This window comes from Plantactinospora mayteni (genome assembly GCF_016862935.1).
Classification (GTDB): Bacteria; Actinomycetota; Actinomycetes; order Mycobacteriales; family Micromonosporaceae; genus Plantactinospora; species Plantactinospora mayteni.
The window spans coordinates 460,320-517,990 of record NZ_BONX01000023.1 but is presented as its reverse complement, the minus strand read 5'-3'; the positions used below and the strand labels follow the sequence as shown (position 1 = coordinate 517,990).

Here is a 57,671-nt window from a genome sequence, read left to right as displayed (position 1 = left end):
GGGACGCCTTCCTGCACGCGGCCCAGGCGAGCGTGCCGCACCGTCGGGTACTGCCGCGATCGATCGGCCGGATCGACCTGGTCGCCCGGCCACGTACCGGGCCGGCCCGCGTGGTGGCGGTGGAGCGGTACTCGGACCGTACGACCCTTCGCTTCGACCTGGCGGTACTCGACGAGCGGGGTCGGCCGTACGAGGTCTGGCGGGACCTGGAACTCCGGGCGGTGGAGCCGCTGCCGGTACCGGACCGGTGGCCGCCGGCCCTGGCGGTGCCGTACCTGGAACGTCGTCTCGGCGAACTCGGGCTGCCCGTGTCGGGTCTGGCCCTGCACCGCGACGACGCGGGGCAGGCCCGGCGGGGCCGCAGCGCCGCCGCGCTGGCCTCGCTGCTCGGCCCGGCGGCGGTGCTCCGGTACCGGCCCGACGGCCGACCCGAGGTCGACGGCGACGGCGAGGTCTCCACCGCGCACGGATCCGGGTTCACCCTGGCCGTGCACGCTGCGGGACCGGTCGCCGCCGACATCGAGCCGGTGGAGTCCCGCGACCGGGACACCTGGCGCGGGATGCTCGGCGACGAACGCCTCGGCCTCGCCGACGAACTGGCCCGGCAGGGCCCCGGCGGCTTCGACGAGGCGGCCACCCGGGTCTGGACCGCGGCCGAGTGCCTGACCAAGGCTGGTGCGGGTGGTGGCCCGGTGCCGCTCGTGCGCGAACACGCCGAGGCGGACGGCTGGGTCGTGCTGCGGGCCGGCCGGTGGCGGGTGGCCACCGTCGTGACGCGGCTGGACGGCGTCGCCGCACCGCTCGGGCTGGCTGTGTCGACCGACGCCGCGTTACCCGACGCTGTGTTGCCCGACGCCGTGGTGCCCGACGCCGCGTTACCCGACGCTGTGTTGCCCGACGCCGCGTTACCCGGTGCCCTATTGCCCGACGCCGCGTTGCCCGACGGCGGGCAGGTGGGCGTCGAGGAGAGTCGGCCCGACATCCGACCGTGACGGGTCGGCACCCGACAGCCCGCTGACCGATGACTCTCCGCCGACCACATTTCCGTCGACTGTCCCGGCCACGACGAGTCGACTGTCCCGGCCACGACGAGTCGACTGTCCCGGCCAGGACGAGGAGCCGAGGACGACGCGGAGCCGTAGCCGGGCGACGTGCGCCACGGCCGGCCCGACCGACCACGACCAGCCCGACCAGGAGCCGAGAGGAGTACGACGACCGGCCACCGCCGTTGTCGATCGTCCTCGTACCACAGAATCCAGCCGGCGATATCCAGGGGAGACAGGTGTGATGGAACGAAATGGTGACCGGCCGACCGTGCTGCTGATCGGCGGCAGCCAGGCGGAACCGTCCCGATCGAGGGCCCTGCTCGAAGCGACCGCCGACGTGATGTCCACGATGGGCGTACAGCCGGTCCGGTGGTTCGCCGGCTCGGACAGCGGGGCGCCGGGCTGCGGACGCCCGGTGGAGGCGGGCCCCGGCGAACTGCGCGAGCTGGCCAACGGGGCCGCCGCGCTGGTACTGGTGACGCCGCTTTACCACAACTCCTACTCCGGCGTGCTGAAAGCCTCGCTGGACCATCTCAACGCCGGTCATCTCGCCGGCAAGCCGGTCGCGCTGATGGCCACCTGCGGCACCTACAACTCGCAGGCACTCGAACACCTGCGGACCGTGGTGGGGGCGCTGCGCGGAGTCGTCATTCCCACCCACCTGATCGCGACCGACGTGGACTTCGCCTCGCTGGTCGACGGGTACCAGCTCACCGGAGCCCGACTGCGGGCCCGGCTCGTCGACCTGCTCGACGAGCTGATCTGGTTCATCGGCCGGCTCCAGGACCGGCCGCAGGACGTGGGATCGGCCTCCGGCACCGCCGAGCCGGCCGACGCGCAGTGGGCGGACGGCAGTGTGGCCGCGCCCCGGCCGTGGAACGGCCAACTCTCCGACGCGATCACCCGGGCGGTCGCCTACATGCGGGAGAACTACGACGACAGCGAACTCTCGCTGGACGTGGTGGCGAGGGAGGCACACATCAGCCGTTACCACTTCTCCCGCAGCTTCAAGGCCCAGACCGGCCGCCGCTTCATCGACTATCTGACCATGCTGCGGCTGAGTCAGGCCCGTACGCTGCTGGCCGAGACCGACGAGCCGGTGACGGTGATCTGCCACTCCGTCGGCTACCGCGACCTGAGTCACTTCGAACGTACCTTCAAGGGCTGGTTCGCGGTCGCGCCGTCGGAGTTCCGTCGCCGCCACCAGGCCGAGGCGGTCAACCGGCCCGCGCAGATGCCGCGCCAGCGGACCGGTCGGACCGGAAACGCGCCGCCCGGGGCGGGGCTGCCCGGTGGGCGGAACCGGCAGCAGTCGGTCACCCGACTCCGCAAGCCGGCATGACGGTCACCGAGCGCGCCGACGCGGCCCGGCAGTGGCGTGCCTTCTTCGCCGATCCGGAGTATCCCCGGCTGGTCGGCGGCATCCTGACCGAGCAGCGCACCCGCGCGGAACTGGCCGCGCTGGACACCGCCGTCGAGCTGTCCCCGGGAACCCGGGTGCTGGACCTCGGCTGCGGCCAGGGCCGGCTGAGCGTTCCGCTGGCGGCGAGGGGTTGCGAGGTCGTCGGCCTGGACGGGTCCGCGGCGCTGTTGGCCCATGCCCGGGCCGCGGCCGACGCGGCCGGGGTGCGGATCGAGTTCGTGCACGCCGACATGCGGGACCTGGCCCACGCCGACCGGTTCGACGTGGTGCTCAACATGGGCACCGCGTTCGGGTACGCGCCGGAGTCCGATCACCAGCCGACGCTCGCCGCTGTCCGGCGCGCGTTGCGGCCGGGCGGGACGCTGCTGCTCGACACGGAGAACCGGGATCGGATGGTACGTGCCGATCGGCGGATCTCCTTCGACCGTGCGGGTACGACCGTCGAGTGTGACCGGTCGTACGACCCGTACACGGGGCGGTGGCACGAGGTCCTGCGGTGGCGGCACGACGGTCGTACGCACCGGGCGGAGTACTCGCTGCGGCTCTACACCGTCGCCGAGCTGGTGGCCGCACTCCGGTCGGTCGGGTTCACCGAGGTCGACGCCTGGGGCGATCTCGCCGGTACGCCGTACGAGCTGGACAGTCCCCGGACCGTGCTCCGCGCCAGGGCCGCCGGCTGACCCCTGCCCCACCCCCACCCCGTCCACAGTCGACCCGCACCCGTACGGCCACCGGGCCGGGCCCGCCCCGCCCCGGCCCTCGCCCATGCCCATGCCCGCGTCAGCGGGTACGTCATTGCCTGGAAGGAGTGGAGATGTCCGAACCACAGCTCGTGGTGCCCCGGCCGACCCCGGTACGGCCGAGCCCCGCCCCGGCGACACCCGGCGGCGACCTGTCTCCCCGGCGCCGCGTCCTGGTCATCGTGCTCAGCGTGCTGGCCGGCTTCGCGTTGACGGTGGTCTGGTCGGCGCACTTCGTCGACAGCGTCATCGGCGACACGGTCGCCGACGGGCTGCTCGGGCACGACGCCCGGGACACCCCGATCACCGGCGTCACGGCCGGTATCCTCTTCGCCTTCGTCAGCGGGCTGGCCGGCACCTTCACGGCCTGCAACATCGCCGTTTTCGGTGCGATGGCGCCGGTGCTCGGGGAGGGCCGGTCGGTCCGGCAGCGGCTCGCCGCCACCCTGCGCCCGCTGGGCTGGATCACGGCCGGCATGGTGGCCGTCTCCGCCACGTACGGTGCGATCGCGGCCCTGGTCGGCACCCGGATGCCGCAGTTCTCGACCGCGCCGACCTCGACGGGCGCCGGTCTGCCGCCACGGCTGATCCAGTCCATGGTGGTGTTCGGCCTGATCGGGGTGGTCCTGATCTACCTCGGGCTGGCCGCGGTGGGTGTGCTGCCGGACCCGCTGGCCCGGGTCTCCGCCCGCTTCCCCGGCGCCTACCCGCTGGTGCTGGGGGCGTTGATCGGCGCCTTCCTGATCGGTCGCCCGTTCCCGCTGTTCCGGATGATGTTCCGGGACGCCGCGGAGAGCCACAACCCGCTCTACGGCGCGATCGCGTTCGTCCTCCAGTCGGTCGGCAACATGGTGGTGGTGGCGGTCCTGCTGCTGGTGCTGGCGTACGCCATGGGCGGCCGGCTGGGACGCTGGCTGACCGCCCGGCCCGGCCGAGTCGCGACGGTGACCGGCGCCGCGCTGCTGGTGGCCGGAAGCTTCACGCTGCTGTACTGGGACGTCCGCCTGCTCGCCCGCTTCGATCTCATCTGGTTCCCCTCCATGCCGTGGAACTGAGGGTCCGGACCACGGAACCGACCCCGGTCCCCGGCACGGAACCGACCCCGGTCCCCGGCACGTGACCGGCTCCGGGACGCCGCTGCGGCGCTCCCCGGGGCCGGTCACGGTCCGTAGATCGACGCGGCCAGCACGACGGCGAGCGCGCCGAGCATGAGCTGCAACTGCCGGTCCTGGAACAGCAGGTGTTCGGGTTGTTCGCCGGCGCCCCGGCCGATCAGCAGGTTCAGCCGCAGCACGACGAGGAGGAACGGCACGATGCTGGCCGCGCGCGGCGTGAGCCCCGGGAAGGTGCCAGGGGCGAGCGCCCACAGGCAGTACGTGACGATCATGGCGCTGGACGCGACGGAGCGGACGTTGGCCAGGTAGTCGACGCTGTACTCGGCCAGGGTGGGGCGGGTGCCGACGAGCCCGGTCAGCCGCAGTTCGGCCTCGCGGCGGCCGGTCACGAGCAGTAGGGACCCGAGGGAGACCACGATGAGGTACCAGTTGCTCAGCGCGACGCCGGTGGCGGCACCGCCGGCCGCCGCCCGGACGACATGGCAGCCGGCCACCACCGCCAGGTCGACGACCACCAGGTCGCGCAGGGCCAGCGTGTACGCCGTGGTCAGGGTGAGATAGAGCACCACCAGCCCGAACAGTGGCATCGGGCCGAGCGCGAAGGCGGCGGCGAGGGCGGTCGCGGCCAGTACCGCGGCGGTGAGGTAGGCGATCCGCAGCGGTACCCGCCCGGAGGCGATCGGTCGGGCCGACTTGTCCGGGTGTAGCCGGTCGGCGGCGACGTCCCGCGCGTCGTTGAGTAGGTAGCCGGCGCTGCTGGCCAGGCAGAAGATCACGAAGGTGGCTCCGGCCTGGGCCAGCGGTACGGGTTGCAGCAGGACACCGTCGGCGGCCGGGGCGGTGAGGACGAGCAGGTTCTTGATCCACTGGCGGGGGCGGCAGGCGGCGACCAGCCCGCCGCCCGCCGCCCTGACCGCCTTCGGTGCCGGCGGCGACCCGGCGGCACCCTCCGGGTCGACCGGTGTCGGCGCGGTCGCGGTCACGGCCGGTCCGGTGCCGGCCGCACGGCGTGGCCGTCGACGCCCGGGAGGGCCGGCGCGGGTTCGCCGGCTCCGCGCAGCGGCGAGAACCCGCTCTCCTCGGGTGCCGTCGCCGGGGACGGCGGGGTCACCGGGTCGCCCCGATACAGCGCCAGGGCGCCGAGCAGGGTGAGCCCGATGATCGGATAGGCGGCACCGGCCAGGTACTCGGCCACGTTCCACCGCAGCTCACTGCCGTCGTACGTCTGCATCAGCCAGGGCGGTCCGATGTAGAACACGGCGGCGGCGAACGCCGTACCGGCGAGCACCGGCAGCCGCCGGGTTCCGGCGGCGAGCGCGGTGCAGAGCATCAACCCCGGCACCGCCCAGACCCAGTGGTAGGTCCAGGAGGTCGGGGTGACGAGCAGTCCGAGCGTGGCGTTGGCCAGCAACGCGAACTCCGGGCCGAGGGACGGCGACCGCAACGCCCGGCGCATCGCGACGACGGTCAGCACGGCCGCCGCCAGATAGACCAGGGTGAGGACCAGCCCGGGTACGGAGATCCAGTGCAGCCGGCTGGCCGCGCCGAGCAGCGACTGGTTCGGCGACCACCACCAGCCGACCAGGTCGGTCACCCGGTCGGTGTCGAAGAGGTGCCGGGTCCAGTAGTCGACGGAGTCCCGGGGTGCCAGGGCGAGGGCCAGCAGGGTCGGTACGAGGAAGCCGACGGCGCTGAAGACGATCGCCCGGACGTCCTTGCGCAGCAACAGGAAGAGCAGGAACACCCCGGGCAGCAGCTTGAGCGCGATGGCCACGCCGAGCAGCAGGCCGCGGGGCCACCGTGGACGTGGGGTCAGCAGGTCGAGCAGGACCAACGCCATCAGCACGATGTTCATCTGGCCGAAGGTCAGCTCGTCGCGTACCGGACCCAGCAGGGTCAGGGCCGGCACCAGCAGTACGGTCAGCCAGACGGCGTCGACCCGGGGGAACCGGCGCTGGATCGCCCGGGCCACCACGTACACGGCGACGGCCAGGGCGATCAGCGTGACGGCGTACCAGGCGACGATGCCCACGGTGCGGGGTAGCAGGGTGACCGGTGCCAGCGCGATCGCCGCCACCGGTGGATTCATCAGTACGAGCTGGAGCGGCCCCATCGCGGTGGACATCTCCGGCAGGTCGTAGATGCTTCCACCGTCCCGCCACGCGGCGGTCGCCGCACGGTAGACGTCGAAGTCGAGCGAGCCGAACGAGTCGAGCGCCACGATGAGGGCGAGGGCCAGGATCTGCATCGCCAGCGCAGTGACGATCTTGGTCCGAGTTGCCATGGCGGGACCTTCCTAGCGGTCGGGCGGCGGGTCGGGCGGGGGTGGCAGGTGTGGCCTCAGGACCGGCTGATCCGGTGCAGGGCCCGGACCAGCCGGTCCACCTGGTCGGGAGTGGTGACGATGCTCGGTCCGAGCCGGACGAAGCTCTCCGTGTACTCGCTGGCGGTCGCCTCGATCTGGAACTCCTCCATCAGCCGGGCCACCACCTGCTCGGACGTGTAGCCGTCGACCGAGCAGCAGGTCAGCGCGGAGGAGAGGGTGGGATCCGACGGCGTCTTCACGGTGACCCCGGGCAGTTCCGCCAGCCCGGCCTTGAGCTGGGCCGCCTGCTCACGGGTCCGCGCCGCGACCCGGGCCTTGCCGATGGCCTCGTGGAAGTCGAGGATCGCCGGCACCGCCCACCGGTGCTCGAAGCTGTGGAAGCCGCCGGGGCTGTTCCAGTCGCCGGGCGGACCGGGCCACGGCCGGCCGAAGAACCAGCTCAGGATCGCCGCCTCGGAGAAGCTCGGCACCACCGGGTGGACCCGGTCCCAGTTCTCGGTGGAGGCCCAGACGAAGCCGGTACCGCGCGGGCCGAACAGCCACTTGTGCAGGCCGCTGATGAAGAAGTCGCAGCCCAGGTCCGCGATGCTGAAATCCTCCACGCCGACGCCCTGCACACCGTCGACCGAGAGCAGGACCCGGTCCGCGCTGTCGCGCCGGGCGTTCAGCTCGGCCAGCGCGTCGGCCATCATCCGGATCGGCAGCATGACGCCGGTACTGGACTGGATCCAGTCCACCGCCAGCAGCCGGGTGGCCGGGGTGATCTCGGCCAGCATCCGGTCGACCATGCCGGCGGCGGTGGCCCGCTCCGGCTGGTCGAACAGGGCTATCTTGCGCACCTTGACGCCGCTGGCCAGTGCGCGTACCCGCAGCGCCTCGTCGGTGCCGTAGAAGCCCCGGTCGAGGGTGAGCACCTCGTCGCCGGGGCGCAACACCAGTCCGGAGTAGACGGTGCCGAGGCCCATGGTGGTGCTGTCGGTCAGCGCCAGTTCTCCCGGCGCGACCCCCAGGTACGTGCCGAGGCGGGCCCGGATGGCGGTACTCCGGTCCATGTCGTTGCGGAACGCCCCGTACGCGTACGGGTCGACGTCCAGCCGGCGCCGGTGCTCCTCGATGGCCAGGCGTACCCCGGCCGGGTGCGAGGCCAGCACGAACGCGGAGAACTGGAGGTACTTCCGGGAGAGCCGGAACTGGTCGCGCACCGAGTCCCAGCTACCCGGGTTGAACCGCCGGTGGATCGTGGCGTCGCTCGGTTCCCCGCCGGCGTGCGCCGCATCGGGCCCGACGGTCGCGCCGATCCCGACGCCCACCCCGGCGGCCAGGCCGGACCGGAGCATCGCCCGGCGCCCGACTCCGGTCCGCTCTCTTCCGTCGTCGCCGACGGCTGTGCTGGTCATCTGCGTACCTCCAACTATCTCTGGGCCGGCCGGCGAGCAGTGGCGGTGCGGATTGCCGCGCAATGCCACCGCAATCAAGGCGCGCTGCCACGCCGCAATCAAGGCGCGCTCTTCGTGCTCTGAGGCTAAAGAAAGGCGGCCGGTCGTCGGCTCGGGCTTTGTTGCCCTATGCGCCGCCGCAACGGGATTTGTTGCCTCTTAATCAATGCTGATCAATGCTGTATTTGTTGCTTAGTTCATGTGTATCCGGCACTGTCGTGCGTATTGATGCGGCAGAATCCTAGGCGGCGCGCCGGCCTATCCCCAGCGCCGCGTCGCCCCGTACTCGTCTCCGGGAGCCATCATGGCCATAACCTTTCGCCGTACCCTGCCTGCCCGACGACTCCTGCCGGCCGCCCTGGCCCTGGCCCTGGTCGGAACGCCGGTGGTGGTGCCGGCGCCGGCCAACGGCGCCGCCGAACCCCGGTCGCTGCCGACGGGATTCGTCGAGGAGGTCGTGTTCAGCGGGTTGTACCAACCCACCAATGTCGAGTTCGCGTCGGACGGGCGGGTCTTCGTCACCGAGAAAAGCGGGATCCTGAAGGTATTCGACTCGTTCGACGACCCCACTCCGACCGTCCTGGCGGACCTGCGCGCCAGCGTGCACAACTACTGGGACCGGGGGCTGATCGGGCTGGCCCTGCATCCGGACTATCCGCAGGACCCGCGCATCTACGTGCTCTACACCTACGACGCGCCGATCGGCGGAACCGCACCGACCTACGGCACCGAGGAGAGCATCGACGACGACTGCCTCACCCCGCCCGGCCCGCTCAGCGACGGCTGCGTGGTCAGCGGCCGGCTCTCCACCCTGGTGGTCGACGGCGGCGCCGTCGAGGAGGACGTCCTGATCGAGGACTGGTGCATGCCGTTCCCCAGCCACTCGGTCGGCAACCTGGTCTTCGGCCGGGACGGGATGCTCTACGCCAGCGGCGGCGAGGGCGCCAACTTCGCCTGGACCGACTACGGACAGGACGGTTTCCCCGCCGACGACACCACCCCGGACAACCCGTGCGGGGACCCGCCGCTGCCGGCCGGCACCGAACTGGTGGCGCCGGACGCCGAGGGTGGCGCGCTGCGGGCCCAGGACGTGCGGACCTCCGGCGACCCGGCCACGCTGGACGGCGCCATCATCCGGATCGACCCGGACACCGCCGAGGCACCCCCGGACAACCCGATGGCCGACAGCGCCGACGCCAACACCCGGCGGATCATCGCGTACGGCCTGCGCAACCCGTTCCGGTTCACCCTCCGGCCCGGTACCGACGAGGTGTGGTCCGGCGACGTCGGCTGGGACGAGTGGGAGGAGATCAACCGGGTGACCCGGGACGGCGTGCCGAACTTCGGCTGGCCCTGCTACGAGTCGGCCCGCCCCATGCCGGACTACGCCGCCGTCGGCCTGACCCTCTGCGAGCGGCTCTACGACGGCACCGACGAGCCCGCCACCGAGCCCTACTACACCTACAACCACCGGGCCCCGCTGGTGCCCGGCGAGCCCTGCTCGCAGGGCAGCTCCTCGATCGCCGGACTCGCGTTCTATCCGGGCGGCAGTTATCCCGACGACTACGACAACGCGCTGTTCTTCACCGACCACAACCGCAAGTGCGTCTGGGTGATGCGGGCCGGTGCCGACGGCCTGCCCGATCCGGCCGGCGTGCAGGTGTTCGCCTTCGGCGAGTTCGGCTCCACCGAACTCCAGATCGGCCCGGGCGGCGACCTGTACTCGGTCGACCTGATGGGCGGCCGGATCCTGCGCTACGTGTACCGCGAGGGCAACCACCCGCCGGTCGCCGCCTTCACCGTCGATCCGGACAGCGGGACCGCGCCGCTGGCCGTACGCCTCGACGCCAGCGCCTCCAGCGACCCGAACGGCGACCCCCTGACGTACCAGTGGGACCTGGACGGCGACGGCGGGTACGACGACGCGACCGGCGTCACGGCCAGTCACACGTACCAGGAGAACGGCACCGTGACGGTCGGACTGCGGGTGGACGACGGCAGGGGCGGCACCGACACCGCCGGCTGGCCGATCCAGGTCGGCAACACCAGACCCACCGTCTCGATCGACGCGCCACTGCCGACCACCACCTGGTCGGTCGGCGAAGAGGTGCGCTACGCCGCCTCGGCCACCGACGCCGAGGACGGCACGCTGCCGGACTCCGCCTACCAGTGGTCGCTGGTGATCCAGCACTGTCCGAGCGACTGCCACGCCCACGAGATCACCCGGCGCTCGGGGCGTACCGGCAGCTTCAACGCGCCGGACCACGAGTACCCGTCACACCTCGAACTGCGGCTGACCGTGACCGACTCGGGTGGGCTGACCAGCTCGACGAGCCTGCCGTTGCACCCGAAGACCGTGGACATCACGCTCGCCAGCTCCCCGCCGGGACTCGCCCTGTCGGCGTTCTTCGAGGTCGTGCCCGCCCCGTTCACCCGTACCGTGATCGCGGGGTCGAGCCTGGCGATCACCGCGATCTCGCCGCAGGAGGTCGACGGCCGGGTCTACGAGTTCGAGTCCTGGTCGGACGGAGGCGCCCAGGTGCACAACATCACCGCACCGGCCGACCCGACGACCTACACCGCGACCTTCGCCCCGGAACCCAACCTCGCCGAGGACGCCAAGGCGCGCGCCTCCAGCCACGGCGGACGGGCCGGCGACCCGGCCCGGGCGGTCGACGGGCGGACCGACACGTCGTGGGTGAGCGACCGCGACACCCGCCAGTGGATCTCGATCGACCTGGGTCGCAGCCAGGCCGTCGAACGGTTCGTGCTGCGCTGGGGGGAGCGGCCCGGCACCGACTACCGGGTCGAGACCTCCGCCGACGGCCGCCGCTGGTCGACGGCGGCACAGGTCGAGGCCGGCGACGGCGGGACCGACGTGGTACGGCCGGACCAGGCGACCTCCGCCCGGTTCGTGCGGATCTCGATAACCGGCGGGGAACACCGGCACGGCCGGTACACCCTCGGCGAGATCGAGGTGTACGGCGGCTGACGGGTCGCTCCGTCGAGTCGCCGTGCTGTCCGGATAGCTGCCCGGGAAAGGGTGGGTTGTGCGCTTCAGGCACCCCGACGGAACGGTCGTGCACCTCGCCTACTGCGCGAACGTGCCCGCCGCAACGGACCTCGACGACGTGCTCGCCCAGCTCACCGAGCACGCGGAGCCGGTTCGCCGGAAGCTGGGGCTGGGGGTCCTGGGACTCGGGCTCTGGCTCTCGCCCCCGGTCGCGTCGGCCCTGGTCGAGGAGCCCCGGCAGCTCATCCGGCTGCGCGCCGAGCTGGCCGCCCGGGGGCTGGCCGTCGTCACCCTCAACGGCGCGTCGTACGCCGACCTCTCGGCGCCCACCGTCAAACGGGAGGCGTACGCCGTCGACTGGTCGCACCCCCGGCGGCTGGCGTACACCCTGACCCTGGTCCGGTGCCTGGCCCGGCTGCTCCCCGACGACGTGCCCCGGGGCAGCGTCTCCACGCTGCCGGTGGGGTGGCGCCGGCCGTGGTTCCCGGAGCACGAGCAGGCGGCGTTCCGGCATCTCGCGGCGCTGCCGGTCGGGCTGCGCCAGATAGCGGAGGACGAGGGGAAGCCGGTGCGGGTGGGCTTCGAGCCCGGGGCCGGCTGCGTGCTGGAGACCACCGACGACGTTGTCCGGCTACTCGACGTCGTGGACCGCGAGTGGATCGGGATCTGCCTGGACACCTGTCACCACTCGCTCACCTTCGAGGAGCCCGGCGAGGCCGTGCGACGGCTCGACGACGCCGGGCTTCCGGTGGTCAAGGCGCAGATCTCCGGCGCGCTCTCCGTCCCGGAGCCCGGTTCGGCGGCGGTCCGTCCCGCCCTGCGGGCCCTGGCCGAGCCCCGGTTCCTGCACCAGGTGCGGGAGCGGTCGGTGCGCGGCGTCCGTGGCGTGGACGACCTGGACGAGGCGCTCGACGGCCGCCACCGGCTGCCGGCCCGTGGGGCCTGGCGGGTGCACTACCACCTCCCGGTGCACGGCGGGGTCGAGCCGCCCTTCGAGTCGACGGTGGACGTCGCCGCCGGGGCGCTGCGGGCGCTGCTGGGCAACGGGCGCGCGGGCACCGACCAGATCGAGATCGAGACGTACACCTGGAGCCTTCGACCGGACCCCACCGCGACGCCGGACCCGTCCACCCTGGTCGCCGGGCTGGCCGCGGAACTCGACTGGACCCGGCGCCAACTCCTCGGACTCGGCCTCGTCCCGCTTCCGGCCTGACCCGGCCCCGTCGTGGTGCCGGCCTGACCCTGGCTTCGTCGACCGGACGCCGTCCGGGCGGCGAGAATTCCGCCGTACCGGGTGCCGATCGGCCCGGTTCGGCGCGACGATGGCGTAGAAAGTCAGGAGGGAAGTGCCCGCGAGGCAGAGGCCGACAGGAGGCACCGTGAAGTACGCAGTGCTGATCTACCAGAACGAGAAGGAGTGGGCGGAGGCGTCCGAGGAGCAGCGCCGCGCCGCGTACGCCGCGCACGGGCGGTTCACCCGGTTGCTCCAGGAGCGCAACGCCGACCGGGGCGGCGAGGAACTGGCGCTCTCCGACACGGCTCGGACGGTACGGCTGCGCGGCGACGACGCGGTCGTCACCGACGGCCCGTACGCCGAGACGGCCGAGCAGCTCGGCGGCTTCTACCTCGTCGACACCGCCGACCTGGACGAGGCACTGGAGTTCGCCCGTGAGCTGGCCCGGATGGGCGACGTGATCGAGGTACGGCCGGTGGCCGCGCCCCCGGGAGGAGTGCACTGACCGGTCCCGGCGCCGTCGAGCTGGCGTACCGGGAGCACTGGGCGCGGCTCCTGGCGATGCTCGTACGGGAGCTGCGCAGCTTCGAGCTGGCCGAGGATGCCCTACAGGACGCGTTCGCCGCGGCGGCCTCGCGGTGGCCGGAGGACGGCATCCCGGACCAGCCGGCCGGCTGGCTGCGGGCGGTCGCCCGACGGCGGGCCCTGGACTTCCGGCGCCGGGAGGCGACCCGGGCGCGCTACCTGCCGCTGCTGGCCGTCGACGAGACGATCGGCGTGCCCGACCTCGACGACGCGGCGCCGATCGCCGACGACCGGCTCCAGCTCATCTTCACCTGCTGCCACCCGGCGGTGACGGTGGAGGCCCAGGTGGCGCTGACCCTGCGGTACGTCGCCGGGCTGACCACCGGCGAGATCGCCCGGCTGTTCCTGGTGCCGAAGACGACGATGGCGGCCCGGCTCACCCGGGCCAAGAAGAAGATCGCGGAGGCCGGCATCCCGTTCCGGGTACCGGACGAGGCGGAGCTGCCGTCCCGGATCAGCAGTGTGCTGGCCACCATCTACCTGATCTTCACCGAGGGATACCGGGCCACCGCCGGTACCGAGCTGATCCGCGAGGACCTGGCTGCCGAGGCGATCCGGCTGGGCCGCCTGCTGCACGAACTGATCCGGCCCGAGCCCGAGGTGGCCGCCCTGCTCGCCCTCATGGTGCTGCAACACGCCCGGCGGCACACCCGGGTCGTCGACGGCCGGCTGGTGCGGCTCGCCGACCAGGTCCGGTCGCGCTGGCGGTGGGACGAGATCGCCGAAGGACTGGAAGTGCTCGACCGGCACCGGCCGGACGGCCAGCCCGGCCGCTACCGGTTGCAGGCCCTCATCGCCGCCGCGCACGCCGTCGCGCTGCACCCGGACCAGACCGCCTGGCCGGCCATCGCCGAACTGTACGAGGACCTGGAGCGGCTCACCGGCTCCCCGGTGGTACGCCTCAACCGGGCGGTGGCGGTGGCGGAGACGGCCGGTCCGGAGGACGCGCTGGCGCTACTGGACGGCCTCGACCAGCACCTGCCGCTCAACCATCAACTGCACGCCACCCGGGCGGAGCTGCTCCGCTGGATGGGGCGCAACGCGGCTGCCCTGCCCGAGTACGACCGGGCGATCGAGCTGGCCGGCACCGAGGTCGAGCGGAACTTCCTCCTGGCGCGTCGACGCGAGGTGGAGTTGGACGCCGACGCGCCGCACGTCTGACCGCCCGTCAGCCGCCGGGTGTGTGACCGCCCGTCAGCCGCCGGACGTCTGCCCGCTATTCCCGGCCCGGCCCGGCCGGCCTCGCGGCCAGCACTCCCGCGGTGTACGCCAGCGCCTCGGCGTGCAGGGTCAGCGGCTCGGGGTCCAGGTGTGCCACCACGTCGCAGGCCCGCCCGTGACAGGGGTCGTACGGCGCTCCGGCCCGCCCCCCGAACATCCGCTGCTCCCGACGGGTCTTGATCCCCTCGGCACCGCCGAACAGCCCGCCGACCGGTACGCCGAATACCGCGAACGGATGGCTGTCGAACCGGCCTGACAGCGCGACCTCGACGGCGCCGTGGCCGTTCCGGGACAGGTACCCCCGCAGCAGCCGCTCGATCCGCGCCGAGTCGGCCACCGCCGCCCCGCCGCGCCCGTGCCGCCCGGCCAGCTCCGGCCGGTGACCGCTGCCGTCGAGTACTCCGCTGACGTGGTTCGGCGAGGCCAGCGAGTCGGCGTTCAGGTACGCGGCGATCCGGTCGACCTCCGCCGGCGGCAGCGTGTACGCGTAGTGCGTGGCGCCCGAGGCGTACCCGGCGTGGCTGCTCCACCAGGCGAACCGGACGGCGTGGGGTGGTCGCAGGTCGGCCAGCCGCACCGCCAGCTCCAGCAGTACGGCGCTGCCGCTGCCGCTGCTGTTCAGCCCGGGGCTGCCGGCGGGGGTGTCGAGATGGGTGCCGAGCATGACCACCTCGTCCGGGTCCCCGGTGCCGGTCTGGGCGACAACGTTGCTGGTCGGCCGCGTCTCGGTGACCGCGTCGGTGCGCAGCCCCACCACGGGCCGCCGCTCGGCGAGCCGGGCGCCGAGCGCGTAACCCGCGCTGAACACCGGGATCGGCACACCGGGTCCGCTCAGGCTGCCGAGCAGCGGACCCAGCCGGTCCGGCTGTCCCTCGTTGAACGCGATCATCCCGACCGCGCCGGCCGCGGCGGCGTTGAGCGCCTTGACCCGGTAGTTGCAGGTGCCCCGCTGCACGAGGGCGATCCGGCCGGCCGGGAAGCCGGTGAAGTCCTCGGCCTCACACCCGCTGGTGGACGTGTTCGGCACCGGCCCGGGCGGCAGCGTCAGGTCGACCGGGTGCACCGGCGCGGCCAGGTCGGCCGCTGGCGAGTGGTGCATCACCGAGAAGTCCCGGCCCGGCTCCGGCCACGGGGTGCCGACCGGCCGGAGCGCCGGCCGGGAGGAGTAGACCGGGAAGTCGTACGTCTGCACGGTCACCTGGTAACCGGCGTCGGTCAGGATCCGCGCCACGTAACTCGCCGAGGCGTCGTGCCCTGCGGTGCCGGCCGCCCGATCACCCCCGTGGGCGTCGGAGATCTCCTGCAACTGCCGGGCGTACCGCAGCAGCCCACCGGTCGTGACGGCGCGTTCCCAGCCGAGGGCCAGTCCGGGGTCGCCTCCGGCAGCATCGGCCCGGGCCGGTGGGCTCGCCAGCCCCGGTACCAGCAGCAGAGCGATTCCCGCCGCCAGCACCAGGCGGCTGCGCGGACGTGACGGCATGCTTCCTTCCCCTCCGAGCCGGTCGTGACGGTGGCGGCGATTCTGGTCTGTCGGGTCTGATCTGCCGAGACGGTTGCCGCACCCACCATCGCGCTGCCCGGACCGGGGACGCTATGGATATCTTGCGGGGCCGGTCGACCGGCTGTCCGCGCCGGTGCGGGCCGCCGTGGAATTTTCGGCTATCCCGGAAGAATCCTCGGTCCGTCGCAAACGGAATGAAGACCGTCGCCAGCAGGCGCAATTATGACTGCCACCAACAGGGCTGACAACGCAACATTGGCCAAGTCGCCAGGTGGGCGGGTGGGTCAGATTTGAGGCATCCGGAATTGTCCGGCCCGAAGGAAGGGAACACCATGAACAGTAGGACCGCGATCGAAAGGTTGACCGAGTACGACACCGTACTCGAGCTGAACTACGCGGAGTCCGAGGTGGGTCTGCGCACGATGGACGGGCGTACCGAGCGGATCCTGATGAAGACCGCCTGCCCGACCGAGTTCATCGTCCACGAGCCGACCGTGGCCGAGAACGGCGACCTCACCATGAACCTGGAGATCATCCGCTTCGAGCTGGTCGGAGTCAGCGCCGACCTGTGGCCGGGCGCGGAGGTCAAGGTTCTGGGCGGCGCCCTGAGCGCCCCCGACGCCCGCCCGATCCTGGGCACCGTGCAGGTGCCGGCCGGCCGGCGCCTCTCCGACGGCGTGCCGAGCGAGCAGATCCTGTTCCTGACGGTGGTGACGCCCGAGGTCACGCTGCACAACAACACCCCGGTCCGGATGACCGGCACCCTGTACCGGATTCCGCCGATCGGTTCCCGGTTCGAGTCGCAGTGCGACGTGCCGCTGTACGACCAGCGCGGGGAACGCCACCTTGAGCTCTGGGCCTGCGCGAACGAGGCCTGAGCCCGAAGCGGTGGGGACGGGCGCCCGTCCCCACCTTTCGCCAACCGCAAGGAGCCGCCGTTGTTCGACTTCCTCGTCGTCGGCGGGAGGGTCGCCGGCTCGTCCACGGCCATCCTGCTGGCACAGCACGGATATCGCGTCGCCCTGGTGGACCGCGACCGACATCCGAGTCCCACCCTGTCCACACACGTCTTCGGCGACTGGGAGGCATTCGCCGCGCTCGATGTGCTCGACGATCCCCGGCTGGCGTCCGCGCCGGCCATTCGGCGTTTCCGCACCGACATCGAGGGGTGCGTGACCGAGGCCGACATGACGGCCACGCCGTACGCCCGGGCGCTGCGCCGGGAGGTACTGGACCAGCTGCTGATCGAACGGGCCCGGTCCTTCGACACCGTCTCGTGGTGGGGCGACACCCGGGTGACCGACCTGCGGTGGCAGGACGGCGGAGTGACCGGGACCGTGCTGACCTCCGACGGCCGGCAGGTGAGCCTGCCGGCCCGTTACGTGGTGGGGGCGGACGGGCGCAACTCGTACGTCGCCCGCGCGGTGGACGCCGAAACCTACCTCACCCGGCCCCGGACGCGCTGCGCGTACTACGCGTACTTCAGCGGCGTCGTCCCGGCCGGGCTGCCCACCCTGGAGTACTACTGGCACGGCATCGACGTGGTGATCGTGGCGCCCTGCGACGGCGAACTGCACTGCGTCTGCGTCATGCCGCCGGAGAGCGAGTTCGCCGGCTGGCGGCAGGAGCACCGGGAACGTTTCGACGGCCTGCTCTCCGCGATCCCGACCCTGGCACCCCGGCTGGCCGGGGCCACCCAGGTGGGGCCGGTACGCGGCACCGCCAACCTGGAGAGCTACCTGCGGGTCCCGGGCGGGCCGGGCTGGGCCCTCGTGGGAGACGCCGGTGCGGCCGTGCACCCGTGCATCGGGGCCGGCATCGACCACGCCGTCGTCTCGGCCGGCCTCTTCGCCGCCGCGGCGCACCGGCACCTCGGGGCGGGACAGCCGTGGTCGGCGGTGATGGCCGACTACCGGTCGGCGCGCGACGCGCGGATCCGGCCCACCCTGGAGGCCGCGATACGGCTGGCACGGCGGCCCCCGGTCCCGCCGGAGAACATTCCCTGGCTCCGGTTCCTGCTCGGCACGCCGGGCATGAGCCACGACGTCGGCCATCGGGTCGTCGACGTGATCCGGGACATCGCCGGGGAGGAGGCGGTCGGCCGGCTCGCCGCGCTCGTCGGTCAGGACGTACCCGCCGCCGGGCCGCCACCGTCGGCCAACGGCTCGGCGCCCGACGGCTCGGCGCCCGACGGCTCGGCGGCCGGCGGTCAGGTCGCCGTCGGCAACGGACGGACGGCGAGGGGCGACGCCCTCGCCGTACCAGCAGCGTTACCGGGTTCGAGCCCGGGGCGATCACAGGGGGAGGTTTGATGGCCACGACCGGGTACCGGGCGGGACAGCCGAGGTCGGCGTTGACCCGGCGGGTGGTGCTGGCCCTGGTCAGCCAGGAGCCGGCGCGGTTCGAGCCGCTGCTCGACAGTTTCACCCTGGCGGACAGGTGGCAACGGGAGCGGGTCCGGACCGTGCTGCACTCCTTTCTCCGGGGTTATCACGCGGCGGCCCGGGCGCGCGAGTTCGACGACATCCACGCCGACCTCGCCGGCCTCGACCGGTACTACCGGCCGTTCGGCTACGAGGGTGCGGCGATGGGTTTCGGGCCGTGGGCGTACCTGCGCCGCCGGAGCTACCGCGACTTCGAGGAGGTGATGGCGGCTGTCTCCCCGCACATCGTCTACCAGAACTACGTCGGGCTGGGCTGGTGGCTCGCGATCCGGAACCGGATCCGGCCGTCCCGGACGGAACGGATCGTCGAGGGGCTGGATCCGCACTACCGGCTGCTCCCGTACGAGGGGTGGGGGTTCCGGGCCGGCTTCCTCAACACCGGTCGGCCGGCGGTGACCCGGGCATTCCACCGGTTCGGGGAGGACGCCATGCACGTCTGCCACCAGGGGTACGGGCGAAGCCTCTGGTTCGTCTGCATGGGCGACCTCGGTCGGGCCCGGACGCTGGTCGAGTCGCTGCCACCCGGCGTACGCGGGGACTGCTACAGCGGTATCGGCCTGGGTTTCGCCTACAGCTGGCTGGACCGGGCCGGACGGGTGGCGGGGGTGCTGGCGCAGATCCCGCCGACCTACCGTTCGGACTTCCTCCAGGGCGCCGCGTTCGGTTGGGAAGCGCGCCAGTTGGCCGACCGCCCGATGTTCGACGAGTTGGTCGGCCCGCTGGACCCGGCGCTGCGCGGGCAGATCGAGGATTCGCTCACCGCCGTCGCGGACGCACGTCGGGAACTGGACGCCCGAGGCGAGCACCGACGCTTCTACCAGGCATGGCGCGAGGAGACCCGGGCGCGGTTGCCGGCCCGGATCGGCGACCCGCCCCGATGATGCCGGGCCGGGCTCCGGCAGCCGCACGACCGCGAACGACACCGGTGACACCCGAGGGAGGCAATTCGATGAGTACTCCACAGGCCACCGTCAAGATGACCGGAGGTCGGCTCGTTACCGACCTGAACACCCGCTACCACCGTCCGGCACTGTTGTTCTTTCTCTTCATCGTCGTGGCGCACTGGGCCGAGCACCTCGTCCAGGCGGTGCAGATCTGGGGTCTCGGCTGGGCCACCCCCGACGCCCGTGGCGTGCTCGGCATGCCGTTCCCCTGGCTGGTACGGGAGGAGTGGCTGCACTACGGCTACGCCCTCGTCATGCTGGCCGGCCTGCTGCTGCTCCGTCCCGGATTCGTCGGCGAGGCCCGGACGTGGTGGAATGCCGCCCTGCTGATCCAGGCGTGGCACCACCTGGAGCACTTCCTGCTGCTGGTGCAGGCGATGACCGGCAGCAACCTGTTCAACCGTCCGGTGCCGACCAGCGTCATCCAGCTCGTGGTGCCCCGGGTGGAGTTGCACCTGCTCTACAACGCGATCGTCTTCCTGCCGATGATCGTCGCCATGTACCTGCACCGGCGGCCCCGGCGCGAGGACCTGTCCCGGGTCACCTGCTACTGTGCGCCACTGACCAGCGGCGCCAAGGGTTCCTGATGCGACACGTCGGCCGACGCGGGTGCGCCGGACTGGTCCTGCTGGGCACCCTCGGCCTGGTCGCGGTCTTCGGTGGCTCGGCCCCGGACGCGGGCGCCGACACCGCGTCGGCACACGACCACTCGGCCGCGCCCGACCCGCTCACCGTCGCGGTACTGCTGGCCAACGTCGTGGTGATCGGCATTCTGGCCGTGCTGTCCCGGCGTACGCCGCCGGGGGTACGCGAACCGGCCCGGCCGAGCGGCCGGTGGGCGTACCGGGAGCGCCCTGGCGCCGAGGCGGAGGGCGTCGCGACCGGGCCACCGGCGGTGCGGCGCGGCCGGGCCGGTGACCCGGAGATCTGAAGAGTTCCCCTCCTCGCCGGGTCGCCGCTGTCCGGAAATCCGCCGGACAGCGGCGACCCGGTCGACGATGACGCCATCGACATCCGCTCAGCGGGATCTCCCGCCGTCGAAGGGAAGTCATGGTGAGAAGAAGATGGACAGCCGTCGCCTTCGCCGCCGCCGTTGTCGGCGCGATGGTCGCCGTGCCGGGGAGCAGCCCGGCGGTGGCCGCACCGGCGTCGTCGCCCGTGCACACGGCAGCCACGGCCGCCACGGCAGTCGACGCCAAGGTCGACGGGGTCTTCCAGCCTGACGAGCGGACCCCGGTCACCGACACCACCAGCTTCCCGGCCAGCGCTACCGTGCTGCTCACCTTCACCGGTGGACAGTGCACCGGTTTCATGATCAGCGAGCGTACGGTGGCGACCGCCGGGCACTGTGTGCACACCGGGGCGGGAGGCCAGTGGCGTACCAACCTGGTGGCCTATCCGGGCTACGACGGGGGCAGGGCACCGTACGGGTCGTGCCGGGCACGCGCCGCTTTCGCCTCCAGCGCATGGACCAGAGGCTCGGACCCGGGCCAGGACTACGGTGCGATCCAGCTCGACTGCACGATCGGGAACGCCACCGGCTGGTACCCGATCGGCTGGACGAACGAGTCCGTGACCGGTGCCTGCACGGTCAGCCAGGGATATTTGGCCGACCGGCAGTCGACCCAGTGGCGCAGTCAGGACTACATCCGCGCGGAGACCGCCACCACGCTGTACCACCAGCACGACACGAGCACTGGGCAGGACGGCAGCCCGCTCTACCTGACCGACCCGGACGACTGGTGCCCGACCCGGCCGAAGCCGATTCCGCCGCCGGACCCGGACCCGAATCCGTGGACGGTGTTCGGGATCCACACCTCCGGCCCGTCCGGCGGTGGGCCCGGCGCGGTCAACAACATCGCGACCCGGATCACCCAGCTCGGCTACCGGGACCTGATGTCCTGGCGATGACACCCCGACATGGCGACGGTGGGCGGCACCGGGTGTGCTCAGGACGGTGGACCGTCCGGGGCGTACCCGGCGTCCGCCCGGACCGGGGCTTCGACCTCGGTGTGCAGCCGGCCGCGTACCTGTTCGGCGTCCGGGTGACCGAGCCGGTCGAGGATGTCGAGGGCGTGCCGCCAGGCCGTCCGGGCCGGCTCGACGGCGCCGGTGGTGTGCTGGGTGTCGCCGAGGTGGGTCAGGGTGGTGGCCTCGTGGTAGCGCTCGCCGGCCTCCCGCCACAGCGCGAGCGCGTGTTCGTAGCAGTCGACTGCCTGCCCGTGGTCCCCGAGGTGGTGGTGCGCGGTACCGAGACTGTCCCAGGTGTGCGCCTGCCAGTACCGGTTGCCGACCCGCTGCTGTTCGACCAGCGCCTGCTGGCAGTAGCCGAGCGCCCGCCGGTGGTCGCCGAGCTGGATGTGGTACCAGCCGATGTTGTTGAGCGCGTTGGCCCGGCCGGCCGCGTGGCCGACGGCGTCGAACAGGTCGAAGGCCCGCCGCGCGTGGTGCAGAGCCTGCGGGTAGCGACCCCGGCGTTCGGCCAGGATGCCGAGGTTGAGTTGGGTACGGGCACTGCCGACCCGGTCGCCGAGCCCACCGTAGAGGTCGAGGGACTGCCGCAGGTGGTGCTGGGCCTCGTCGAACTCGCCCAGCCGCAGGCAGGCGATGGCCCGGTTGCGGTGGGCGCGGGCCTGGCCGTTCCGGTCGCCGACCCGGGCGGCGGCGAGCAGCGCCAGGTGTTGTGCGGCGGACTGGTCCTGCCAGGCTCCCAGCCGGTCGAGATAGGTGTTCATGGTCCAGGCGAGCTGCCAGGCGTGCACGTCGAAGCCGGTGGCGACGGCCTGGGCGACCACGGCGAGCAACACCCGGTGCTCGGTGGTGAGCCAGGTCCACGCCTCGGTGTCGTCGGCCAGGCCCGGCAGCACCGCGTCGGGATCTGCCGGGGGCAGACTGATGTCGTCCCGGTGGCGGTGCACCAGCAGGTCCGCGGCGTGTGCGGTGTGCAGGTAGTGGTCGAAGAGCCGGCCCAGCGCGGCGCGGCGCTCCGGGTCGGCGTCGGCCGTGCCGACCTGCTCGGCGGCGTAGGCCCGGAGCAGGTCGTGCAGGGCGTACCGGCCGGGGACGTGTTCGGTGACCAGGTTCGCCCGGGCCAGCGTCGCCAGCGACCGCCGGACCTCCGGCCCGGGCAGACCGGCGAGACTCGCCGCCGCCGGCACCGACAGGTCCGGTCCCGGGTGCAGTCCGAGCAGCCGGAACAGCCGCGTGCTGGCCGGATCCAGGTTCTGGAGGGACCAGGAGAAGACGGTCCGGATGTCGGTGCCGGCCTCGGCGCTGGCGAACCCGTCCAGGCTGGCCCGGGTGTCGCCGAGTTCGTCGGCGAGCCGGGCCAGCCGGAAGTCCGGGTGGGTGGCCGCGCGGGCGGCGACGATGGCGAGCGCCAGCGGCAGCCCGGCCGCGGCGGCGACGATCCGGTCGGTCGCCTCAGGTTCCCGGGCGACCCGGTCCGGACCGAGCCGCCGGCCGAGCAACTCGCGCGCTTCCGGCCCGGGTAACGGGTCCAGGACCAGCGGGTACGCGCCCATCTCGGCGACCAGGTCCGGCATCTGGTTGCGGCTGGTCACCACCACCAGGCAGCCCGGCGACCCGGGCAGCAGCGGGCGTACCTGGTCGGCGTCGTGGGCGTTGTCCAGCAGCACCAGCATCCGCCTGCCGGCGAGCAGGCTGCGGTAGAGCCCGGCCCGGGCGGCCAGCCCCACCGGGATCCGCTCCGCCGGCACGGCCAGGGCTTCCAGGAAGTCGCGCAACGCCTCCTCCGGGCTGGTCACCGGCCCGGTGGGGTCGAAGCCGCGCAGGTTGACGTAGACCTGCCCGTCGGGAAACCGGTCGGCCACCTGGTGCGCCCAGCAGACCGCGAGGGCGGTCTTGCCGATCCCGGCCGTTCCGCCGATGGCCGAGATCAGCACCGCGTCCGGGGCACCGGTCGACTCGGCCAGCAGTTCGGTCAGGGCGGCGACCTCCGCCGCCCGCCCCGCGAAGTGCCGCACCGCGGCCGGCAACTGCCGGGGCACCACCGACAGGTCGGAAGGCACCCCCGCCGGAGCAGGCCCGGCCGGCTCACTGGACGCCGCCGGCCCGGCCGGCTTCGACCGGTCGGCGGGCGCGAGGCGGGCGGCGTGGCGACCGATCTCGGTGTACGCCGCGGCGCTGAGCCGGTCGTCCGCCCGGGCGCTGTCCACGGCTCGCAACAACCGCCAGTGCGCGGCATCCCACCGGCTCAGGTCGGTCAGTTCCGCCGGGATCCGCGCACCCACCTGCTCGGCGTACGCCAGACAGGTCTGCACGTACGCGAGGACGAACTCCCAGTCCGGCAGCGACTTGGCGTTCAGCTTGTCGCTGAGTGTGGTGCGGGCGAGCGGCTTGCCCAACCGGGCGGCGACCGCGACCAGGCTGTTCAGTGACGGCGCACCGGCGAGTTGTCGTAGCCGCTTGAGTTCGGCGACGAACCGGAGCAGCGCCCCCCGACCGGTCTCCCGCATTCCGCACCTTCTCCCGGCGTACGGCACCTTCGCTCGGCGTCCGGGCACCCCGACCGGGCGTCGAGGAAGGTGGACCCAGGATAGTCCGGGCCGCCAATTCCATCGATCACCGTCGTACCAGGCCGGTCTGGTAGGCGATGACGACCAGTTGGGTACGGTCCCGGGCGTGCAGTTTGGTCATGGCACGCTGGACGTGGGTCCGGACGGTCAGCGGGCTGACCACGAGCCGCTCGGCGATCTCGGCGTTCGACCTGCCCTCGGCGGCCAGCACCAGCACCTCGCGCTCCCGTGCGGTGAGCACCGCCAGTCGGGCGACGGATCCGGCCGGCGGGTCCGGCTCGGCGGTGCCCAGGAACCGGCTGATCAGGGCTCGGGTCGCCGTGGGCGACAGCAGCGCCTCGCCGGCCGCGACGGTGCGGATCCCGTCGAGCAGCCCGTCGGCGGAGACGTCCTTGCCGAGGAACCCGCTGGCACCCGCGCGCAGCGCCCCGGCGACGTACTCCTCGGTCTCGAAGGTGGTGAGCACGAGCACCCGGGTGGCGGCGAGGGTCGGATCGGCGCAGATGGCGGCGGTGGCGGCGAGGCCGTCGACCCGGGGCATCCGGATGTCCATCAGGACGACGCTGGGCTGATGGGCGCGGGCCAGTGCCACCGCCTCCGCGCCGTCGGCGGCCTCGCCCACCACCTCCAGGTCGGGGTTGGCCTCGATCAGCAACCGGAAGGTCGCCCGGAGCAGCGCCTGGTCGTCGGCGAGCAGTACCCGGACGGTCCCGGGTCGGTCCTCGGCGGCGGTCACGGCCGGATCGGCAGTTCGGTGGCGACGGTGAACCCGCCCGAGGCGTGCGGTCCGGCCCGGAACCGGCCGCCCGCCGAGTGGGCGCGTTCGCGCATGCCGACGAGGCCGAAGCCCTCGCCCGGCGACCCGGCGGTGGACGCGGTGGGTGGCGCATCGTTGCTGACGGTGATGGTCAGCCGGTCCATGCCGTAGGCCAGCCGTACCGAGGCGGTGTCGGTGCCGGCGTGTCTGGTCACGTTGGTCAGGGCCTCCTGCACGATCCGGTACGCGGTCAGGTCGACGCCCGGGGAGAGTTGCCGCGCCTCGCCGTCGACGGTCACCTCGACCTCCAGCCCGGCGGAGGCGAACGCGGCGGTGAGTTCGGAGAGTTGCCCGAGCCCGGGAGCGGGTTCCAGCGGGGAGTTCGGGTCGTCGGGCTGCCGCAGCAGGCCGACCGTGGCCTTCAGCTCGCGTAGCGCGGCGGAGGTGGTGCCGGTCAGCTCGGCGAGGATCCGGGGGACCTGGTCGGAGCGGTCCCGGGCCAGGTAGGCGGCCGTACCGGCCTGGGCGTTGGCCAGGGCCAGGTGGTGGGCGACGACGTCGTGCAGCTCGCGGGCGATGCGTACCCGCTCCTCCGCGACGCGGTGCCGGGCCTCCTCCTCGCGGCTCCGCTCGGCGTACTCGGCGCGGGCCGTGACGGCTGCCAGGTTGTCGCGCCGGAGCCGGGTGGCCTCGGCCAGCGCGATCGGCAGCAGCAGGAAGAGCAGCGGGTTGAGGACGGTCAGCATCCAGGGGTAGCCGTAGTCGTCGCCGACGAGTGCCGGCACCACGACCGCGACGGTGGTCCCGAGGTAGTACCGCCGGGAGGTCCTGCCGGGAACCCGTACGGCCAACTCGTGCAGCGCGAGCATCAGCGGGGCGAGCAGTACCGGGGTGACCAGGTAGCCGAACCCGCCGGCGATCCCGGCACAGGCTGCCGTGACCACCACCACGGTACGCGGACGGCTGCGCCGCCACAGCAACGCCACCGCGCCGAGTACGGCCAGCGGCAGGGCGGACTGCCAGCTCAGGTTGTCGGTGTGGGAGAGGCCGCTGTTCAGCACGAAGGGGCCGGCGGCGGCGCAGATCATCAGGGCCACCAGGGCCACGTCGACGAGCCGGGGGTGCTCCCTGGCGTACTGGCTGATCGTCATGGCAGGCTCCGGCCGACGTGGTGGGTTCTATGGTCGATGATGCACCGCAGTGAGTCGCCCGGGTCTGCGCAGCTCAGCCGGCCGGTGACTCGCGGCCGGCGACCGGCACCGGGTCGACGGCCGAGGCACCCTCGATGGTGTGCCGGCGGCGGAGGGCCTCGCCTTCCAGGTCGAGGCGCGGCAGTAGCCGGTCCAGCCAGCGCGGCAGTGCCCAGGCCCGCTCGCCGAGCAGTGCGAGCAGGGCGGGCACCAGGGCCATCCGGACGACGAAGGCGTCCAGGAGTACGGCGGTGGCCAGGCTGAACCCGATCATCTTGATCATGGACAGGTCGGCGCCGACGAACCCGGCGAAGACGGCGACCATGATCAGCGCGGCGGCCACCACCACCCGGGCGCTGTGCCGGAAACCGGTGACCACGGCCTGGCGGGCGGGTTCCCCGCGCATGTGCGCCTCCCGCATCCGGGAGACCAGGAACACCTCGTAATCCATGGCCAGGCCGAAGATGATCCCCACCAGCATGATCGGCATCATGCTGATGATCGGCCCGGCCTGTTCGAGGCCGATCAGGTCGGCACCCCAGCCCCACTGGAAGACCGCGACCACCGCGCCGATCGAGGCGAGTACGGAGAGCAGGAAGCCGAAGACGGCCTTCAGCGGTACGAGCAGGGAGCGGAAGATCACCAGCAGCAGCAGGAAGGCCAGGCCGAGCACGATCGCCAGGTACGGGACCAGCGCCCCCGGCACCGTCCGGGCGATGTCGATCTCCACCGCCGTGGTACCGGTGACCAGGAACGTCGCGCCGGTTCCGGTCACGGTGCCGGGCCGGGCGTCGCGGATGCGCTGGATCAGGTCCCCGGTCCGTTCACTGGTCGGTGCGCTGGACGGGATCGCGGTGAACAGCGCGGTGTCGCCGGCCGGGTTGAGCTGTGCCGGGGAGACCGTCACCACGCCGGGGGTGGCGGCGATCGTGGCGCCGATGCGCTGTGCCGCCGCCTGCGGATCGGCCGCACCCCGGGCGTCCACCACGATGACCAGCGGACCGTTGACGCCCGGCCCGAAACCGGCGGCGAGCGCGTCGTAGGCCCGGCGTTCGGTGGTCGCGGTGGACCTCGTCTCGTCGCCGGGCATGCCCAGTCGCAGGTCCAGCACTGGAACGGCCAGCAGCACCAGGCCGGCGACCGAGCCGAGCAGCACGGCCACGGGGCGGCGCAGGACGAGCCGCGCCCATCGGGTACCGGCGTTGTCGGTCGTACCCGCCGAACCGGGTGCCCGGCCCCGGCGGACCCGCCGGGCGAGTACGGCGTCCGGGCAGAAGCCCAGCAGCGCGGGGACCAGGGTCACCGCGATCAGCACGGCGACGATCACCGCCCCGGCAGCGGTCAGCCCCATCCTGGCCGCCGTCGGTATCCCGACCGCGGCCAGCCCTGCCAGCGCGATGACCACGGTGAGCCCGGCGACCACCACCGCCGACCCGGCGGTGCCGACGGCCAGGCCGGCGGCCTCCCCGGACGGGTGCCCGCCGGCTCGCTCCTCCCGGTAGCGGGAAACCACGAAGAGGGCGTAGTCGATGCCGACCGCGAGCCCGAGCATGGCGGCCAGGGTGGTGCTGGTGGTGGAGAGCCCGAAGAACCCGCCGACGGTGAAGATCGCCAGCATGCTGACGCCCACCCCGAGCAGCGCGGTCAGCAGCGGCAGTCCCGCCGCCACCAGCGAGCCGAAGGTGACCAGCAGGACCAGCGCGGCGAGCCCGATCCCGACCAGTTCGCTCACTCCGCCGACCTGTGGCGGGCTGGCCAGCACCGGCCCGCCGACCTCCACCGTCAAGCCCGCCGTCCGGACCCGGTCGACCGCCTCCCGCAACTGCTGCCGGCTGGCGTCGGTGAGGTCGTCCGCCGGCGCCGTGTAGGTGACCATCGCGTACGCGGTGGACCCGTCCGCACTCACCGCCCCGACCTGGAACGGGCCCACGGCGGCGACGACCTGGGCGCCCTGGGACGCCTCGGTGACCAGCCGGTCGATCGTCGCGCGGTTGTCGGCGTCGGTCACCTTCTCGCCGGGCGCGGCGACGAAGACGACCCGGGCGCTCGCCCGCTCGGCGTTGCCGGGGAAGCGCTGCCGGATCAGCTCGAACGCGTCGCTCGCCTCGATCCCCGGGATCGTCCCGGAGTCCTCCGGCAGTTCCGCCGCGGTGCTGGCCGCGAAGCCGACGCCGGCCAGCACGGCCAGCCAGACCAGCAGGACAGACCAGCGTCGGCGGAAGGCCAGCCGGCCCAGTCGGTAGAGAAACATAGCCACGGGACAGGTGCCTCCGGATCGGGATCGGTTGCCCCTCAGACTCGGCCCCGGACACCGTCCCGTCGTCGTGCCGCTGCGGACACCTCGAGTACTGAGATCGCAGTACTCCGGCTCCTCGGTCTGGCAAGCTGTACCCAGGGACCGCAAACACCCGCGCCGCCCGGCAGCAGGTCTGGGTACGGATACTCAGCGCCGGACCGGCACCACGACTCAGGCATCCGGCACCGTCCCCGCCGACACTGCTGTGATGACCGAGACGTTGCGCCGGTATCCCGCTCCGTCCACATTCACGTCACCAGGTCTGACCCTCCGCGAGCGCTGGTGCCGGGCCCGCCTGTCGTTCGCCGGGCGGCTCCGGACAGCCGTGCTCCGGCTGGCCCTCCGGCATCCGGCCGGCTGGCGGTGGCTGGCCGGCCGGCACCACCCGGTCTTCGACCGGCTCGCGGCGGCGCACGCGCGGGCGGTCTGTGCGCTCGCCGCACTGGACGTCCCGGCGTACCGGGCCTTCCTGCGGGCCCGACCGGCCGGTGTGGACGGACAGGTCCGGCGCCGGCTCGACGAGTTCCCGGAGACCGACAAGGAGAACTACGTCGTACCGCACGACGCCGCCCGGCGCTGCTGGGGTGGCCGGCTGCCGGCCCGGGGTGTGGTGGTCGACGAGTCGGCCGGCTCGTCGGGCCGGCCGTTCAACTGGCCGCGCGGCGAGCGGGAACTGCGCGCGGTGCACCATGACATCGCCGGCTACACCAGCCTGGTCTTCCCGATGCGCCGACCCTTCGTCGTGAACGCCTACTCGATGGGCGCCTGGGCGACCGGGACCACCACCGGGACCGCGATGGCCCGGATCGCGGTGGTGAAGAACACCGGTCCCGACCTCGGCAAGATCATCGACACGTTCCGTGAGTTCGGCCCGGACTTCGACTACCTGGTGACCGCGTACCCGCCGTTCCTGAAGCACCTGCGGGACCGGCTCGACGCCGAGGGCTTCGACTGGGCCCGCTACCGGATCTCCGCCAGTTGCGGCGGGGAGGGGATGACCGAGGCGCTGCGGAGCTATCTGGAGGAGCGGTTCCGCCGGGTACGGTCGGCGTACGGGGCGTCGGACCTGACCATCGGGATCGGTGCGGAGACCGCGTTCACGGTCTGGCTACGGCGTCGACTGTGGACGGATCCCGGGTTCCGGGCGGCGCTGCTCGGCGAGCGGGAGCAGCGGCTGCCGATGGTGTTCCAGTACAACCCGCTCGCCACCTATCTGGAGACCAACGAGCGGCGCGAACTGCTCTGCACGGTGACCAGCCTGGACGTGCTCCAGCCCCGGCTGCGCTACAACGTCGGCGACGAGGCGGTGCTGCTGCCGTACCGGAAGATCCTCGACCTGGTCCGCGCCGACCCGGGCCGGCGGGCCGAGTGGCACGCGGCGGTGGCCGGCGAGCGGATGACCCTGCCGTTGCTGCTGCTCTTCGGCCGGCGCGACTCGACGGTCTCCTACCTCGGCGCCAACCTCTACCCCCAGGACGTCGAGTACGGCCTCTACGCCGGCAACCCGTACGCGGCCGAGATCAGCCGGTTCCGGCTGGCCCTGGCCGAGGACACGGGACTGGAGACCCGGCCGGTGGTGCACCTGGAACTGCGCCGCCCGCTGGCCGGACCGGTCCGGGACGCCCTCGCCACGGCCTGCCGGGACGGGGTACGCCGGCACCTCGCCGCCGTCTCCCGGGACTTCGCGCAGTCGTTGACCGAGGACCCGACCGCCGGCGAGCTGCGGGTGGAACTGCACGAGGCGGGGACCGGCCCGTTCGCCGGCGAACAGAAGATCAAGAACGTCTACCTGCTGGGAGGTTGAGGCATGCGTACCCGGGATTTCTCCCAGGCTCCGGCGCAGGCCCGGGCCGGCGCGATGTTCATCGGCGCGACCCGCTACCGGAGCCCGCTGGCGATCCTGCGGCTCTGGCCGGTCTGGCTCCGGATGCTCCGCGACCTTCGGCGGATGTCCGGATACCGCTGGCATACCGTCTACTGGGAGTTCCCGTTCACCCTCGGCACCATCGCGTTCTTCGCCGACCGGGACGCGATGCTGCGGTTCGCCCGCTCCCGACACCACCGGAGGCTGATGATGTGGGTCACCGACGGCACCCGGAACGCGACCGCCGGCTACATCCGGCTCTACACCGCCGAACCGGACGGCTACTCTAACGGGGCGTGGCGGGCCGAGTCCACCGAGATGGCGCACATCCCGACCTTCACCCCGCTGGGCACGGAGTCGACCGGGCCGGCGGTGCGGCGATGACCACCGCCGCGACGACCAGGCTGGAACGCGTCGTCGACCGGCGCGGCCTGCGGGACTTCCTCGCCGTCACCGACCGGGTGTACGCGGACGAGCCGCGCTTCGTGCCCCCGGTCCGCGCCCAGGTGCGGCGCTGGTGGCGCGCGGGCGTGCCGATGTACCTGCTCCGGGATGCCGCTACCGGGGTAGCGGTGGGCCGGACCACGCTGCACACCGACGCCGCCCTCGACACCAAACTCGGCCGGCGGTGCCAGCTCTTCGGGCTGACCGAGTTCACCGAGGCGGCGGCGGAGCCGCTCTTCGAGGCGATCACCGCCGCCGGCCGGGCCGCCGGCGACCGGGAGACGCTCTTCGGGCCGGTGGCGTTGCTGCCCAACGAGTCCGGCGGGGTCATCACCTCCGGGTACGCCGACCGGGGTTTCGTCGACAGCGCCTACAACCCGCCGAGGTACGTGACCGCCTACGAGTCGTACGGCTTCGTCCGGCGGTTCGAGTCGGACACCTGGATCTGCCCGGTGACGCCTGATCCGCTCGGCTCCGAACCGGTCGGCTCCGATCGGGCCGGCTCCGAACCGGGCGGCTCCCTACCGCTCGTCGACGATCCGGAGTTGCGGGTGCACCGGGGCGACCTGCGGCGGCTGGACGAGCAACTGCACATGGTGCGCGACCTGCTGAACGCCTCCTTTGCCCAGCTCGGCTACTACACCGAGATCTCGTTCGACGAGCTGCGCGAGCAGACCGACGGGCTGGCGTACCTGCTGGACGAGTCGTTGCTGCTCTATCTGACCCGGGCGGACCGGCCGGTGGCCTTCGTACTCTGCATCCCGGACATCAGCGAGTTCGTGATCCGGGTACGGGGCAACCTCAACCTGGTCAACCAGCTCCGGCTGCTGGCGACCCGACGGCGCTACCGGCGGGAGGCGGTGCTGATCGTCAAGGGCGTACTGCCGGACTGCCAGGGGCGCGGCTACCAGCGGCTGCTCTCGGCGCAGCTTCGCCGCAACCTGCACGCCGGGGGATACCGGACGCTGCGCAGCACGTACGTCGGGCGGGACAATCCGGCCTCGGCCGCGCAGTTCCGGGGGATGGGCGGCCGGCCGCTGCACGGGTACACCTTCTACGAGAAGGCGTTGTAGGTGGACGTCGCGGCGTTCCGGGCGCTGGAGCCGCTCTGCTGGCGGGCGCCGAGCGCGCACAACACCCAGCCGTGGCGGCTCGACCACCGGACGGCGGAGATCCGGGTGGGCTGGGACCCGTCCGACGCGCTGCCGGCGGCCGACCCGTCCGGGCGGGACCTGTGGCTGTCGCTCGGCGCGTTCGTCGAGACCTGCCTGGTCGTCGCGGCCGACGCCGGGCTGCGGGTCGGGTTCGTACCGGACCACTGTGCCGAGGAGCGTCGGGTGGGCTGGCTGCGGGCAGCCGGGAGCCGTTACGACAGCCCGTTCGGGGCGGCGGAGGTGCGCGGGCGGCGTACCCACCGGGGGCGGTTCACGGCGGGCCCGCCGGCCGAGGTCGTGGCGGCCGTCGACGCGCTCGCCCGGGAGGTCGGCGGAGCGGTCCGGGTGGTACCGGACGCCGACCTGCTGGCCCGACTGCTCCGGCTCGCCGACCGGCACCTGTACGCCGATCCAGCGGTGGTCGGCGAACTGCGGTACTGGCTGCGGCTCCACCCGGGGCACCCGGACTACCACGCCGACGGGCTCACCGACCGCTGCCTGCGGCTGTCCCGGGCCGAGGCGACCGGACTGCGCGCGGCACTGGCGGCGTACCCGATGCTGCGCCGGCTGGGGCTGCCCCGGCTGCTCGGCACGGCCGCCGGCAACCCGCTCGCGCTCGGCGGTGCCGTGCTGGTCCTCGTCGGACCCTCCGAACTGGACGATACTGGCATGGTCGGGCTGGGGCGGGTGCTGATGCGGGTCTGGCTGACCCTGCACGCGGCCGGGGTGGCGGCGCATCCGCTGAGCCAGCTCGTCGACGCGCCCACCACCCGCGACGCGCTGGGCGTGGTGCTGGGCGTGCCGGCCGAGCGGCTGCTGCACGTCGCCCGGGTCGGTCGGCCGGCCGGTACGGCGCCGCCCTCGGCACGCCGGATCGGCGGCATCGCGCACGCCGGCCACTGAGCCTTTTTCAACCTGAACCGCGCGGCGCATGCGCCCCGACTTCCACCTGCGGCCAACGGCGGACCGCAAGGGGAGGTTGAAAAAGGTTCACTGAGCGCGCGACCGGTGCCTTGTCCACCTCCCCGTGCGGTCTCCGGCGGAGCCGCGACGTCGGACGGGGTGCCAGAGCGCCACCCGGTTCAGGTGGAGAAGGTCCAGTGGTGATCAAGGGCGTCCGGCCTATCGGGAAGCCGGGCCGATCTCGACCACCCGGGCCCAGTCCGGCGGCGTGTCCGGTACGTAGTCGGGATCGTCCTCGGACCAGGACCGGGCCGCCGTCGGTCGGGGGAACAGCCCCACCACCGTCCGGCAGGCCGGCCGGGCGGCCGGCCAGGGGGTCTGGCCGTCGGTCAGTACCACCACGACGTCCGGAGCGGGCCGGGCCCGCAGCACCTTCGCGAAGCCGGTACGCAGGTCCGTCCCACCGCCGCCGACCAGCGGAATCCCCTCGGCCCGGCACAGCCGGTGCACGGTCCGGGCCGCCGCGTCACACGACAGTACGCTGACGAGGTCACGCCGGCCGCCCACCGCACGACCGATCGCGGCGACCTCCAGCAGCGCGCTGCCCAGTTCGGCGTCGCTCACCGAACCGGAGGTGTCGATCACCACCGAGACCCGGGGCGGTCTGCGGCGCAGGCTCGGCAGGATCACCCCGGGCAGGCTGGCGGAGCGTCGTGCCGGCCGGCCGTAGCTGTAGTCGTCGCCCGCGCCGGGCCCGTCGGCCGCCGAGCGGATGGCCGCGCCGAGCAGGTTCCGCCACGGCTGCGGCGGATGGAACGCCTCCTCCGCCCACCGCTGCCACCCCCTCGGTGCGGTACCCGGCCGGGCGGCGATGCCCTGGGCGACCCGGAACCGGACGGCGTCCCGCTCCTGCTCGGTGAGCCCGTGCGCGCCGTCCGGCCCCAGGTCCCACTCCCGGTCCAGCCCGTCTGCACCACTGCCGCAGTCCAGCCAGACGAAGTCCTGGAGGTACGGCCCGAGCCGGAACTGCCGCAGGTAGTCCTCCATCAGCTCGCCCGGGGAGAGGCCCAGCGACCCCGGTTCGACGGCGCCGTCGGGTCGGGCCAGCCCGTCCCCGTACACGTCGTCGTTGATCTCGCAGTCCGCCGCGATGTTCATCCGCAGCCGTTCCCCCGGCCCGACCAGGCCACGCCGTACGGCGACCCGGTCACCCCGGCCGTGGTGGTCGCGGAGCAGGTGGGAGACCTCGTGCACCCACACTCCGGCCAACTCCTCCACCGGGGTCCGGTCCACGAACGCGGGCGAGACGTAACACCGCCAGTGCCGGTCCACGGCCATCGTCGGTACCCGGCGCGACTCCACGACGTGCAGCGCGAAGAGCGCCGTCGCCAGGTAGGGCCGGACCCGGGCGGCGTGCAGCCGGGCGGTGAAGAGCTTCTCGGTGTCGAGGGCACCGGCCTGCCCGGCCGGGTCGGAGACCGGGGTCACCGGCCCGGCCGGCAGCGGACTGGGGCGGGTCATCGGCCGCTCCCGGCGGTGGCGGCGACCCGGGTGGCGACGCCGTCCGCCCGCCGGGTCAGCGAGACCACCCCGGCGAGCCGGTCGATCGACTCCGGCAGGTCCCAGTCGGGTTGGCGGAGCGCGGCGAGCGTGCTCGCGGGTACCACCACCAGGTCCGGGGCGCCGGTCTCCAGCGCCCGGACCAGCAGTTTCCAGGCCGCGTCCCAGCGGGACCGGTCGGGGAGCTTCCGGACCGCCTCGACCACTCCGTCGAGTACGGCCTGTCGCAGGTCACCCCGCTCGGGCAGGTCGGCCCGGGCAGGGTCGGCGAGCAGCAGCTCGGGGTCCGGCAGGTCCAGCCGGTCCAGGCTGGCCAGCAACTCCAGCCCCGGGCCGTCGCCGACGGTGCCCCGGACCAGCATCGACAACACCTCCCGGGAGGTGTCGGCCGCGGTGCCGAAGGCGACCAGCCGCAGCGTCATGTCCCAACTGCGTGGTGACGGCCACGGGCCGCCCCGGCGGGCCTCGTTGTCGGGCAGCCGGTGTACGAGGCCGGGGCGGGCGGTCAGGAACTCGCACACCGCGCGCCGGGCGAACGCCACCGCCTCGGGCAGCCGCTCCGGGTCGAGCCGGGGCAGCGCGGCCCGGGGCCAGGTCCCGCCGAGCCCCCGGACCACGACCTGGTGGTCGTACGTCCACTGTAGATGCACGAAGCGGTTGGCCAGCGGTGGGCTCAGTTCCCAGCCGTCGGCGGCCGAGGAGCGTGGATTGGCGGCGGCGACGATCCGTACGCCGGGCGGGAGCCGCAGCGCCCCGACCCGCCGTTCCAGCACCACGCGGAGCAGTGCGGCCTGCACGGCTGGCGGTGCGGTGGAGAGTTCGTCCAGGAAGAGCAGTCCCCGGCCGGCCCGGACCAGGCGTACGGCCCAGTCCGGCGGGGCCATCGGCACGCCCTGGACCGCCGGATCGTCGCCGACCACGGGCAGGCCGGCGAAGTCGGACGGTTCGTGCACGCTGGCGATCACCGTGGTCAGCGGCAGGTCGAGGGCCGAGGCGAGCTGGTTCAGCACGGCCGTCTTGCCGATTCCCGGCTCACCCCAGAGCAGTACCGGCAGGTCGGCGGCGACGGCCAGGGTCAGCGCCTCCAACTGCGGGTCGGGCCGAGGCTCGGTGGCGGTGTCGCCGAGCAGGGCGAGCAGGTCGGCGGCGACGTCGAGCTGGCCGGCCCCCGCCAGCTCGGCCGGAGCGTTCCGGCACTCTCGCCGAGACGGCGTGCCCGGCAGTGCACCCGGAACGGCAGCCGGAGCAGGGGCGGGGGCCGAGGATGCGAAGCGGACGGGGGAGGCGATAGCGACGGCAGGGGAGGCGGTGGCGACGGCGGGCGAGGCGGCAGCGACGGCTGGGGAGGCAGGGGAGGCGGTGGCGACGGCGGGGGAGGGCGCGGACGGGACGGGGATACGCATGTGAGATCACCTTGGGTCGAGTCGAGGGCCGGGTGGGGCAGCAGCCCGGGCCAGGGAGTGGAGGAGGACGAGTCGCGCGGGTCAGCGGGCGGACGCGTGCCGCGGATGTGCCCGGGAGGTACCCGAGGGTCGGGCGACCCGCCGAGACAGCTCCCGGCGGTACCCGTCGAGCCCGCTGGCCGGGTGCGGTGCGGACGCGCCGAGCCCTGCCCGATACAGCCCGTGCGAGACCCGGCGGAGCGCTGCCGTCTCCAGTTCGTCCCACAGCGCGCCGCCGCGGAGCAGCGCGTCCGGTCCGAGGAGCCGTTCGACCGTGGCCACGGCACCGTCGGTGTCGCCGTGGTCCAGCCGGGCGCGGATGTCGCCGAGGTTCTCGGGCTGACGGTGTGCGCCGTCGATCGCCAGCAGACAGGGCAACGGGGTGCCGGTCAGCGCGGCCAGCAGTTCCTCGCGGCGGATCTCGGCGGGATCGTGGTCCAGCGCGACGAGTGTGCCGTCCAGTACGCCGATCCGGTGCCGGACGCCCCGGCACTCGACGTACCGCGGTCCGGGCCCGTCGGTCGGGTCCGGCCGGGTCTCGGCGACCGGCCGGTCCGGTACGAGCGCCGAGGCGACCAGCGGGTGCAACCCGTCGGCCCCGATCAGCCCGGCCCGGAGCAGCGCCAGGTCGGGCAGTATCCAGGTGGCCGCGTCCGGCAGTACCGGTAGCCCGGAGGGGTGGTCCCGCACCGGCGCCGCCCGGATCCGTAGCCCGACGGGGCCGCCTCCCGGATCCGGCACCAGATCCAGCAGCAGCCGGTGCCGGGAGCCGAGCCGGACGGTGGCGGTGTGGCCGCTGCTGCCGTCCGCGTCGAGCAGCAGTTCCGCCTCGGCGGCCCAGCGCTGCACCGCGCAGTCGAAGCCGTCCGGCACGGGCCACTGGCTGCTGGACACCGCCTGGCGGCGGCTGGCCGGCTGCTCGGGCCGTCCCGTGTCGAGCCGGCCGGCGCCGGGTTGCCGCTCCGCCCCGGACCGGACCCGCAACTCCCCGGCCTGGCGTACGTCCCAGAGGTGCCGGTGCAGGTCGAGCCGGAACCGTCGGTCCGGACGGGGGTGCGGATGTGGCCCGGCCGGTTCGGCCGGCCGTGCCGGATCCCACAGCGCGAGGCTGATCCGCTGCCCGGCGTCCGCCCAGGCCGGCGCGGTCCGGGCCACCAGGTGCGGGGTGCCGGCGTCCGTCCCGGGGTACCGGGCCAGCGAGATGGTCAGGCCCGGTCGCAGCAACCCGTCCGGAGCGACCCGGGGCAGGTGCCAGCGCAGCAGGTCAGGTGCGAGATGGCGGAGGTCGGCCCGGAGCCGGTCGGCCAGTTCGCGGCCATAGGTGCGCGCCACGGAACGCGGTCGCAGATCGATATCGACGCGTGCGGCGGCGCAGGCCCCGGCCCAGTCGCCGAGAGTACGGCGGGCGGTAGCCAACTCGATCATCGGGAGCGGCACGGCGAACTCGCGTACGCGCCGCCAGAAGGAGAGCCGGGAGTCTCTGTCCACAGTCGATGGGTGCATCAGCACTCACCTTGCGTGGACTGGACCCCCAATCTGCTGAATGAGGTATTCATCGCCGAGCAGCCTACCGCCTCCCGTCCCGGCGGGCCAGTCAGGTTGGAGCCGGACCTCCGCGACGGGCACAGCCTCACGCCGGTTCGGGGCCTGGCCGCAGTTTCGCGCGCGACACCGGTGCATCGTCGACCGGCCCCATGGCGAACACGACCAGGGCGGTCTGGCCATCGTGGGAGTCACTCTTGGCGGTGGGTTCCATGGCGACGACCAGCCAGCGCCCGTCCGGCGACCAGGCGAGATGTTCGAGCCGCGCCGTCAGTTGGCGTCCCATGATGATCTTCTTGTCGGCCATCCGCCATACGCAGAGCTCATACGGGCACTGCTCGCGCGCCCGGCCGGTAAGGTAGTGCAGCTTCCGGCTGTGGCTCCCGACCGCGAGATAGTTGCCGTCGGGGTTCGCGGCGAGCGCGAACAGCCGCTCCGGGGCGGGCAGCACGGTGTCGACGACCTCTCCGGTCGCCGGGTCGACGACGTAGAGGTTCTCCTGCGCCCCGAGGAACAGCCGGGACCCGTCCCCGGAGAAGCCCTCGCACTGGATCGGATCCCACTGCCCGGCATGGGCGACCTGGCGATGGGGCGAGTGCGCGGTGGGGAGCAGGTCGTAGCCGCCCTCGCCCGCGCCGTTCGGACCGATCCGGTAGGCACCGTCGTGGGAACGCCGGAGCCCGGCCTGGAAGGGAGCCTCGACCTCCGTCCGGGCGTCGACGTCGAAGGCCCACTGTGGCTGGACGCCGAATTCGTTGTCGTCGGGGAGGGTCTTGACGGTGACGATGTGCTCACCCGGCACCCACATCACCTGCGGCACGATCCACTCCTCACCCGCGGAGGTGTGCAGTAACTCGGTCCAGTCCGCGGTGTCGTGGACCCAGACCCGGTTCTGGTCGCTGCACGTGGCCAGGTATCTGCCGTCATCGGAGAAGGCCAGTGAGCTGATGTGGTCGTAGCTGAGGTCGCCGGTGGCGGTGCGGAACGGGTGTAACACCTGTGCGGGGTTGCTGAGGTCCGGAATGTGCGACGACTCCTCGGCCGTCCAGGTGTCGGCGTTGACCGGGAACCCCGTCGTCCCCCATGCGTCCCCCGCACGCAGCGGCTCCAGCCAACGCTGGTCGGTGACCCACACGTCGTACTCGAACTGGACCAGCAGGTCCTCGTCCTTCCAGCCACCGTCGTCCTCGTAGTAGAAGTCGTGCAGCCGCTCCCACTGCTCCTCGGTCGGCGGATGGTTGGCGGCGGCGACCCGCTCGACCCGGGACACGAACCGGCGTGCGTTGGCGTCGACCCATTCGAAGTCCAGCGCGTGGTCCATATCCACCAGTCGCGCCAGGGAGGCGGCCCGGGAATCCTCCGGCTGCTCGATCGCCTGCTGCCACAGCAGATGGAAGAAGAAGCCGACGTCGTCCGGCGCGGACTCGTGGCTCCGGTACGCCGTGTCGTAATAGACCACGAAGACCTTGAACCTGATCCGGAGTTCCTCCGGGTCGACGGAAAGCACCCGTACGCCGTACAGGTCGGTCGACATCGTCGTCTCCTCAAGGGGATCTATGGGGCAGAGCGCACCGAATACTGCCACAGGCCCCCGACGCTGCCCCGCCCGTGCGGCGTCGACCACCTCGCTGTCGTGTGTGGCCGGAGATGGCGTTACTGCACGGCCGATTGTCGTCGGGACAACCGCCGTGCCGGGGCGACGGTTCGGGGCGGCCCATCGGGTGATCAGGCAGGTCAGCTCCGGTGGCGGGGTACCCAGGCGATGAGGGTCACAGGCGCTCCTGGAGGCGGGTACGGAGGTCCGCGTAGTCGTGGTCCGGGAAGAGTTCCGGGAACACGTCGAGCATGGTCCGTAGGTCATCCCCAACACCCGCGAGGCCACTCTCGGTCAGGTCCACGTCGGCGTACAGGTACTGCCAGCCGTTCGTCCCCCTGGTGACGAGGAGCGTGTCGATGTACTGGGCATAGTCGAGGTCCAGTTTCAGTTCCCCGTCGGAACTGTCGTAGTACCAGATCTCCGGCGAGAGGAGCCCCGTCGCGGCGGGCGGGATGCCCAGTGCCGCGAGGGTGCCTGCCCCGGTCCTGGCGTGCTCGTCGAAGATGCGGAACCCCGAGTAGAGAACGCGCCGTTCCGGGTCGAGGTCCTCGTGGATCAGGTGCTCACCGGTGGCGAAGAAGGCGGCGGAGAGATGGCGCAACGAGAACTCACCGCTCAGGCTCGACTCGCCCCTCCTGAGCCTCCAATGGCAGGAGATTCCGTCGAACCGGAGGAAGCCGCGCCGCAGTTCCGGAGCGAGTCGGATGCCGTGCCACTCCTCGAAGAGGGCGAAGGCATCCGGAGCCTCGCCGAGGCCCTCCTCGACGTTCCCCCTCTCCTCGTAGAACACCTCCACCCCTGCGGCGGCCTGGAGTTCGTCCAGCATCCGGCGGTATCTGAGTTCCTGTTCGGTGAAGCGGGTCATGACGCCATGATCCCTTGGATTTCTAGGTATCGCTCTGCACGCCCTGGGCTTCCACCCTCGATCCGGCTGCGCCAGTGGGTGGCCGTCACGACCGAACGCCTCCGTCGTCACGGTCGCTGACGGCGGACGCGTCGTCTTCTCCAGACCTTTCGCGACGCGCCGGCCGAGATCACCCCCGAGCTGACCGGCGCGCGGCGGCTATCCCATGGTCGAGTCTGTTCACAGCACAAAATCGGTCCACTGGGGACGACCAATGTCTCCATCTTCGACCGCAAGTTGCGATCGTACCACTCGCCGGCAAACACGCTCCGTGAGCCCGCTGCCGATCGGGGCATCATACAGAATGACTTCCGAAACCTCCTACTCATGATGAACATCTGATGACGGTTGTAAATAACTCTCAGTAGTTGCGGGGGCGGGGTGGGCGTTCATGAAGGTTGCTCGATGGCTACGTTCCCTGATAACGTCTGATTCACTCCCGTCTAGATCCTCATGACGGGCTGCTACGTCAGTGCGGGGGCCTGACAACCCCCGATGAAAGGGGAGCAGATGTTCGAGAAACTCGAGATGCTCGGCGACCGACTGCTGAGCAAGTTCGTGCCGACCACCAGTGCGGCGGCGAGCTGCCCCTGTGGCCCGTACCCGTACACGGGTCCCTGCTACTACTACCCCTCCTGCGGCGGTGGCCTGCACCGCGACTGCTACTGCGCGAACAGCGCCCAGATCATCGAGTGCACCGGCTGCCACTAGTAGCTCCTGAATCGCTGGCGTACGTCGTTGCCTGGACTAAGGAACGTCCGGGACTTGCGTGCTGGCGACAGCGGTGGGTCAGCAAACGTTAAGGCGTACGCCGAATCGAGTCACCGTATCGATTGGCCGGCTGCTGCCATCCTTCGTGAGGATTGGCGGCGGCCGGTTCGGTATTAACGGATCGGCTCTCTGAATATGTGTCACTTCTCGAGTTGCTGCTCCGGCAAGCATCGACACGGCGTGGTGGCAACGAGTCCGCACGGTAGGACACGGTAGGAACGGAAAGGACGGGGTCGGCATGTCTGTTGCTGTGGTGGTTCTGTGTATCGTCGTCACGCTGCTCAACCTGATTCTGACGCTAGGGGTGATCCGGCGGCTGCGGAACCATTCCGAGCAGTTGCTGAGCATCTCCATGGCGGTGCCACGACCGCAGCCCCTGATCGCAGTGGGCAAGCGGCCTTCCCCGTTCCGGGCCACCACCGTGGACGGCGCCCAGGTCAACGAGGCTGACCTGGCCCGGGACGGCGCGATGGCCGGCTTCTTCTCCACCACCTGTTCGTCCTGCGCCGAGTGGCTCCCCCGGTTCGTCGAGGCGGCCCGGGCCCTGCCGGCCGGGCCGCGTCACGTCCTGGCCGTGGTGGTCGCCGAGAAGGCGGCCGACGCCGCTGACATGGTCGAGCAGCTCCGTGGGATCGCGATGGTGGTCGTCGAGGAACGGAAGGGCCCGGTGGGCGAGGCGTTCGAGGTCACCGGCTACCCGGCGATGTGCCGTCTGGACGAACACGGGGCGGTGGTGACCACCCGGCCCGCGGACGTGGTGGCGGTCCCGGTCGCCGCATGATCGGCCTCCCCGGTGGCCCGGGAGGTACTACGGAGCGGATCACCTTCCGGGTGATGGTCGGCCACGCCCGGACCGCCGCCGCCCTGGCGCTGCGCGCGGCTCCGTGGATACTCGTCGGGCTGCTCGCGCTGGCCGTCGCGACCGGGCTGATGCCCGTGGCGGTCGCCTGGCTCACCCGGCTGGTCCTCGACGGTCTGATCCTGAGCCGGGCCGAAGCGGTGCTGGTCTGGCTGACCGTGGCCCTGGCCGCCGCCGGGATCGCCGTGGTGATTCTGCCCCGCCTGATCCGCTACGCCGAGGCGGAACTGGGCCGCCGGGTACGGGTGCACGCGGTGGACCGGCTCTACCGCGCGGTCAACGAGCGGTTGCGCGGTCTCGCGAAGCTGGAGGACCCGACGTTCCACACCCGGCTCCAGCTCGCACAGCAGGCCGGCGGCACCGGCCCGGGGGACCTGCTGACCAACGCGACCGGCATCGGGCGGAACGCCCTGACCGCCGTCGGCTTCCTGGCCACCCTGTGGCTGATGAATCCCTGGCTGGTCGTGGCCGTCGCGGTGGCCGCGGTTCCCACCCTCCGGGCGGAGATCCTGCTGAGCCGGCTCCGCACCGCGACGATGTGGCGGGTCGGGTACGCCGGACGCCGGCAGTACTTCTACGCCAACCTGCTCAGCGAGCCCCGAGGAGCGAAGGAGATCCGGCTCTTCGGGCTGGGCGTGTTCTTCCGGGACCGGATGCTCCACGAACTGCACTCCGCCAACACCGACAGCCGGGCCGTCGACCGGAAAGATCTGAAGATCCAGACCCTCCTCGCCCTCCTCGGGGCGGTGACCGCCGGCGGAGGGCTGGTCTGGGCGGTCATGGCGAGCCGCTCCGGCCAGCTCAGCGTGGGGGACGTCACGGTCTTCGTGGCCGCGGTCGCCGGGGTCCAGGGTGGCCTCTCCGGGATCGTGAGCCAGTTCGGCGCCGCCCACCACGCGCTGATGATGCTGGACCACTACCACGTGGCGACCACGGTCGAACCCGACCTGCCGGTTCCGGCGGCGCCCACACCGGTACCCGCGCTGACCGTGGGGATCGAGTTCCGGGACGTGTGGTTCCGCTACGGCCCGGACCGGCCGTGGGTGCTGCGCGGCGTGAACCTCACGATTCCCGCCGGCGGGGCCGCCGCCCTGGTCGGGCTGAACGGCTCCGGCAAGAGCACCGTGGTCAAGCTGCTGTGCCGGCTGTACGATCCGGGCCGGGGCGAGATCCGCTGGGACGGTGTCGACCTGCGGGAGTTCGACCCGGCCGAGCTGCGGCAGCGGATCGGCACGGTGTTCCAGGACTACACCGAGTACGAACTCTCGGCGGCGGAGAACATCGGCCTGGGTGACCTGACCGGCCTGCGGGACCGGCGGCGCGTCGAGGCGGCTGCCCACCGCGCCGGAGTGCACGAGACACTGACCAAGCTCCCCAAGGGGTACGACACGATGCTGACCCGGATGTTCCTCGAGGGCATCGACAAGGAGGACGCCGACACCGGAGTACTGCTCTCCGGCGGCCAGGGGCAGCGGCTGGCCCTGGCCCGGGCGTTGATGCGGGACGACCGGGACCTGCTGATCCTCGACGAACCCAGCTCCGGACTGGACGCGGAGGCGGAGGCGGAGATCCATGTCCGGCTCCGGGACCACCGCGCCGGCCGGACCAGCCTGCTGATCTCGCACCGCCTCAACACGGTCCGGGACGCGGACCGGATCGTGGTGCTCTCCGACGGTCAGATCGTCGAGTGCGGTGACCACCCGACGTTGCTGGCCGAGTCCGGGATCTACGCCCGGCTGTTCAACCTCCAGGCCCAGGGCTACGTCGCGGCGGCACCGGCATGAGGTGGCTGCCGCTGGCCGTGCTGCTCGTCGTCGCCGTCACCGCGTGGCTGGCGTGGCTGCGCCGCGCCCATCTCGTGGTCACCGTACGTGGCCCCAGCATGGTGCCGACCTACCAGCACGGCGACCGCCTGCTGGCCCGACGTCGCGCCGGCCGTCGGGTACGGGTCGGTCAGGTGGTCGTGGTCGACCTGCCGGAACGACTCCGGCCGATTCCCGAGTGGGTCACCCCCGAGGAGTCCCTCGCCAACCGACGGGTCATCAAGCGGGTAGCGGCGGTCGCGGGTGATCCGGTGCCGTTCCGCATCGACGACTCGCCGGTGGTGCCCCCCGGTCAGCTCGTGCTGTTGGGCGACAACCCCGACGGCAGCGGTGACTCTCGCCTCTACGGGTACGTGCCCACCGACGCGGTGGTGGGCGTGGTGCTCCGACCACTGCACGGCCAGGCTCCCGCCGTACCGGTCAAGCCCGAACCCCGGGCCGATCCCGTGCGGGTGCCCTGTCCCGACGAGCGGCACGTAGCGCACCGGCCCGTCGATCGGGGTGAACGGTGACCCTCGCCCTCCACCACGTCCCGTCGGTCGGCGGACGAGCGGGCGGATGGCGTCGGGACGGTGCTCGGCGACAACTTCAGCCGGTCCATCGCCCACTGCACCCGGCGGCGCAAGAGCATCGACTCCCGGACGCGCGGTTACCGCGAGAGTTCCCACCTGGTCGGCGTGGCCTCCGGCCCCTGCTGAGGAGAAAGAAGACATGACGAGTCTGGCCATCGGTTGCCGGGTGTTGATCGGCGTCGTATTCGTCATCGCGGTAGCCGGGAAACTCCGGAGAGCCACCGCGTTCACCGAGTTCGTGGCCTCGGTCCGGCAGATGGGCGTACTGCCGCCCGCGCTGGCCCGGCCGGCGGCGGTCGCCGTGGCCGCTGCCGAGCTGGCCATCGTGCTCGCGTTGGCGGTACCGGCCCGGCAGGCGGGCGTGCTCGGGTTCGGGCTGGCAGTCGGTTTGCTGGCGGCGATGACCGCCGGCATCGCGATGTCGCTGGCCCGAGGCAACCGCGAACCGTGCCGGTGCTTCGGCCGTTCCGAGACGCCGCTGGGCGCCCGCCACGTCGGCCGTAACGTCGTACTTGTCGCGGTCGCCCTGCTCGGGCTTCTCGGTTCGTTGTCGGGCGGGCCCGTTGACGCCGGCATCGCCGTGGTGGTGGCGGTCGCCGGTGCGGTGCTCGGCGGCTTGGTCGTCATGCTCGACGACATCATCGCCCTGGTCGAACCAGCATCGACGGGCATCCGCTGAGCCGGCGGCGAACGCGCCTGCTCGGGCCCGCCGACCGACGTCGTGCGGGCGGCGTCGGCCGGCGGGAGTCAGTTGTGGCCGCCCACCGGCAGGCATCCCGGCGATGCCTGCGGAGCTGATGGGAGACCGGCAGGCAACCCGGCGATGCCTGCGGAGCTGATGTGAGACGGCAAGGCTCCTCCCTGCTGCCGAACGGCCGGGATCAGTTGGTCGGCGGGGTCGGGCCCGACTCGGCCGATCCGGACGGCCGGTTGGCGGCCAGGAACCCGGCCAGCACCTCGGTGTGGATGGCGAAGGCCAACTCCGCCGGCTCGGTGAGTACCAACCACTCGCTGGCCTCCTCGGTCGGTGCCGAGACGGGCAGTGAGTCGGCCGGCCGCGCCGGCAGTACGCCGAAGATCAGGATCGTGCCGCCCGCCGGTACGCTGTGCACCGCGTACAGGTTCGCCGTCCCGGCGTCGGCGACCAGGCCGGTCTCCTCGCGGAGTTCCCGGACCAGCGCGTCGCGCCAGTCCTCGCCGTAGTCGATGAACCCGCCCGGCAGCGCGAGCAGCCCCCGGCCCGGCTCGATGTCCCGGCGCTGCACCACCACGCCGATGCCGTCGGCGGTCAGCACCGGCAGGATCGCCAGCGCCACCGGTGACGGGTTCCGCCAGGTGGTCCGGCCGCAGTGGGCGCAGACCCGGGGCCAGGCCGGCGCCGAATAGGCCGTGCCGCAGTACGAGCAGTGTGAGTGCAGGACACCGGTCACGGCGACCGAGGCTACCGGTCGGGGCGGTCGGCGACGACGGGCTCCCGCGCCGGAGGCGGTCCCAGCAGCGGCTATCGTGCGGGAAACGATCGTCAGGGACGAGGTGTTCGCCGGTGGGATGGCTCCGGCCCGTCGTCGACCGGCTGCGCCAGGGTTGGCTGCCGGTGGTCGAGGCGACGCTGGCCGCGACCGTCTCCTGGGCGCTCGCGGCGGCGGTGCTCGGTCATCCGCAACCGTTCTTCGCCCCGGCGGCGGCGCTGATCGTGCTGGGCCAGGCCCGGGGCCAGCGGGTGCGCCGGGCCGTGGAGGTGGTGCTCGGGGTCGCCGCCGGGGTACTCGTCGCCGACCTCGTGGTGCAGGCCCTCGGCCGGACCACCTGGACGGTACTCACCGTCGTGCTGCTGACCGTCGGGCTCGCCACGGCGATCGGCGCGAGCAGCGTTTCCGTGGTGCAGGCCACGGTCTCCGCCCTCTATCTGGTGACGGTGCCGCCGTCGACCGACGCGCTGGTGCCGTTCCGGTTCGTGGACGCGCTGATCGGCGGGGTGGTGGCGCTGGCCGCGAGCCAGTTGGTCAGCGCCCGGCAGCCGCTCGCCCCGCTGCTGGCCGAGTCGCGTCAGACCTTCGCCGCGCTGGCGGAGCTGCTCACCGAGATCAGCGAGGCGCTGGACCGCCGCGACGAGCCGGCGGCGCTCGCCGCGCTGGAGCGGGCCCGCCGGCTGGACGCCGCGGTGGACAAGCTCCAGACGGCGGTACTGGCCGCCGGGGAGGCGCTGCGGCTGCACGTACGGCGGCACCGGCACATCGGGCGGGTACACGCGCTCGACGCGTCGAGCCGGCAGGTCGACTTCGCGGTACGCAACCTGCGGGTACTGGCCCGAGCCGGGGTGGCGCTGACTCGGCTGCCGGTACCCAGTCCGCCGGAACTCGGCGAGGCGTTGCGGTTGCTCGCCGAGGCGATGCGCTGTGCCGGCGAGGCGCTCGCCGCCGACCTGAGCGGGCAGGACGAGGCGGCCGACCGGTACGCCGAGCAGACCGACGTCGCCGCCCTGGACGCGGTACGCACCGCCGGGCGGCTGCTCACCCGACAACCCCCGTTGCCGATCATCATGATCGTGGGTCAGATCCGGGCGACCGCGATCGACCTGCTCCGGGGCGTGGGCGCGGACGACGTCGCGGTGCTGGGCCGCGTCGACGACGCCCTCGGCCTCCCGCCACTCTGACTCGGCTCTGCCCCAGCCCGCCGCTGCCGTTCCCCGGCCTGCCGTCGCCGCGACTCGGTCTGCCGCTGTCGTGACCCAGCCTGCCGTCGCCGTAACTAGGTCTGCCACTGTCGTGACCCGGCCCGCGCCGTCCTCACCCCCGGCCTGCCGTCGAGCCGAGCGGAGCGGCTATCCGGTGGTTGGGTCGCGGCGTAACGCCAGCAGGGCCACGTCGTCGCCGGGTTGTTCGACACCGAGGGTGGTCATCACGGTCGCGCAGAGCGTCTCGGCCGGTCCGGGCTGGATCGCCGTACGCAGCCGCTCCAGCCCGATGTCGATGAGTTCGTCTCGACGTTCGACGAGTCCGTCGGTGTAGCAGACCAGCAGGGCGCCCGGCGGGAAGTCGACGGTGGTGCTGCGCCGGGGTCTCGGGCGGCCGGTGCCGAGCGGCAGGTCGACGGGGAGGGCCACGGTGTCGACCGGGTGCCCGGGCCGGGCCATCATCGGAGACAGGTGTCCGGCGAGCGAGACGCGTACGTGCGTCCGGTCCGGACTGACCAGCGCGTAGAGCACCGTGGCCAGCTTGCCCGCCTCGAAGTGCTGGATCTTGCGGTCGAGCCGGGTCAGCGCGTCGGCGGGATCGTCGCACTCCAGGGCGTAGGCCCGCAGGGCGCTGCGCAGCCGGCCCATCACCACGGCCGCCGGGAGGCCGTGCCCGGAGACGTCGCCGACCACGATGCCGAGCCAACCGGAGGGGAGGGTGAAGACGTCGTACCAGTCGCCGCCGACCCCGGTGTGGTGGCCGGGGACGTACCGGGCGGCCATGTCGACGCCGGGCGCCGCCGGCAGCCGGGTCGGCAGCAGGCTGCGTTGCAGGGCGAGCGCGGCGGCCCGGTCGATGCTGCCCAGCCGGGCCTGACTGGCCAGGCTCGCCCGGTCGGCGACGAGTTGCAGCAGCCGGATGTCGTCGGCGTCGAACCGGCGCGGGGTGAGGGTGCCGACGTGTAGCACGCCGACCAGTTCGGAGCCGGCGAGCAGAGGTACGCCGAGCATCGACCGGATGCCCTTGTCGGGCAGGATCGGGTTGACCACCTCGGCCGGGGTGACCCGTTCGAGCACCACCGGCTGTTTGTCCCGGGCGACCCGGCCGGCGAACCCCCGGCCGACGTCGATCCGGAAACCCTGCCGGACCTCCTCCGCCAATCCCTTCGCGGCGGTGGCCACGAGTTGCTGGGCGTGCTGGTCGAGCAGCAGGATCGCGGCCGTGTCGACCCGGAGCAGCCCACAGACCCGGGCGAGCAGTTCGTCGAGCAGGTCCGGCACGTCGAGCCGGGACAGCGCGGAGTCGGTCACCGCCTCGATTCGGCGCAGCCGCTCGTCGGCTCCGGAGTCGCCCGCCTCGATCACGCGGGAAAGCGTAGTCCGTGCGATGTCCGGCGGGACCCAGGTCGGCGGGCGGTTCGGCAGTGGTTCGCCGCAGGACGGCCGGATGCCGGCCATAACCGGCGAAAGGCCGTGATCGGCAGCAACTGGGCGTACGGATCCCAGGAGCACTAGGATCTGCGGGCGCGACCCCGCTCGCCGGTGCCCGCCCAGCCGTACGAGGAGATCCAGATGATCTTTATCACCGCGAAGTTCCGAGTACTGCCGGAGTACGCCGACCGGTGGCCCGAGATCGCCGGCGACTTTACCCGGGCGACCCGGGCCGAGCCCGGCTGCCTGTGGTTCGACTGGTCGCGCAGTATCGACGACCCGACGGAGTACGTCCTGGTCGAGGCGTTCCGGGACGGTGACGCGGGTGCCGCGCACGTGCAGTCCGCGCACTTCCGGCAGGCGCAGCGGAGCCTGCCGCCGCACCTCGCCGAGACACCGAAGATCGTCAACGCCACCATCCCGCAGGACGACTGGTCGGTCCTCGGCGAGATGACCGTACCCGAGCGGAGCTGAACCGCAGGTCAGGCCGGGGCGGCGCGAGCAGCGCCAGCCCGGCCCGGGCCGACCGGCACGGCGGTCAGCCGCGCGGCCCGCTCTCCTCCTGCGCCAGGTCCCGGCCGTAGCCGTAGTAGCTGGTGCCGAGCTTGGGCCCCCATTCGACGGTGAGTATCGGCGCCGGTTCGTCGTCCGGCTCGCGCAGCGGGAAGCCCGCGCTGAGCAGCGGTACCCACTCCACCGTCAGGAACGGTCCGGTCATCGCCACGCCTCCTCGGCCACCAGCGGATCGTTGGACAGCTCCGGCGGTACCACCTCGTCGGCCGCCACCTGCGGGGCGCGCCGGGCCGCCGGGTCGAAGACCGGGTCGGCCGGAGCCGCCCGGTGGTGTTTCGGATAGCGGTCCTGGTAGTCGATGGCCGCCGCGACCAGGGTCGGTTCGGAGAAGCGCGGTCCCCAGAAGGCGGCGTTGATCGGCAGTCCCTCGGTCGAGTCGTAGCCGATCGGGAACGACACCATCGGCCAGGTCAGCGCGTTCGGGAGCTGGTAGAAGCTGCGGTAGTTCGGCAGCTGCGTGCCGCCGAACCGGGGGCCGATGGTGCCGCCGATCGGCAGCACCAGCATGAAGTCGACCCCGGCGTCGTCCAGCGCCCGCTGGTAGTTGGCCTGGAGGGTACGCCGCCGCCGCTCGCCCTCGTCGCGTACCGCCGCCGGGATGGCACCGGCGGTGGCGGCAGCCGCGGCCAGGTCACCGAACTGCCGGCGCAGCGCCTCGGCGTTGCCGGGGTGCGACTCGGCGAACGCCGCCACGGCCTGCCAGTAGCGGATCTCGTACCGGTTCGGGCTGAGTACGGCGGTGGCCGGCGACACCGGGTTGCCGGTCGGCACCGGCAGCCGGTCCGCCGTCCGGAAGTACGGGTCGTTCTCCGGAAGGGTGACGTCGAGGCCGGCGAAGTCCTTCACCTGGGCACCCAGCCCGACGAGTTCCCGCTTGAACCGCTCGAAGGCCGCCCGGTGGTCGGGATCGTAGGTCTGCGCCGGTGGGGTGCCGGTGCCGCCCCGGGTCATCCAGTCGGTCTGCGGCACCCCGATGGTCAGTCCGGCCAGCGGCCTGGACCCCCGGCGGGCGGCGACCGGCAGTGCCGGGAACGGGTGCGGCGCGGCGAGGGTCAGCGGGTCGGGCGCGGGATCGGGGCCGAGGATGGCGGTGAGCACCAGCGAGGCGTCCCGGACCGAGCGGGCGATCGGCCCGAGTACGTCGTAGCCGGGGGAGAGCGGCATCACCCCGGCGGTCGAGACCAGGCCGAGTGACGGCTTGATCGCGCTGGCCCCGTTCGCGGCGGCGGGCATCATGATCGAGCCGCCGGTCTCCTCGCCGATGGTCGCCGCCGCCAGCCGGGCGGCGGTGGCCACCCCGGAACCCTGACTGGAGCCGCCGGGGACGAACCGGGGGTTCCAGGCGTTGCCGGCGAAGGTGCCGGCGATAGAGCCGGAGAAGGCCGAGGCGACGGTGTGGCCGATGATCACCGCGCCCTGCTCGCGCAGCCGGGCCACCACCGTGGAGTCCCGGTACGCCAGGTTGCCGCTGTACGCGTGCGTCCCGTTCTTGGCCTCCAGGCCCTTGATCCCGACCGAGTCCTTGATCCCGAACGGGATGCCGCAGAGTGGCGGTACCGCCCAGGGCGGTCCCTTGCGCAGTCGCTTGTCGGCGGCGGCGGCCTGGGCCAGCGCACCCGCCCGGTCGACCCGGACGAACGCGTTGTAGCCCCCGTTGTCGCCGTACGTCTCGAAGGGGCCGTTGAGCCGGTCGATCCGGTCCAGGTAGGCACGGGTCAACTCGACCGAGCTGAGCCGCCCGGCCCGGAGCAGGACGATCAGCTCGGCGATCTCGTAGTCCACGATCCGCGCCCGGCGCGGGATCTGGCCGGCCGTAGGCAGGTCGTCGAGGAGCCGGCGTACCGGGTCGGTGCCGGTCGAGCCCTGGGTGGCGCCGGCCGGTTCCGCCGCGACCAGGGTGGCCGCGGTCGCGCCGGCCACCGCGGCACTGCCGCCGAGGAAGGTACGCCTGCTGACCCGGTGCCGTACCCCGGCATCCGGTCTGGGGGCGGTCGGGGAGGTGTCGTGCAGATCAGGCATGGCAAGGCTCCGGTCTACGGAATTCGGTGGGCACCGGAGGTGGGGTGCCGCCAGCCGCCGGACGGCGGTGGATCAAGATCGTCACAACGGACCGTCTCGCCGGTGTTCCCGAACGCTTTCGGGGCGGTTAACCGGCAGGCCGACCAGGATGGGCCCGGCTTCGCGGCGTGCGCGGATTCCCGGCGGTGCGCGGCCTCTCGGCGTGCTCAGCTTCTCGGCGTGCGCGGCCTCTTGGCGTGCTCGGCTCCGCGGCGTGCGCGGATTCTCGGCGTGCTCGGCTTCTCGGTGGTGGCCGGTTGGTGAACCGGGCCGACCCGGCCGGTGGGCGGATAGGGTTGCACTGCGTGTGTCCAACCCAGACCGGTTGCGACACGTCGAGAGGAGACGACCGGACGTCATGCGGCTTGGCCTACAGATTCCCAACCTGACCTGGCCGAACGGGCCTGCTGGGCTCGGCGCCGACCTGGCCGCCGTGGCCCGCACGGCCGATCAGGTCGGGTTCGACTATCTCGCCCTGATGGACCACTTCTTCCAGATCCAGGGGGTCGGCCCGCCCGAGGCGGAGATGCTGGAGGCGTACACCACGCTGGGCTTTCTGGCCGCGCACACCGAGCGGGCCACCCTGTTGACCCTGATCACCGGGGTACACCACCGGCAGCCGGGGCTGCTCGCCAAGACAGTGACGACCCTGGACGTCCTCTCCGGCGGGCGGGCGATGCTCGGCATCGGCGCCGGCTGGAACGAGGAGGAGTCCCGGGGGCTCGGCTTCCCGTTCCCACCGGTCGCCGAGCGCTTCGAACTGCTCGAGGAGACCCTGCGGTACGTGCTCCAGATGTGGTCCGACGACGACGGGCCGTTCCAGGGCCGGCACATCGAGGCCGACCGGCTGCTCAACTCGCCCCAGCCGCTGAGCCGACCCCGGCCACCAATCATGATCGGCGGCGGTGGCGAGAAGAAGACCCTGCGGCTGGTCGCCAAGTACGCCCAGGCGTGCAACCTGTTCAACACCCCGGAGTTGGAGCGCAAGCTGGCCATCCTGCGCGAGCACTGCGAGCGGGAGGGCCGGGACTACGCCGAGATCACCAAGACCGTCTACCAGGTCATGGACGTCGGGGAGAACGGCGAGAAGACCAGCCAACTCCTCGACGAGCTGCACCGGCTGCACGATCTCGGCTTCGACGTGGCGATCGGCGGCGTGCCGCAACTGCCCCGGCTGGACGTACTCGAACGGATCGGCGCCGAGGTCATCCCGGTGGTACGACAGTTCTGAACCGGACCCGGCCGGCCCGCTGGTGTGCACCAGTGGGCCGGCCGGGCAGCGGTCAGCGGGTCGGGCGGGTGTCGAACTCGCGTTGCAGCGCGTCGAGGTCGTCGTCGATCTCCGCTCCGGCGACCCCGTCCGGCAGGTCGTCCTCCAGCCGCCGCAGCGGCCGGTACGCCAGCCCCGCCGCGCTCCAGAACATCAGCAGCGCGCCGGTGCAGACCAGCAGTACCGCGATGGCCCGGCCGGCGCCGCCCGGCACCAGTGGGTCGACGACCCGTTCCGCGATCGCGGGCGCGGTGACGAAGCCCAGCGGCATCATCGCGGCGGCCAGCATCTGGTTGACCGCCAGCACCCGTCCCTGGAGGTCCTGCACCACCTTCACCTGGATGATCGAGATCCAGTGTGCGTTCAGGATCGACAGCGACGCCCAGTAGAGGAAGAGCCCGGCCGCGACCAGCGCCGGTTCGGGGCGTACGCCCATCAGCACCGTGCCGAGCCCGACCGGTACGGTGAAGCCGACCATGCCGACCGCGAGCCGCCGGGTGCCGCCCCAGACCACCATGGCCAGCGCGCCGACCGCCGCTCCGAGCCCACCGATCCCGGTGACCAGGCCCAGGGTGGCCGGTGAACCGAAGTCCAGCACCAGCGGGGTGACCAGGACCATCGCCACCGCCAGCAGATAGTTCACCGGCACGTAGAAGACGATCATGACGATCATCGGGCGGCGCCGGGCGATGAACCGCCAGCCCCCGGCGAGCGCCCGGCCGAAGGTCTCCTCCCGGCGCCGGAACAGCCGGTCCGGGAAGCGGACCAGCAGCAGCGTGCCGACCGCGACCAGGAAACAGGCCACGTCCAGCGCGACCACGCCCGGCAGGCCGAGCGCGGTGATCAGCACGCCACCGGCGAGCGGGCCGAGTAGCGTACCGACGCCGGTGCCGAGGTTGGCCAGCGCGTTCGCCTGCGGCAGGTACGGCTTCGGCACCAGTTGCGCGGTCGCCGCCAGATATGCCGGCCGCTGTACCGCCGTGGCCAGCGAGCCGACCGTGACCGCCAGCATCACCTGCCAGATCCGCAGCTCGCCGAGCCAGAGTTGCAGCGCCAGCGCACTCATGGCGACGGCACCGGCCAGGTCGGCGCCGAGCATCACCCGGCGCCGGTCGAAGCGGTCGGTGACCGCACCGCCGATCGGCGCGGCGAAGACGGCCGGGACCAGCGCCAACATGGTGATCATCGCGAAGTCGAGCAGCCGGCCGGTCTGCTGGTAGACCCAGACTCCGAGCGCGAAGGCGCTCAACTGGCTGCCCACCATCGAGACGAACTGCCCGCCGGCGAGCAGCCCGAACGCCCGCAGGTTGCGCCGGGTCTCCGTCCGGGCCAGCAGCTCCGCCCCGCCCGCCGCCGGCAGCTCACCGGAACCCCAGGCGCGCAGCCGCGCGGCGACCAGCTCACCCAGCCCGGTCGCCTGGTGCTTGAGGAAGTAGTGCCCGGCCCGGGGGATGGTGGCCAGCTCGACGCGCTCGGCGAAGGCGCCCCACTCGCGGTACCGCTCGGCGTACAGCTCGGTGCTGCGGTCCCGCTCGCCGACCACGGCGAGGACCGGGGCGCGCAGCCGGGGCGCGTCCGGTTCGCCGAGCCGGTCGCCGAACCACGCCTCGGCGTCCCGGGCGTCGTGCCGCAGCGCCCGCAGCATGGTGGCGGTGTCGGCGGCTGCCTCCGGGGTGTCGGCGACATCCTCCAACCCGCCCATCACGGTGAGGAAGTTCCGGTACGCCCGGTCGGAGAGCCATCGGTCGGTCGGGAAGAGCCGGCCGATCCACCGGGAGAGCCGGCCGGGCAACCGGGCCATCGGGAAGCTCGCCCCGAGCACCAGCCCGACCACCTCCCGGCCGTCGCCTTCCAGCCGCTGGGCGAGCGCCAGCGCGGCGGCGGTGCCGACACAGTGGCCGTAGACCAGCAGCGGGCCGGGGACCGCGTCGAGTTCGGCGGCGCACCGGCGTACCAGGTCGGGGAGGGGGAGCAGCGGCTCGTCGGGGCGGGCCGGGTCGTGGCCGGGCAGCTCGACGGCGTACACCTGGGTGCCGGGGTGGGCGGTGGCGAGCGCCTCGGCGAAGGGCTGCAACGCCGCCGCCGAGCCACCGCCGTACGGGACGCAGACCGCGGTCAGCGTCGTCGGAGTACCCGGCGCCGGCCCGGCGAGCCGGTGCAGCAGTCCCGCCTCGGCGCCGCCGTCCAGCCCGTCGAGATAGCCCGCGAGCAGTGCGACCGTCCGGTGGGTGAACAGGTCGATCACCCGCAGCCGGGGGTCGATCGCCCGGGCGGCCCGGACCGCCGTGAACGAGTCGCCGCCGAGCGCGAAGAAGTCGTCGTCGGCACCGACCCGCTCGGCGCCGAGCAGCTCGGTCCAGACGGCGGCGATCCGGTGCTGGGTGTCCCCGGTCAACGGGGTGTGCCCGGCCGCGACCGGTGCCGGCAGTGCGGCCCGGTCCACCTTGCCGTTCGGGTTCAACGGCAGCGCGTCGAGCACCACGTAGGCGGTCGGGATCAGATGGTCGGGGAGTTGCCCGTGCAGCGCGGTACGCACCGCCCCGACGTCGAGTTCGGTCTCCGGGCGCCGTACCAGCCAGGCCGCGAGCTGCCGCCGTGGCTCCTCGCCGACCGGCAGCACGTACGCGTCGGCGACCCCGGGTACCGCCCGACAGGCGGCGGCCACCTCGCCGGGCTCCACCCGGAAACCCCGGATCTTCACCTGGTCGTCGACCCGGCCGAGGAAGTCCACCGTGCCGTCGGGCCGGATCCGCACCCGGTCGCCGGTCCGGTAGCAGCGTTCGGTGCCGTGCACCGGGTCGGGGACGAACGACGCGGCGGTCGCCTCGGGACGGTTCAGGTAGCCCCGGGCCACCCCGGGACCGCCGACGACGAGTTCCCCGGGTACCCCGGCCGGCAGTGCGCGGCCGGCCCGGTCCACCACGTAGAGCCGGGCGCCGGCCAGCGGCCGGCCGAGCGGCACGGTGCCGTCCCGCCGGGACTCCGGCACCTCGGCCACGTCGCAGGCGAGCACCGCGACGGTCGTCTCGGTCGGTCCGTAGTGGCTCTGCACCGCGAGGTCCGGCCGGGCCGCCCGGACCCGTGCCACCAGCTCCCACGGGCACGCCTCGCCGGCCAGCACCAGCAGCCGGCCGGGCAGCACCCCGGCCAGGTCACCGTGCGCGTCCAGCAGGCGGAGTTGACTGGGTACCAGCTTGAGCACGTCCACCCGGTGCCGGCCGAGATAGCCGGCGAGCGCGGCCGGGTCGAGCGAGGTCTCCCGGTCCACCACGTGCAGGGTGCCGCCGGTGACCAGCGCACCGAGTACGCAGGTCAGGCCGAGGTCGGCAGCGGCGGTGGAGACGAGCGCGAAGGACGCCCCGCCGGCCGCCGGTGCCCCGAGCCGGTCGAGTACCGCCCGCAGGTAGTGCACGATCGACCGGTGCGACACCGCGACGCCCTTCGGCGTGCCGGTGGAGCCGGAGGTGAAGATGACGTAGGCGAGCCGGTCCGCTCCGTCCGTCGTGCCCGCCGCCCCCGCACCGTCCACCGCCCCCGCATCGTCCACTGCCCCCGCATCGTCCACTGCCCCCGCATCGTCCACTGTCCCCGTACCGTCCACCGGTCCGCCCGGTTCCGCCGTCGGGGGCGGGCCGGCCGGCGGGCCCGAACCCGGCGTGTCGGCAGGCTCGACGGCGCCGTCGACGAGTACCAGCGGAAGCGGCTCGGCCCCGGCGGTGCCGGCGGGATCGTCGGCGAGCCGGGCCGCCAGCTCGGGCTGGGTGACCACCACCCGCCCACCGACGGCGGCCAGCATGGTCCGGACCCGGGCCGTCGGATAGCCGGGATCCAGCGGCAGGTACCCCGCACCGGCCCGCAGCGCGCCGAGCAACCCGACCACCAGGTCGGTACTCCGCTCGACCCAGACCGCCACCGGCTCGTCGGCACCGACCCCGACCCTCCGGAGCCGGCCGGCAAGCAGCTCCGCCCGGCGGTCCAGTTCGGCATAGCTCAGCACGCCGTCCGGCCCGACCACGGCGGCTGCCGCCGGACGCTCCGCGATCCACCTGTCGACCAGCGTGGTCAGGGTGCTCGCGTCGTCGGTCCAGGACGGCTCGGGTCCGCTGAGCAGCGGCCCCGGCACCGGTGCCAGCCCCAGCGCCGGCACCGGCCGGTCGAGGTCGGCGACCAGCCCACCGAGCAGGGTGCTGAACCAGTCGACCAGGGACTGCACGGTGCTCCGGTCGAAGAGCGCACTGCGGTAGCCGAGCCAGCCGGGCAGCGGCCGACCCGGGCCCGGGTCAACGACGTTGAGGCTCAGGTCGAGCTTTGCCGTCGGGGTGTCCAGCTCCACCGCCTCGGTGCGCAGCCCGGGCAGCCGGACCGCGCCGAGCGGGTCGTCGTAGACGTTCACCAGGGTCTGGAACAGCGGATGGGCGCCGGCGACCCGCTCCGGGCGGACGGCGGCCAGTAGCTCCTCCAGCGACACGTCGGCGTGCTCGATCGCGTCGAGCACGGCGGTACGGGTCCGGGCCAGCAACTCCCGTCCGGTCGGCTCGCCGGACAGCTCCGCCCGGACCGGCACCGTACGCACGAAGCACCCCACCACCGGCTCGGTCTCCGGGTGCCGCCGCCCGGCCGAGATCATGCCGACCGCGAGGTCGTCGGTGCCGGCGAGCCGGGACAGCAGCGCCTGCCAGGCGGCGAGCAGCACCATGAACGGGGTACTGCCGGTCTCGGCCGCGGCCCGGCGTACCCGGTCGGCGAACTCGGCCGGCAGCTCGACCGGTACCCGGTCGCCGGCCGACTCGGCCACCGCCGGACGGGGCCGATCGGTCGGCAGTGGCAGCACGGCCGGCAGTCCGGCGAGCCGCTCCCGCCACCGGTCGAGGGTGGCGGCGGAGCGGGCCGGATCGGCACGCCGCCGCTCCCAGGCGACCACGTCGGCGTACTGCAACGGTGGCGGTGGCGCGGCTGTGGCGGTACCGGTCCGGACGGCGTAGCAGGCGGCCAGGTCGGTGACGATCAGGCGCAGTGACCACGCGTCGACCGCGATGTGGTGGAAGGTGAGCGCGAGCAGGTGGTCGTCGTCGGCGAGCCGGTAGAGCACGGCACGGGTCGGCAGTTCCCGGTCCAGCGCGAACGGCTCGGCGGCACCCCGGGCCAACCGGTCCCGGACGACCTCCTCGGGATGTTCCTCTGTGGACAGGTCCACCACCTCGACCCGGAGAACGCCTGCCGGCCGGGGTACGCAGACCGGCGTACCGTCCCGGGGCTCGACGACGCTGCGCAGTACCGCGTGCCGGCCGACCAGGTCGACGACCGCCCCGCACAGCGCCTCCGGGTCGAGCGGGCCGCGCAGCCGCAGCCCGGTCGGGACGTTGTAGGCCGGACTCTCCGGCTCGTACTGGGCGGCGAACCACATCCCGGTCTGGCTGCCGTGCAGCGGCACCGGCGCGTCCGGGTCCGGCCGGCGCGGGATGGTGGTCGCGGTCCCGGCCTGGCGGGCCCGGGCGAGCCGCTGCGCCAGTCGGCTCCGCAACTCCTCGGCATTGCCGGTGGCCGGCCGCGCCTCCACCTCGGTCATCGCGCCCACCCCTCGACCGCCGGCCCGGCCCCGTTCGGCGACGGCGTTCCTGGTGTCGGCCCGGACCGGGCCGGCTCCGCGGGCGCCACCGACTCCGGCGGCTCCACCCGCCCCGCTGAGTCGACGTCGGTCACGTCGTCCAGGTCGTCCAGGGCGGCCAGGTCGGCGAGGACGAGTTCCTCGACCCGGGCGGCGTAGTCGGCCAGCCGGGGGTGCTGGAACAGCAGCGGTACCCCGATGTCGCAGCCGAGCTGCTCGCGGAGCCGGCCGGTGAGCCGGGTGGCCGCGAGCGAGTGCCCGCCGACCGCGAAGAAGTCGTCATCCCGGCCCGCCTCCGGGCGGTCCAGCACCACGGCCCAGAGTTCGGCGACGAACTTCTCCATCTCGGTCTGTGGCGGTGCCGGCGGCGCGGTCGGCCCGGCCGGGGCCGGCAGGGCGGCCCGGTCCACCTTGCCGGCCGTGGTCAGCGGCAGCCGGTCCAGTACGGTCCAGCGCGGCGGGACCATGTAGCCGGGCAGCCGGCTCCGGGCGTGCCCGGCGACCGCCTCCGGATCGAGTCCCGCCTCCCCGACCAGATAGGCCGCGAGGTACCCGTCCGGGCCGCCCGGCTCGACAATCGTCACCGCCGCGTCGGCGACCGCCGGATGGCCCCGGAGCACCGTCTCGATCTCCTCCAGCTCGATCCGGTAACCGCGCAACTTGACCTGGGTGTCCCGCCGCCCGAGATAGTCGAGTACCCCGTCCGGCCGCCATCGGGCCAGGTCACCGGTGCGGTAGCGGCGGCCGGCCGGTGCGTACGGGTCGGTGTCGAAGGCCGCCGCGCTGAGGTCGGGGCGGTTGCGGTAGCCCCGGGCC

The 57,671-nt window shown here is 72.8% G+C and carries 45 protein-coding genes (2 of these 45 cut by a window edge); 26 read left to right on the top strand and 19 right to left on the bottom strand.

The window, feature by feature from the left end:
• From Pma05_RS18375 to Pma05_RS18360, 4 genes are all read left to right on the top strand, one after another.
• On the top strand, nucleotides 1–992 hold the 3' portion of the coding sequence (locus tag Pma05_RS18375; protein WP_239312549.1) for a type I polyketide synthase. It extends 4,987 nt beyond the left edge of the window; only the last 992 of its 5,979 coding nucleotides appear in the window; its start codon lies off the left edge, out of view; it ends in the stop codon at nucleotides 990–992.
• A gap of 295 nt (nucleotides 993–1,287) precedes the next feature.
• Nucleotides 1,288–2,388 carry a helix-turn-helix domain-containing protein gene (locus Pma05_RS18370; protein ID WP_203858621.1) on the top strand — a complete coding sequence of 367 codons (1,101 nt, stop codon included), beginning with the start codon at nucleotides 1,288–1,290 and terminating at the stop codon, nucleotides 2,386–2,388.
• Complete coding sequence (locus tag Pma05_RS18365) at nucleotides 2,385–3,149, top strand: SAM-dependent methyltransferase (protein ID WP_203858620.1); 765 nt, start codon at nucleotides 2,385–2,387, stop codon at nucleotides 3,147–3,149. The genes Pma05_RS18370 and Pma05_RS18365 overlap by 4 nt, the downstream gene beginning before the upstream one ends.
• Before the next feature lie 134 nt (nucleotides 3,150–3,283).
• Nucleotides 3,284–4,264: a hypothetical protein gene (locus Pma05_RS18360; protein ID WP_239312547.1), complete on the top strand. Its 981-nt coding sequence runs from the start codon at nucleotides 3,284–3,286 to the stop codon at nucleotides 4,262–4,264.
• 104 nt (nucleotides 4,265–4,368) lie between these two features.
• Here the strand turns inward: Pma05_RS18360 and Pma05_RS18355 are convergent, their stop codons facing one another.
• From Pma05_RS18355 to Pma05_RS18345, 3 genes are read right to left on the bottom strand one after another with little or no spacing between them, the layout of a single operon-like run.
• Nucleotides 4,369–5,307 carry a decaprenyl-phosphate phosphoribosyltransferase gene (locus tag Pma05_RS18355; RefSeq protein WP_203858619.1) on the bottom strand — a complete coding sequence of 313 codons (939 nt, stop codon included), beginning with the start codon at nucleotides 5,305–5,307 and terminating at the stop codon, nucleotides 4,369–4,371.
• Nucleotides 5,304–6,608, bottom strand: a complete 1,305-nt coding sequence (locus Pma05_RS18350; RefSeq protein WP_203858618.1) for a glycosyltransferase 87 family protein — start codon at nucleotides 6,606–6,608, stop codon at nucleotides 5,304–5,306. Before Pma05_RS18350 ends, Pma05_RS18355 begins: the two co-directional genes overlap by 4 nt.
• Nucleotides 6,609–6,664: 56 nt before the next feature.
• A complete protein-coding gene (locus Pma05_RS18345) occupies nucleotides 6,665–8,047 on the bottom strand; it encodes an aminotransferase class V-fold PLP-dependent enzyme (RefSeq protein ID WP_203858617.1) in 1,383 nt (460 codons plus the stop codon).
• 343 nt (nucleotides 8,048–8,390) lie between these two features.
• Here Pma05_RS18345 and Pma05_RS18340 point away from each other — a divergent pair, with 343 nt between their 5' ends.
• The 4 genes from Pma05_RS18340 (at nucleotide 8,391) to Pma05_RS18325 (ending at nucleotide 14,079) form a co-directional block, all read left to right on the top strand.
• Nucleotides 8,391–11,078: a PQQ-dependent sugar dehydrogenase gene (locus Pma05_RS18340; protein ID WP_203858616.1), complete on the top strand. Its 2,688-nt coding sequence runs from the start codon at nucleotides 8,391–8,393 to the stop codon at nucleotides 11,076–11,078.
• A 58-nt stretch (nucleotides 11,079–11,136) separates the two neighbouring features.
• Nucleotides 11,137–12,312 carry a metabolite traffic protein EboE gene (gene eboE, locus Pma05_RS18335; protein WP_203858615.1) on the top strand — a complete coding sequence of 392 codons (1,176 nt, stop codon included), beginning with the start codon at nucleotides 11,137–11,139 and terminating at the stop codon, nucleotides 12,310–12,312.
• Nucleotides 12,313–12,478: 166 nt separating this feature from the next.
• The gene (locus Pma05_RS18330; RefSeq protein WP_203858614.1) at nucleotides 12,479–12,838 is read left to right on the top strand and encodes a YciI family protein; all 360 of its coding nucleotides are present in this window, start codon (nucleotides 12,479–12,481) and stop codon (nucleotides 12,836–12,838) included.
• On the top strand, nucleotides 12,835–14,079 hold the full coding sequence (locus Pma05_RS18325; RefSeq protein WP_275414710.1) for an RNA polymerase sigma factor: 1,245 nt from the start codon (nucleotides 12,835–12,837) through the stop codon (nucleotides 14,077–14,079). Before Pma05_RS18330 ends, Pma05_RS18325 begins: the two co-directional genes overlap by 4 nt.
• A 55-nt stretch (nucleotides 14,080–14,134) precedes the next feature.
• Here Pma05_RS18325 and Pma05_RS18320 read toward each other — a convergent pair whose 3' ends face one another.
• On the bottom strand, nucleotides 14,135–15,619 hold the full coding sequence (locus Pma05_RS18320; RefSeq protein WP_203858612.1) for a M28 family peptidase: 1,485 nt from the start codon (nucleotides 15,617–15,619) through the stop codon (nucleotides 14,135–14,137).
• Nucleotides 15,620–15,972: 353 nt separating this feature from the next.
• On the opposite strand from Pma05_RS18320, the gene Pma05_RS18315 reads away from it, so the two are divergent.
• From Pma05_RS18315 to Pma05_RS18290, 6 genes are all read left to right on the top strand, one after another.
• Nucleotides 15,973–16,518, top strand: a complete 546-nt coding sequence (locus tag Pma05_RS18315) for a hypothetical protein (protein WP_203858611.1) — start codon at nucleotides 15,973–15,975, stop codon at nucleotides 16,516–16,518.
• A gap of 60 nt (nucleotides 16,519–16,578) precedes the next feature.
• Entirely contained in the window at nucleotides 16,579–17,952 is a 1,374-nt protein-coding gene (locus Pma05_RS18310) for an NAD(P)/FAD-dependent oxidoreductase (protein ID WP_203858610.1), read from the top strand.
• Nucleotides 17,952–18,965 (top strand): DUF1702 family protein, encoded by a 1,014-nt coding sequence (locus Pma05_RS18305; protein ID WP_203858609.1) that lies wholly within the window; start codon nucleotides 17,952–17,954, stop codon nucleotides 18,963–18,965. The genes Pma05_RS18310 and Pma05_RS18305 overlap by 1 nt, the downstream gene beginning before the upstream one ends.
• A gap of 68 nt (nucleotides 18,966–19,033) precedes the next feature.
• On the top strand, nucleotides 19,034–19,615 hold the full coding sequence (locus Pma05_RS18300) for a hypothetical protein (protein WP_203858608.1): 582 nt from the start codon (nucleotides 19,034–19,036) through the stop codon (nucleotides 19,613–19,615).
• Complete coding sequence (locus Pma05_RS18295) at nucleotides 19,615–19,959, top strand: hypothetical protein (protein ID WP_203858607.1); 345 nt, start codon at nucleotides 19,615–19,617, stop codon at nucleotides 19,957–19,959. Before Pma05_RS18300 ends, Pma05_RS18295 begins: the two co-directional genes overlap by 1 nt.
• Before the next feature lie 119 nt (nucleotides 19,960–20,078).
• On the top strand, nucleotides 20,079–20,939 hold the full coding sequence (locus tag Pma05_RS18290; RefSeq protein WP_203858606.1) for a trypsin-like serine peptidase: 861 nt from the start codon (nucleotides 20,079–20,081) through the stop codon (nucleotides 20,937–20,939).
• A gap of 38 nt (nucleotides 20,940–20,977) precedes the next feature.
• Here Pma05_RS18290 and Pma05_RS18285 read toward each other — a convergent pair whose 3' ends face one another.
• The 4 genes from Pma05_RS18285 to Pma05_RS18270 form a co-directional block, all read right to left on the bottom strand.
• Nucleotides 20,978–23,506, bottom strand: a complete 2,529-nt coding sequence (locus Pma05_RS18285) for an ATP-binding protein (RefSeq protein WP_203858605.1) — start codon at nucleotides 23,504–23,506, stop codon at nucleotides 20,978–20,980.
• Nucleotides 23,507–23,612: 106 nt separating this feature from the next.
• Nucleotides 23,613–24,302 carry a response regulator transcription factor gene (locus Pma05_RS18280; RefSeq protein WP_203858604.1) on the bottom strand — a complete coding sequence of 230 codons (690 nt, stop codon included), beginning with the start codon at nucleotides 24,300–24,302 and terminating at the stop codon, nucleotides 23,613–23,615.
• Entirely contained in the window at nucleotides 24,299–25,474 is a 1,176-nt protein-coding gene (locus tag Pma05_RS18275) for a sensor histidine kinase (protein WP_203858603.1), read from the bottom strand. Before Pma05_RS18275 ends, Pma05_RS18280 begins: the two co-directional genes overlap by 4 nt.
• A gap of 73 nt (nucleotides 25,475–25,547) precedes the next feature.
• The gene (locus tag Pma05_RS18270; protein WP_239312599.1) at nucleotides 25,548–27,764 is read right to left on the bottom strand and encodes an MMPL family transporter; all 2,217 of its coding nucleotides are present in this window, start codon (nucleotides 27,762–27,764) and stop codon (nucleotides 25,548–25,550) included.
• A 253-nt stretch (nucleotides 27,765–28,017) separates the two neighbouring features.
• Here Pma05_RS18270 and Pma05_RS18265 point away from each other — a divergent pair, with 253 nt between their 5' ends.
• The 4 genes from Pma05_RS18265 to Pma05_RS18250 are packed head-to-tail and all read left to right on the top strand — an operon-like array spanning nucleotide 28,018 to nucleotide 32,174.
• The gene (locus Pma05_RS18265; RefSeq protein WP_239312546.1) at nucleotides 28,018–29,613 is read left to right on the top strand and encodes a phenylacetate--CoA ligase family protein; all 1,596 of its coding nucleotides are present in this window, start codon (nucleotides 28,018–28,020) and stop codon (nucleotides 29,611–29,613) included.
• Nucleotides 29,614–29,616: 3 nt separating this feature from the next.
• Nucleotides 29,617–30,057, top strand: coding sequence for a DUF4188 domain-containing protein (locus tag Pma05_RS18260; protein WP_203858601.1), 441 nt, complete (start codon nucleotides 29,617–29,619; stop codon nucleotides 30,055–30,057).
• Entirely contained in the window at nucleotides 30,054–31,190 is a 1,137-nt protein-coding gene (locus Pma05_RS18255; RefSeq protein ID WP_203858600.1) for a GNAT family N-acetyltransferase, read from the top strand. The genes Pma05_RS18260 and Pma05_RS18255 overlap by 4 nt, the downstream gene beginning before the upstream one ends.
• Complete coding sequence (locus Pma05_RS18250; RefSeq protein WP_203858599.1) at nucleotides 31,191–32,174, top strand: nitroreductase family protein; 984 nt, start codon at nucleotides 31,191–31,193, stop codon at nucleotides 32,172–32,174.
• Nucleotides 32,175–32,393: 219 nt separating this feature from the next.
• On the opposite strand, the gene Pma05_RS18245 is transcribed toward Pma05_RS18250, so the two are convergent.
• The 5 genes from Pma05_RS18245 to Pma05_RS18225 all read right to left on the bottom strand — a co-directional run bounded on the left by Pma05_RS18245 (nucleotide 32,394) and on the right by Pma05_RS18225 (nucleotide 39,180).
• A complete protein-coding gene (locus Pma05_RS18245; RefSeq protein ID WP_203858598.1) occupies nucleotides 32,394–33,695 on the bottom strand; it encodes a vWA domain-containing protein in 1,302 nt (433 codons plus the stop codon).
• Nucleotides 33,692–35,137, bottom strand: coding sequence for an AAA family ATPase (locus Pma05_RS18240; protein WP_275414705.1), 1,446 nt, complete (start codon nucleotides 35,135–35,137; stop codon nucleotides 33,692–33,694). The genes Pma05_RS18245 and Pma05_RS18240 overlap by 4 nt, the downstream gene beginning before the upstream one ends.
• Before the next feature lie 81 nt (nucleotides 35,138–35,218).
• Complete coding sequence (locus Pma05_RS18235; protein WP_203858597.1) at nucleotides 35,219–36,679, bottom strand: hypothetical protein; 1,461 nt, start codon at nucleotides 36,677–36,679, stop codon at nucleotides 35,219–35,221.
• Nucleotides 36,680–36,806: 127 nt separating this feature from the next.
• Complete coding sequence (locus tag Pma05_RS18230; protein WP_203858596.1) at nucleotides 36,807–38,252, bottom strand: WD40 repeat domain-containing protein; 1,446 nt, start codon at nucleotides 38,250–38,252, stop codon at nucleotides 36,807–36,809.
• A gap of 235 nt (nucleotides 38,253–38,487) precedes the next feature.
• Entirely contained in the window at nucleotides 38,488–39,180 is a 693-nt protein-coding gene (locus Pma05_RS18225) for a hypothetical protein (RefSeq protein ID WP_203858595.1), read from the bottom strand.
• A gap of 549 nt (nucleotides 39,181–39,729) precedes the next feature.
• Here Pma05_RS18225 and Pma05_RS18220 point away from each other — a divergent pair.
• The 5 genes from Pma05_RS18220 (at nucleotide 39,730) to Pma05_RS18200 (ending at nucleotide 43,923) form a co-directional block, all read left to right on the top strand.
• Nucleotides 39,730–39,930, top strand: coding sequence for a hypothetical protein (locus Pma05_RS18220; RefSeq protein WP_203858594.1), 201 nt, complete (start codon nucleotides 39,730–39,732; stop codon nucleotides 39,928–39,930).
• Nucleotides 39,931–40,228: 298 nt separating this feature from the next.
• Nucleotides 40,229–40,771, top strand: coding sequence for a thioredoxin domain-containing protein (locus Pma05_RS18215; protein WP_203858593.1), 543 nt, complete (start codon nucleotides 40,229–40,231; stop codon nucleotides 40,769–40,771).
• Between the two features lie 53 nt (nucleotides 40,772–40,824).
• Nucleotides 40,825–42,633 carry an ABC transporter ATP-binding protein gene (locus Pma05_RS18210; RefSeq protein ID WP_203858592.1) on the top strand — a complete coding sequence of 603 codons (1,809 nt, stop codon included), beginning with the start codon at nucleotides 40,825–40,827 and terminating at the stop codon, nucleotides 42,631–42,633.
• Complete coding sequence (locus Pma05_RS18205; RefSeq protein WP_203858591.1) at nucleotides 42,630–43,184, top strand: S26 family signal peptidase; 555 nt, start codon at nucleotides 42,630–42,632, stop codon at nucleotides 43,182–43,184. Before Pma05_RS18210 ends, Pma05_RS18205 begins: the two co-directional genes overlap by 4 nt.
• Nucleotides 43,185–43,383: 199 nt before the next feature.
• A complete protein-coding gene (locus Pma05_RS18200) occupies nucleotides 43,384–43,923 on the top strand; it encodes a MauE/DoxX family redox-associated membrane protein (RefSeq protein WP_203858590.1) in 540 nt (179 codons plus the stop codon).
• A 202-nt stretch (nucleotides 43,924–44,125) separates the two neighbouring features.
• On the opposite strand, the gene Pma05_RS18195 is transcribed toward Pma05_RS18200, so the two are convergent.
• Nucleotides 44,126–44,674: an NUDIX domain-containing protein gene (locus Pma05_RS18195; RefSeq protein ID WP_203858589.1), complete on the bottom strand. Its 549-nt coding sequence runs from the start codon at nucleotides 44,672–44,674 to the stop codon at nucleotides 44,126–44,128.
• 113 nt (nucleotides 44,675–44,787) lie between these two features.
• Between Pma05_RS18195 and Pma05_RS18190 the strand changes: the two genes are divergently transcribed.
• Complete coding sequence (locus Pma05_RS18190; protein ID WP_239312545.1) at nucleotides 44,788–45,897, top strand: FUSC family protein; 1,110 nt, start codon at nucleotides 44,788–44,790, stop codon at nucleotides 45,895–45,897.
• A 168-nt stretch (nucleotides 45,898–46,065) separates the two neighbouring features.
• Here the strand turns inward: Pma05_RS18190 and Pma05_RS18185 are convergent, their stop codons facing one another.
• Nucleotides 46,066–47,283, bottom strand: a complete 1,218-nt coding sequence (locus Pma05_RS18185) for a PP2C family protein-serine/threonine phosphatase (RefSeq protein ID WP_239312543.1) — start codon at nucleotides 47,281–47,283, stop codon at nucleotides 46,066–46,068.
• Nucleotides 47,284–47,490: 207 nt separating this feature from the next.
• Here Pma05_RS18185 and Pma05_RS18180 point away from each other — a divergent pair, with 207 nt between their 5' ends.
• Complete coding sequence (locus Pma05_RS18180; protein WP_203858587.1) at nucleotides 47,491–47,823, top strand: putative quinol monooxygenase; 333 nt, start codon at nucleotides 47,491–47,493, stop codon at nucleotides 47,821–47,823.
• 64 nt (nucleotides 47,824–47,887) lie between these two features.
• On the opposite strand, the gene Pma05_RS18175 is transcribed toward Pma05_RS18180, so the two are convergent.
• Both Pma05_RS18175 and Pma05_RS18170 read right to left on the bottom strand, forming a co-directional pair.
• The gene (locus Pma05_RS18175; protein WP_203858586.1) at nucleotides 47,888–48,067 is read right to left on the bottom strand and encodes a hypothetical protein; all 180 of its coding nucleotides are present in this window, start codon (nucleotides 48,065–48,067) and stop codon (nucleotides 47,888–47,890) included.
• Nucleotides 48,064–49,941, bottom strand: coding sequence for an amidase (locus tag Pma05_RS18170; RefSeq protein WP_203858585.1), 1,878 nt, complete (start codon nucleotides 49,939–49,941; stop codon nucleotides 48,064–48,066). The genes Pma05_RS18175 and Pma05_RS18170 overlap by 4 nt, the downstream gene beginning before the upstream one ends.
• 397 nt (nucleotides 49,942–50,338) lie before the next feature.
• On the opposite strand from Pma05_RS18170, the gene Pma05_RS18165 reads away from it, so the two are divergent.
• Nucleotides 50,339–51,211: an LLM class F420-dependent oxidoreductase gene (locus tag Pma05_RS18165; RefSeq protein WP_203858584.1), complete on the top strand. Its 873-nt coding sequence runs from the start codon at nucleotides 50,339–50,341 to the stop codon at nucleotides 51,209–51,211.
• A 52-nt stretch (nucleotides 51,212–51,263) separates the two neighbouring features.
• On the opposite strand, the gene Pma05_RS18160 is transcribed toward Pma05_RS18165, so the two are convergent.
• Together Pma05_RS18160 and Pma05_RS18155 are read right to left on the bottom strand one after the other, a co-directional pair.
• Nucleotides 51,264–56,816 (bottom strand): non-ribosomal peptide synthetase/MFS transporter, encoded by a 5,553-nt coding sequence (locus tag Pma05_RS18160; protein ID WP_203858583.1) that lies wholly within the window; start codon nucleotides 56,814–56,816, stop codon nucleotides 51,264–51,266.
• Nucleotides 56,813–57,671, bottom strand: the 3' end of a protein-coding gene (locus Pma05_RS18155; protein ID WP_203858582.1) for a non-ribosomal peptide synthetase. The gene runs 4,265 nt beyond the window's last position; the window shows 859 of its 5,124 coding nt (coding positions 4,266–5,124); its start codon lies beyond the right edge, outside the window; it ends in the stop codon at nucleotides 56,813–56,815. The genes Pma05_RS18160 and Pma05_RS18155 overlap by 4 nt, the downstream gene beginning before the upstream one ends.

Bases quoted from the DNA above. Each gene is read 5' to 3' on its own strand.
- Pma05_RS18370 (WP_203858621.1), top strand. From the start codon at position 1,288: ATGGAACGAAATGGTGACCGGCCGACCGTGCTGCTGATCGGCGGCAGC.
- Pma05_RS18365 (WP_203858620.1), top strand. From the start codon at position 2,385: ATGACGGTCACCGAGCGCGCCGACGCGGCCCGGCAGTGGCGTGCCTTC.
- Pma05_RS18360 (WP_239312547.1), top strand. From the start codon at position 3,284: ATGTCCGAACCACAGCTCGTGGTGCCCCGGCCGACCCCGGTACGGCCG.
- Pma05_RS18350 (WP_203858618.1), bottom strand. From the start codon at position 6,608: ATGGCAACTCGGACCAAGATCGTCACTGCGCTGGCGATGCAGATCCTG.
- Pma05_RS18345 (WP_203858617.1), bottom strand. From the start codon at position 8,047: ATGACCAGCACAGCCGTCGGCGACGACGGAAGAGAGCGGACCGGAGTC.
- Pma05_RS18340 (WP_203858616.1), top strand. From the start codon at position 8,391: ATGGCCATAACCTTTCGCCGTACCCTGCCTGCCCGACGACTCCTGCCG.
- Pma05_RS18320 (WP_203858612.1), bottom strand. From the start codon at position 15,619: ATGCCGTCACGTCCGCGCAGCCGCCTGGTGCTGGCGGCGGGAATCGCT.
- Pma05_RS18315 (WP_203858611.1), top strand. From the start codon at position 15,973: ATGAACAGTAGGACCGCGATCGAAAGGTTGACCGAGTACGACACCGTA.
- Pma05_RS18305 (WP_203858609.1), top strand. From the start codon at position 17,952: ATGGCCACGACCGGGTACCGGGCGGGACAGCCGAGGTCGGCGTTGACC.
- Pma05_RS18300 (WP_203858608.1), top strand. From the start codon at position 19,034: ATGAGTACTCCACAGGCCACCGTCAAGATGACCGGAGGTCGGCTCGTT.
- Pma05_RS18295 (WP_203858607.1), top strand. From the start codon at position 19,615: ATGCGACACGTCGGCCGACGCGGGTGCGCCGGACTGGTCCTGCTGGGC.
- Pma05_RS18290 (WP_203858606.1), top strand. From the start codon at position 20,079: ATGGTGAGAAGAAGATGGACAGCCGTCGCCTTCGCCGCCGCCGTTGTC.
- Pma05_RS18285 (WP_203858605.1), bottom strand. From the start codon at position 23,506: ATGCGGGAGACCGGTCGGGGGGCGCTGCTCCGGTTCGTCGCCGAACTC.
- Pma05_RS18275 (WP_203858603.1), bottom strand. From the start codon at position 25,474: ATGACGATCAGCCAGTACGCCAGGGAGCACCCCCGGCTCGTCGACGTG.
- Pma05_RS18270 (WP_239312599.1), bottom strand. From the start codon at position 27,764: ATGTTTCTCTACCGACTGGGCCGGCTGGCCTTCCGCCGACGCTGGTCT.
- Pma05_RS18265 (WP_239312546.1), top strand. From the start codon at position 28,018: ATGACCGAGACGTTGCGCCGGTATCCCGCTCCGTCCACATTCACGTCA.
- Pma05_RS18260 (WP_203858601.1), top strand. From the start codon at position 29,617: ATGCGTACCCGGGATTTCTCCCAGGCTCCGGCGCAGGCCCGGGCCGGC.
- Pma05_RS18255 (WP_203858600.1), top strand. From the start codon at position 30,054: ATGACCACCGCCGCGACGACCAGGCTGGAACGCGTCGTCGACCGGCGC.
- Pma05_RS18245 (WP_203858598.1), bottom strand. From the start codon at position 33,695: ATGACCCGCCCCAGTCCGCTGCCGGCCGGGCCGGTGACCCCGGTCTCC.
- Pma05_RS18240 (WP_275414705.1), bottom strand. From the start codon at position 35,137: ATGCGTATCCCCGTCCCGTCCGCGCCCTCCCCCGCCGTCGCCACCGCC.
- Pma05_RS18235 (WP_203858597.1), bottom strand. From the start codon at position 36,679: ATGCACCCATCGACTGTGGACAGAGACTCCCGGCTCTCCTTCTGGCGG.
- Pma05_RS18230 (WP_203858596.1), bottom strand. From the start codon at position 38,252: ATGTCGACCGACCTGTACGGCGTACGGGTGCTTTCCGTCGACCCGGAG.
- Pma05_RS18225 (WP_203858595.1), bottom strand. From the start codon at position 39,180: ATGACCCGCTTCACCGAACAGGAACTCAGATACCGCCGGATGCTGGAC.
- Pma05_RS18220 (WP_203858594.1), top strand. From the start codon at position 39,730: ATGTTCGAGAAACTCGAGATGCTCGGCGACCGACTGCTGAGCAAGTTC.
- Pma05_RS18215 (WP_203858593.1), top strand. From the start codon at position 40,229: ATGTCTGTTGCTGTGGTGGTTCTGTGTATCGTCGTCACGCTGCTCAAC.
- Pma05_RS18210 (WP_203858592.1), top strand. From the start codon at position 40,825: ATGGTCGGCCACGCCCGGACCGCCGCCGCCCTGGCGCTGCGCGCGGCT.
- Pma05_RS18205 (WP_203858591.1), top strand. From the start codon at position 42,630: ATGAGGTGGCTGCCGCTGGCCGTGCTGCTCGTCGTCGCCGTCACCGCG.
- Pma05_RS18200 (WP_203858590.1), top strand. From the start codon at position 43,384: ATGACGAGTCTGGCCATCGGTTGCCGGGTGTTGATCGGCGTCGTATTC.
- Pma05_RS18180 (WP_203858587.1), top strand. From the start codon at position 47,491: ATGATCTTTATCACCGCGAAGTTCCGAGTACTGCCGGAGTACGCCGAC.
- Pma05_RS18175 (WP_203858586.1), bottom strand. From the start codon at position 48,067: ATGACCGGACCGTTCCTGACGGTGGAGTGGGTACCGCTGCTCAGCGCG.
- Pma05_RS18170 (WP_203858585.1), bottom strand. From the start codon at position 49,941: ATGCCTGATCTGCACGACACCTCCCCGACCGCCCCCAGACCGGATGCC.
- Pma05_RS18165 (WP_203858584.1), top strand. From the start codon at position 50,339: ATGCGGCTTGGCCTACAGATTCCCAACCTGACCTGGCCGAACGGGCCT.
- Pma05_RS18160 (WP_203858583.1), bottom strand. From the start codon at position 56,816: ATGACCGAGGTGGAGGCGCGGCCGGCCACCGGCAATGCCGAGGAGTTG.